34 protein-coding genes are annotated in these 46,245 nt (G+C 40.5%); 20 read left to right on the top strand and 14 right to left on the bottom strand.

Annotated elements, in window-relative coordinates; genetic code table 11:
- Positions 1 to 6,691: choice-of-anchor L domain-containing protein (locus Q0064_RS08245; protein WP_298147024.1), on the bottom strand; the 6,691-nt coding region annotated here is incomplete at its 3' end.
- Positions 6,692 to 6,911: 220 nt separating this feature from the next.
- On the opposite strand from Q0064_RS08245, the gene Q0064_RS08250 reads away from it, so the two are divergent.
- Entirely contained in the window at positions 6,912 to 7,670 is a 759-nt protein-coding gene (locus Q0064_RS08250; protein WP_298147028.1) for a UDP-2,3-diacylglucosamine diphosphatase, read from the top strand.
- A 16-nt stretch (positions 7,671 to 7,686) separates the two neighbouring features.
- Positions 7,687 to 9,240 (top strand): aldehyde dehydrogenase family protein, encoded by a 1,554-nt coding sequence (locus Q0064_RS08255; RefSeq protein WP_298147030.1) that lies wholly within the window; start codon positions 7,687 to 7,689, stop codon positions 9,238 to 9,240.
- A gap of 749 nt (positions 9,241 to 9,989) precedes the next feature.
- Here the strand turns inward: Q0064_RS08255 and Q0064_RS08260 are convergent.
- Positions 9,990 to 13,388: a hypothetical protein gene (locus Q0064_RS08260; RefSeq protein ID WP_298147033.1), complete on the bottom strand. Its 3,399-nt coding sequence runs from the start codon at positions 13,386 to 13,388 to the stop codon at positions 9,990 to 9,992.
- 172 nt (positions 13,389 to 13,560) lie between these two features.
- Entirely contained in the window at positions 13,561 to 14,814 is a 1,254-nt protein-coding gene (locus Q0064_RS08265) for an aspartate kinase (protein WP_298147036.1), read from the bottom strand.
- Positions 14,815 to 15,117: 303 nt separating this feature from the next.
- On the opposite strand from Q0064_RS08265, the gene fbp reads away from it, so the two are divergent.
- Entirely contained in the window at positions 15,118 to 16,128 is a 1,011-nt protein-coding gene (fbp, locus tag Q0064_RS08270; RefSeq protein WP_094485070.1) for a class 1 fructose-bisphosphatase, read from the top strand.
- Positions 16,129 to 16,193: 65 nt separating this feature from the next.
- Here fbp and Q0064_RS08275 read toward each other — a convergent pair whose 3' ends face one another.
- Positions 16,194 to 16,625: a TerB family tellurite resistance protein gene (locus Q0064_RS08275; protein WP_298147042.1), complete on the bottom strand. Its 432-nt coding sequence runs from the start codon at positions 16,623 to 16,625 to the stop codon at positions 16,194 to 16,196.
- Between the two features lie 166 nt (positions 16,626 to 16,791).
- On the opposite strand from Q0064_RS08275, the gene Q0064_RS08280 reads away from it, so the two are divergent.
- Genes Q0064_RS08280 through Q0064_RS08290 form a run of 3 tightly spaced genes read left to right on the top strand, consistent with a single transcriptional unit; the run spans position 16,792 to position 19,387 of the window.
- Positions 16,792 to 17,379, top strand: a complete 588-nt coding sequence (locus tag Q0064_RS08280; protein ID WP_298147044.1) for a HupE/UreJ family protein — start codon at positions 16,792 to 16,794, stop codon at positions 17,377 to 17,379.
- 26 nt (positions 17,380 to 17,405) lie between these two features.
- Entirely contained in the window at positions 17,406 to 17,840 is a 435-nt protein-coding gene (locus Q0064_RS08285; protein ID WP_094485074.1) for a dCMP deaminase family protein, read from the top strand.
- On the top strand, positions 17,837 to 19,387 hold the full coding sequence (locus tag Q0064_RS08290) for a S41 family peptidase (protein ID WP_298147049.1): 1,551 nt from the start codon (positions 17,837 to 17,839) through the stop codon (positions 19,385 to 19,387). The genes Q0064_RS08285 and Q0064_RS08290 overlap by 4 nt, the downstream gene beginning before the upstream one ends.
- A gap of 1,099 nt (positions 19,388 to 20,486) precedes the next feature.
- Here the strand turns inward: Q0064_RS08290 and Q0064_RS08295 are convergent.
- The 3 genes from Q0064_RS08295 to Q0064_RS08305 are packed head-to-tail and all read right to left on the bottom strand — an operon-like array spanning position 20,487 to position 21,921.
- Positions 20,487 to 21,107 carry an FAD-dependent oxidoreductase gene (locus Q0064_RS08295; protein ID WP_366094996.1) on the bottom strand — a complete coding sequence of 207 codons (621 nt, stop codon included), beginning with the start codon at positions 21,105 to 21,107 and terminating at the stop codon, positions 20,487 to 20,489.
- Positions 21,108 to 21,109: 2 nt separating this feature from the next.
- Positions 21,110 to 21,307 (bottom strand): hypothetical protein, encoded by a 198-nt coding sequence (locus Q0064_RS08300; protein ID WP_094486531.1) that lies wholly within the window; start codon positions 21,305 to 21,307, stop codon positions 21,110 to 21,112.
- 41 nt (positions 21,308 to 21,348) lie between these two features.
- Positions 21,349 to 21,921 (bottom strand): MarC family protein, encoded by a 573-nt coding sequence (locus Q0064_RS08305; protein ID WP_094486528.1) that lies wholly within the window; start codon positions 21,919 to 21,921, stop codon positions 21,349 to 21,351.
- 240 nt (positions 21,922 to 22,161) lie between these two features.
- On the opposite strand from Q0064_RS08305, the gene Q0064_RS08310 reads away from it, so the two are divergent.
- The 5 genes from Q0064_RS08310 to Q0064_RS08325 all read left to right on the top strand — a co-directional run bounded on the left by Q0064_RS08310 (position 22,162) and on the right by Q0064_RS08325 (position 28,032).
- Complete coding sequence (locus tag Q0064_RS08310; RefSeq protein WP_298147054.1) at positions 22,162 to 23,559, top strand: hypothetical protein; 1,398 nt, start codon at positions 22,162 to 22,164, stop codon at positions 23,557 to 23,559.
- Between the two features lie 3 nt (positions 23,560 to 23,562).
- Positions 23,563 to 23,718 (top strand): T9SS type A sorting domain-containing protein, encoded by a 156-nt coding sequence (locus tag Q0064_RS14745; protein ID WP_366094999.1) that lies wholly within the window; start codon positions 23,563 to 23,565, stop codon positions 23,716 to 23,718.
- A 7-nt stretch (positions 23,719 to 23,725) separates the two neighbouring features.
- On the top strand, positions 23,726 to 24,295 hold the full coding sequence (locus Q0064_RS08315; RefSeq protein WP_298147057.1) for a DUF3109 family protein: 570 nt from the start codon (positions 23,726 to 23,728) through the stop codon (positions 24,293 to 24,295).
- Positions 24,296 to 24,568: 273 nt separating this feature from the next.
- Positions 24,569 to 25,537, top strand: coding sequence for a ribonucleotide-diphosphate reductase subunit beta (locus Q0064_RS08320; RefSeq protein WP_165764485.1), 969 nt, complete (start codon positions 24,569 to 24,571; stop codon positions 25,535 to 25,537).
- An 86-nt stretch (positions 25,538 to 25,623) separates the two neighbouring features.
- Positions 25,624 to 28,032, top strand: a complete 2,409-nt coding sequence (locus Q0064_RS08325) for a ribonucleoside-diphosphate reductase subunit alpha (protein ID WP_298147061.1) — start codon at positions 25,624 to 25,626, stop codon at positions 28,030 to 28,032.
- Positions 28,033 to 28,098: 66 nt separating this feature from the next.
- On the opposite strand, the gene Q0064_RS08330 is transcribed toward Q0064_RS08325, so the two are convergent.
- Together Q0064_RS08330 and Q0064_RS08335 are read right to left on the bottom strand one after the other, a co-directional pair.
- On the bottom strand, positions 28,099 to 28,761 hold the full coding sequence (locus Q0064_RS08330; protein ID WP_298147063.1) for a response regulator: 663 nt from the start codon (positions 28,759 to 28,761) through the stop codon (positions 28,099 to 28,101).
- Positions 28,736 to 30,841 carry a tetratricopeptide repeat-containing sensor histidine kinase gene (locus Q0064_RS08335; protein WP_298147066.1) on the bottom strand — a complete coding sequence of 702 codons (2,106 nt, stop codon included), beginning with the start codon at positions 30,839 to 30,841 and terminating at the stop codon, positions 28,736 to 28,738. The genes Q0064_RS08330 and Q0064_RS08335 overlap by 26 nt, the downstream gene beginning before the upstream one ends.
- A gap of 84 nt (positions 30,842 to 30,925) precedes the next feature.
- On the opposite strand from Q0064_RS08335, the gene Q0064_RS08340 reads away from it, so the two are divergent.
- From Q0064_RS08340 to Q0064_RS08360, 5 genes are all read left to right on the top strand, one after another.
- On the top strand, positions 30,926 to 31,651 hold the full coding sequence (locus tag Q0064_RS08340; protein WP_298147069.1) for a metallophosphoesterase: 726 nt from the start codon (positions 30,926 to 30,928) through the stop codon (positions 31,649 to 31,651).
- A complete protein-coding gene (locus tag Q0064_RS08345; protein ID WP_298147071.1) occupies positions 31,651 to 32,367 on the top strand; it encodes a LytTR family DNA-binding domain-containing protein in 717 nt (238 codons plus the stop codon). Before Q0064_RS08340 ends, Q0064_RS08345 begins: the two co-directional genes overlap by 1 nt.
- A gap of 207 nt (positions 32,368 to 32,574) precedes the next feature.
- Positions 32,575 to 32,748: a hypothetical protein gene (locus Q0064_RS08350; RefSeq protein WP_298147074.1), complete on the top strand. Its 174-nt coding sequence runs from the start codon at positions 32,575 to 32,577 to the stop codon at positions 32,746 to 32,748.
- Positions 32,749 to 32,792: 44 nt separating this feature from the next.
- Positions 32,793 to 34,820, top strand: a complete 2,028-nt coding sequence (locus tag Q0064_RS08355) for a tetratricopeptide repeat-containing sensor histidine kinase (protein ID WP_298147077.1) — start codon at positions 32,793 to 32,795, stop codon at positions 34,818 to 34,820.
- Positions 34,821 to 34,833: 13 nt separating this feature from the next.
- Entirely contained in the window at positions 34,834 to 35,304 is a 471-nt protein-coding gene (locus Q0064_RS08360) for a response regulator (RefSeq protein ID WP_298147080.1), read from the top strand.
- Here Q0064_RS08360 and thiL read toward each other — a convergent pair.
- Entirely contained in the window at positions 35,291 to 36,331 is a 1,041-nt protein-coding gene (gene thiL, locus Q0064_RS08365; protein ID WP_298147083.1) for a thiamine-phosphate kinase, read from the bottom strand. The genes Q0064_RS08360 and thiL overlap by 14 nt on opposite strands.
- 799 nt (positions 36,332 to 37,130) lie before the next feature.
- On the opposite strand from thiL, the gene Q0064_RS08370 reads away from it, so the two are divergent.
- From Q0064_RS08370 to Q0064_RS08380, 3 genes are read left to right on the top strand one after another with little or no spacing between them, the layout of a single operon-like run.
- Positions 37,131 to 37,412 carry a hypothetical protein gene (locus Q0064_RS08370; RefSeq protein ID WP_298147086.1) on the top strand — a complete coding sequence of 94 codons (282 nt, stop codon included), beginning with the start codon at positions 37,131 to 37,133 and terminating at the stop codon, positions 37,410 to 37,412.
- 51 nt (positions 37,413 to 37,463) lie between these two features.
- On the top strand, positions 37,464 to 38,183 hold the full coding sequence (locus tag Q0064_RS08375; protein ID WP_298147089.1) for a GLPGLI family protein: 720 nt from the start codon (positions 37,464 to 37,466) through the stop codon (positions 38,181 to 38,183).
- Positions 38,184 to 40,829 carry a hypothetical protein gene (locus tag Q0064_RS08380; protein ID WP_298147092.1) on the top strand — a complete coding sequence of 882 codons (2,646 nt, stop codon included), beginning with the start codon at positions 38,184 to 38,186 and terminating at the stop codon, positions 40,827 to 40,829.
- A 186-nt stretch (positions 40,830 to 41,015) separates the two neighbouring features.
- Here Q0064_RS08380 and lepA read toward each other — a convergent pair whose 3' ends face one another.
- From lepA to Q0064_RS08400, 4 genes are all read right to left on the bottom strand, one after another.
- Complete coding sequence (gene lepA, locus Q0064_RS08385; protein WP_094486512.1) at positions 41,016 to 42,812, bottom strand: translation elongation factor 4; 1,797 nt, start codon at positions 42,810 to 42,812, stop codon at positions 41,016 to 41,018.
- 316 nt (positions 42,813 to 43,128) lie between these two features.
- Positions 43,129 to 44,154 (bottom strand): HipA domain-containing protein, encoded by a 1,026-nt coding sequence (locus Q0064_RS08390; protein WP_298147095.1) that lies wholly within the window; start codon positions 44,152 to 44,154, stop codon positions 43,129 to 43,131.
- Entirely contained in the window at positions 44,141 to 44,467 is a 327-nt protein-coding gene (locus Q0064_RS08395; protein WP_298147097.1) for a HipA N-terminal domain-containing protein, read from the bottom strand. The genes Q0064_RS08390 and Q0064_RS08395 overlap by 14 nt, the downstream gene beginning before the upstream one ends.
- Positions 44,460 to 44,696: a type II toxin-antitoxin system Y4mF family antitoxin gene (locus Q0064_RS08400; RefSeq protein ID WP_298147099.1), complete on the bottom strand. Its 237-nt coding sequence runs from the start codon at positions 44,694 to 44,696 to the stop codon at positions 44,460 to 44,462. The genes Q0064_RS08395 and Q0064_RS08400 overlap by 8 nt, the downstream gene beginning before the upstream one ends.
- 278 nt (positions 44,697 to 44,974) lie before the next feature.
- Between Q0064_RS08400 and dusB the strand changes: the two genes are divergently transcribed.
- A complete protein-coding gene (gene dusB, locus Q0064_RS08405; protein WP_298147102.1) occupies positions 44,975 to 45,967 on the top strand; it encodes a tRNA dihydrouridine synthase DusB in 993 nt (330 codons plus the stop codon).
- Positions 45,968 to 46,245: the final 278 nt, after the last annotated feature.

Here is a 46,245-nt window from a genome sequence, read left to right on the forward strand (position 1 = left end):
CCTCAGTACCGTAACGATTGAAAATAACCAAACGCTTCACATCATAAGCACTCAAATCAAACGAATCGTTTGCACCATCGTTGTTCGGTGAAATACCTCGCTGGATGAGACAGCCGATGCTACTAACTGTAGCTGTTTCGAAATCCGAACAACCGCTTGAAGCCGTTATCGTTACAGTAAACTCCCCTGCCCCACCAACTATAATTGATTCTGGACTTTCAGGAGCTACTACTTGGAATGGCGCAGTACCTGTCCAAGTATATGTTACTGTGTCGGGGTCAAACGAATTATTAACTGGTACAGCAGTAATTCGATATTGATTATTTACACAGCCCGTTTCAAAGGCAATATTTAAATTTATTGAATCTTCGCCTACGCTAACAGTTTCGGTACTAGTACAACCTAAAATTTCAACCGTTAAACTGTAAGTTCCAATTTGGTTTGCGACTATTGTTAATCCTGTAGCTTGTGTTCCGTCAGGACGAGTCCATGTATATGAAGCATCAGGATTGTTAATGTCGAAATTTAATGCTGTAAAATCAATCGTAACTGATTGATTATTACATATCACATAGGAACTGCTTCCAAAAGCTACATCCCAAACTTGAGAAGATGGTGCAATCGTATAACTTACTGGTGAACTTAAACAACCTAAAATTGAGACTTCAACTTGATATGTACCTGGCTCTGTTGCTGGAAAAGTATTGGTATTTGTTGTAGTTGAAACTCCTGCCGGATTAGTGAAAATGTATGTAACTGGACTTCCGCTGGTGTTGTTGGAAACTGTCGCTGTTATGATACCATTCTCATCAGGACAAAGCTCAGTTGGACCCGTAACTTGTACATTCCAAACTACCGACGATGGTGCAATCACATAATTAACTGCTGCGCTGGCGCATCCAAATATTGAAACAGCAACTGAGTAGGTTCCTGGTTCTGATACAGTGTAGTTGTTATCTGCGGAGGTTGTTGTCACACCGGCTGGATTTGTGAAAGTGTAAATCACAGGACCACCACTAGTATTATTAGTTACCACTGCGCTAATAGAACCTACTTCATCAGGACAAAGTTCGGTTGTTCCTGAAATAGCTATCTCCCAAGTAGGCGTTGCTGCCCCAACTGTGAACGTTTGACTGCTTGTACAACCTTGATTATTTACAACAACTTCGTAGTTTCCTAACTGCGTTCCGTCGATAGTAATAGAAGGTGTGGTTGCTATAAGATTACCATTAAATGTCCAAGAAAACGATACCAAATTGGTGTCAAAAGATCCGTTTGTAGGAACCACTGTAATCGTTGTTTGTTCTTCTGGACACAAGTTTTTAACTCCTTCAAGTGTAAAATCTGGCGTTAAATCTTGTACAATCAAGTCAAAATCTACAACCTGATAACAGCCAGTACCTGTTTTACTTACTCGAACATAAATGGTTTGTTGATCATTACCTAAAAATGCTTCAGGATTAGTGATTTGGTTTGCCACAATATTTTGATCAGCATCCTCAAAAGTCGTAAAATATGCAAGAGAATGTGAACCCGGCGTAAAAGGTGCAAGAATTGTAGCAGCATTTTGAGTTAAATTGAACGTTGATGATCCTGTAGAATCACAATCAACCAAGTTCAAAGGGCTGCCTGCAATTGCGTCTTGAAAAAACTCAACAACAATTTGATCAGTTGCAACGCAAGTCGTATTGGTGTATGATGCACTAATTTGATAAGTTCCTGGTTGTGTAACAACAATGGAAGGTCCGTTTTGATTTGCAATAATTTCACCATTTCTCGTCCACTCAAAAGTGTAAATCGTTGGGTCGAGTCCTGAATCAATCGTTACGAAATCTCCTGGACAAATGGCATTTCCTGCCGATTCGAGGAAGTCGCTTCCTAACTCTACATTTCCGATATCGAAACTGCCTCCTTCAAGAAATACTGCGCTATCAAACGCCGAATCGCCACGGTCTGCAATTACTAATTTTATGTGATAAGTAACTCCAGGAGTAACATTGGCAAAAGCTGTCATAGGAACCGTAACACCGTTAAAATTAATAGGTGCTCCGATTGGATTTACTCCTAAATCTCCGTAAAAACTTTGGAAAAACTCAGGATTCACAGAATCACAACCTTGATTATACAATTCATTTCTAATGGTCACAACAGAAACTGGGGTTGTAGTGTTTGGAATAATCGCCAAATTCTCAGTTTCATTGGTAGCAGTGTTTGTAAGAAGGAATGCAAATGCATCAGAGAATGTGCATTGAAATGTTCCATATTCCTCACTCGCAAAAATAAAGCGGAAGCTAATTTGATCTTGAAGCGGCACAAAATCAAACTCGAGCTTAGTTGCATTTTGCGAATTCATCGCTTGACCCGTAGCTTCTAAAATGATGGCTTCTAAATCGTCGTCTCCTGGCCAACCAAAACCACCGTCACTCAAAATAACATCATTAGGACCTGGTGCCGATGCTGCGTTTCCTGTTGTTAGGATAATACCATCCTCGAAAGGAAACTCTGAAAGTCCCTTATTAAAGTAACCAATTCCATTTGGAAAACCTGTGTTAGGAGGAGTATTAAAATCTAATCCCGTTGACCAAGTTATATTTGTCACGTTAGCACAAGAAGTGTCTAGCAATATGTCTTCGATAAGTTGTTGCTTTGTATAAATATCCAGATCTGTTGTAATAGGAGGCAAAATTCTACCAATACACAAGTCAAACGTAATGTCTTGTGGTGTGCCTACAGAAGACCATACTCTAATCCAATAGGTATTTCCGTCGATGTAATTATCTTCAATACTTTCATTTGGATCGCTACAAAACAAAAGGGTCAATGCGTTACAATCAGTTCCCGAATACACCGCATGATTTAGATTATCAGAGGTACCTAAAATATTTGAAAGAGTAATTATTTGAGTTGTACTGTTGGCAACGAAACTAAACCAAACATCGTCATCCTCAGTCCCAGGACATGTAGAAGCGTTTGAAGAAGGTGTGGCTCCAGTTATAGCACTACTAACTACGATATCACATTCCAAGCCGTTATTTGGCGTAACTGGTGTTGCAACTGCGCATTCGTCGTTGGTTACCGGATCTGGAGTAGTAATACACACGGTAAAGTTTGCGAATTGTGCTGCATTACCTCCAACAGTCCAAACCCTAATCTTGTACACTTGGTTAGGAACTAAGTTAGTAGCAACACTCACCTCAGGGGCACTGCAGTACAATTGTGTTAACGCTGTACAATCTGAACCGGAGTACAATGCGTGATTGATGTCGTTTGATGGACCATTAATGTTACTAAATGTTATAATGTGAACCGGATTTGTAGCAGTAAAAGTAAACCAAACATCGTCGTCTGTATTTCCTTGGCATACTGGCTGAGTGTTGGGTAATGTTCTGGTAGCCCCAAGTGTTGAACCGTTTAAGCTTTGTGCGCAAATTCTAGTCGGATTTACTGGAACTGTGATGGCTCCTGCACAATCGTCGTTAAGTGGTTTTGTTGTGAAAGTTCGTGGGGCTAAAATTGTCCAGGTACTTACATCAGTACTTGAACAAATAGAACGAACATAAAACACGTAAGTGGTTGCAGGTTGTAAACCTTCAACGGTAAATGGGTTCGAATTTGTTAAATAGTAAGGGGCCACACCTGTTACTGGTGAACCATTTACAGGAGGAATCGCACCTTCTGCGGGAACAACATATACTTCCCATTGTGTAGCTCCTGGTGGCGGTAATGCATTCTCTGTCCAAGCTAGTTGTGCAGATGTTGAAGTTATAGTTGTAACATCTACTGCTAAAGGAGTAGGTTTAGGACAGGTTGGAGGCGTACAATCGCCCACTGAAGAGTAGATAACTGTTGATGGTGCTCCTTCTCCCGGAGCTTTTGTAAATAAAATATCGGTAAATGGGCTTTGAATTTGAACACCTATCTCTGCAGGTGCCGTTCCTTCTACACTCCAAAATAAATCAAAAGGTATATCATCACAAATCTGGACATTCACATTTGTTGGACCTGCTGAAGTTATAGTGCTTCCAATCGTTGCAACAATAATACCATTTTGACGCACTTGCATGCGCGCACCATTCCAACCATTGCCGCCCGCGTCGGTCAATACAAATCGGTAGGTACACTTATCTTCTGGTAAACAAGTTATCGTATTGAAAACTATAGGTCCGGCCCATGTACTTTTATCGTCTCCCGGACAAACTGTACGTACATAGTAATAATAAATCCTAGCTTGTTGTAAAGTCCCGTCTGCTACCGTAAATGGTGAGCCTGATGAAACTGGAATCAACAGTTGTCCGTTGTCTGTTGGAGGATTCACAGCTGGCAATTGCGCAGGAGGAGTTAACGAAAAGCTAGGTACAAGATAAATTTCCCACGCTGTATCTGTAGGAGTGCCGTTTGTCCAGTTGAAGGTTGCTGCCGTTAGTCCGATTCCTGTCACAGATAATGCAGTAGGCTTAGGACAAGTTGGGAGCGTTGTAAAGTTTACACCTGTACTCCAAGGCGAATCAGTTGGTGAACAATTTACACGAATATAAACAGTGTAAGGAGTATCGGGTGTTAAACCAGTCATGTTGAACGAGAGATTTGTCAGATCTGCAACCGTGATATCGTTAAAAGTTGGAATCGTACTTGCTGTTGGTGCAGGGTTTCCTTGTTGAACCACGTAGATATCCCAAGAAGTTGTAGCTGGAGCTAACCAAGTTACAAGTGCTGAGTTTGTAAGTATAGTTGCCGTGGGAACTGCTACCGAGGTAGGAGCTAAATCGCAACGAGGCGTCGTACAATTTACAATATCATTGTAAATAACAGATAGTGGGGTTCCTGAATTAGCTGGTTTTGTGAAAATAGTCTGACCAAAAGAATTAATTACATCAACTATACATTGGTTAGGAGCAGTTCCTGCTACAGACCAGAAAAGATCAAATCCAATGTTGTTACAAAGCGGAACCGTTACATCTACAGGGCCTCCATTTGTTATTGTACTTCCTAACGTAGCGATTACAATTCCGTTTTGGCGGACTTGCATTCTAGCCCCATTCCATCCATTATTACCTGAATCTCTTAATCGGAAAGTGTAGTTACATGTGCTTGTGGCGTCGCAAACTAAGGTATTGAATACAAACGGACCTGCCCAAGTGGTAAACAAATCCGACCCTGGAACACACTCCGCGCGCACCCAGTACTCGTAAATAGTCGCTGCTGTTAAATTCTCTACCAGATAAGGTAAAGCTGTGACTTCGGTGCCCGCGCCTGCTGGAACACCCGCTCCTGCAGGTTGAACAACGACTTCCCAAGAAGTAAAATTATTGGGATTATCCCAAGTAAGCGTGGCATTGGTAAGTCCAATTTCAGAGGCACCTAAAGTACCCGGAGGTGGTGTACACGATTGATTTTGGATGATTAAGTTATAACCAATTGAAGGGTTGGTATTGCTGGAACTAATTACGATGATATATGTAGTCCCAGCTGTTACATTTACTGTGAGGGTTCTCACAGTTGCTTGGGCATTTGCAACGCCTGCAATACAGTTAACTCCTACATTACCGCAACCCGCATAAACAAACAGACCCGAATTTGTTGCTGGAGTTCCGCTCGGAGTCATCGAAATATTGATAATGCCATCTGCGGTTGGAGTATAACTATAGAAAACCTCGTTGCCCGCCAAGTAATTTGTATTTGCTGGAGTAGCTCCACACGATGTTCCTTGTGCAGTATCGAATTCGTCGCCGAAATTAAGGGTGTTACCTGTTGATTGATACGGCAGAGTTAGAACCTGCAACGGATCCGAACAAACTGAACCCGTAGGTAAAGTGGTGAAAGGGAACGGTCCGGCCCAGTCACTTGTTACGGTTTCTGTTGTGCCGCAAATGGCACGAACATAGTATTTGTAATTTGTCCCCGCCTGCAAAACTATATTTGCTGGAGTAGTAGTATATGAAGTGGGGTTTGTATTAGGAGCTGTAACCGTGAAACCCGAACCCGTCGGATCTGAAGCTGCTGGTACAATTTCAATCTCAAAATTAGAAGCCAAGCCCGGATTATTCCACGTTAATTGAACTGTGGTTGATTGAACAGAAGCTACATCTAAACCATTTGGCGTAAGACAGCGCTCGGTTATACGAACGTTGTCAAGCAAAAATCGGTCTCCACCTCTTGCAGGCGTTGGCTGCGTAAAAACTCTCACGAAAGCTATGTACACTTGCTGACCAACCAAAGAAGCCGGTAAATCGACAACTTTCTCATCACAAACCGTGATATCACCGTTTAAATCTTGTAAATCGGATTCCGTAAAGGATTGAACAATAGTATAAGCTGATTGGTTGGTTTGATTGGGGTTGATCGACACGCGCACTTGAAAAAGTGTACCCTGATCGCCCGCCGCTAACTGCCGGACAAGAAACCGAAGCTGTCCGTTGGCAGGAACTAACCTCTGATTGGTAATCAACCAGTCTTCCTCGGTGTTATTAATTTGAATTTGTTCAAAATTAATAAACGCCGAATTAGATCCAGCGCAAGGGGTTAATGTAGATGGAAATGGCGTTGGTGTAGCCGTCCACTGGAAATTAGCCCCGATACCATTAGTACCGTTGATAACTGCCCAATCGGCTGGAATACCTGACTCAAAACCCTCTGTTTGCGCTGCCAGCTTTGAAAAAACTAGCAAAAAAAGCAGCAAAGTAATTTTTTTCATAAACGTTTTTTTTGGAAAAGAGTGAGCTTTTTGTTAACACAAGGTTAAAGTTCAAATTTAGCAATTATTGAGGCACCGTAACAATTCTTTAAATATTTAACAAAATCATTCTGCCGAGAAACAATTGTAACAGAATATCACTTTTTAACATTTTTATCTTGTCCTTCAAGGGTAACAAATTCCACTGTGATAATACGTATCTTTGTACTCGATTTTACATATGACCAACCCAAGAACAAAAGTTTACTTTGCCTCCGATCAGCATTTTGGCGCACCAACTCGGAGCTTGAGCCTAAATCGAGAGCGGCTTTTTGTCGATTGGCTCGACTCCATTAAACACGACGCGTCGCATCTTTTTCTTGTGGGCGACTTATTCGACTTTTGGTTTGACTATAAAACCGTGGTTCCTAAAGGTTTCATACGCGTTTTGGGAAAAATCGCAGAGTTGAAAGACGCAGGTATTGAAATCTTATTTTTTGTTGGAAATCACGATTTGTGGATGCGCGATTATTTCGAAACCGAATTGCAAATCCCAATTTATCGCGATTCAACCCCTTTCACCTTCGGAAACAAAGAATTCTTAATTGGCCATGGTGATGGAAAAGGACCTGGAGACAAGGGTTACAAACGAATGAAGAAAGTTTTCACGAATCCTTTTTTTAACTGGTGTTTCCGCTGGCTGCACCCCGACGTTGGTGTGCGAATTGCGCAATATTTGTCTGTGAAAAATAAATTGATCTCCGGAGTTGAAGACGCCACCTTTCACGGTCCGGATAACGAATGGCTCATTCAATACTGCAAAAGAAAACTGCAAGAAAAACATTACGATTACTTAATTTTTGGCCACCGTCATCTACCTATGACGTACGATTTAGGAAACCAGGCTACTTACGTAAATCTTGGCGATTGGATTCAGTTTTTTACTTACGCAGAATTCGACGGCACCGAACTAAAACTAAAAACCTATTCAAAATCATAAAGAATATCCATTAAAAATGAACAATACTGCTCAACATTTCGGAATTGAAAATGTACTTAAAAATCTAGGTCTATTAGCCGAAAATGAAGGAACTTCTACTGGAAGTCAGAACTTCAGCTCAGGCGAATTAATCCACTCCTACTCACCTGTAGATGGAAAACTCATTGGAAGCGTGCGTGCATCGACTGCCGCCGATTACGAAAAGGCGGTTTCGACTGCTGCGGAAGCTTTCAAGTCATTTCGTTTGATGCCAGCACCTCAACGCGGTGAGTTGGTACGCCAGTTTGGAGAGAAACTGAGAAAAAGGAAAGACGATTTAGGAAAATTGGTTTCTTACGAAATGGGGAAATCGTTGCAAGAAGGGCTAGGCGAAGTACAAGAGATGATCGATATCTGTGATTTTGCAGTTGGTTTGTCTCGACAACTTCACGGACTAACGATGCATTCGGAGCGTCCGGCGCACCGTATGTACGAACAATATCATCCGCTTGGAATTGTTGGAATAATTTCTGCATTTAACTTTCCGGTTGCGGTTTGGTCATGGAACACGGCACTAGCGTGGGTGTGTGGCGATGTTTGCGTGTGGAAACCGAGTGAAAAAACTCCCCTTTGCGGCGTTGCTTGCCAGAATATCATCGCTGAAGTTTTAGCTGAAAACAATATGCCTGAAGGAATATCTTGCTTAATATCCGGCGATTATACAATTGGCGAATTGTTATCAAAAGACAAACGCGTTCCTTTGGTTTCGGCTACCGGATCAACACGTATGGGGAAAATCGTTGCCGCAACTGTTGCCGAACGTTTGGGCCGATCGTTACTCGAATTAGGTGGAAACAACGCAATTATTGTGACGCCAAATGCCGACATTAAAATGACTGTGATTGGAGCCGTTTTCGGAGCCGTAGGAACAGCCGGACAACGTTGTACATCGACACGCCGACTAATTATCCATGAAAGCATTTACGAACAGGTTAAAGATGCTATTGTTGCTGCTTACGGACAGCTTCGCATTGGAAATCCGCTTGACCAAAACAACCATGTTGGACCACTTATCGACACCGACGCGGTAAAAACGTACCAGCACGCTTTAGAAGCTGTGGTAGCGCAAGGCGGAAAAATTATTGTTCCTGGTGGCGTTTTAACTGGAGTAGGTTATGAAAGTGGATGTTATGTTAAACCCGCTATTGCAGAAGCCGACAATAGTTTTGAAATCGTACAGCACGAAACTTTTGCGCCGATTTTGTACTTATTGAAATATTCGGGAAGTGTTGAAGATGCCATTGAAATTCAGAACGGAGTAGCTCAAGGATTGTCATCGGCAATTATGACCACTCATTTGCGCGAAGCCGAACAGTTTTTATCGGCTGCAGGTTCCGACTGTGGTATAGCTAATGTAAATATTGGAACTTCTGGAGCGGAAATTGGCGGAGCTTTCGGTGGAGAAAAGGAAACCGGTGGTGGAAGAGAAAGCGGTTCGGATGCGTGGAAAGTGTATATGCGAAGACAAACCAACACGATAAACTATTCGACAAGTTTGCCTTTAGCACAAGGAATTAAATTTGATTTGTAAGAATTCGAAACTTTCAGAAAAGCTGCGCATCAAACGCAGCTTTTTTTATACCTGAGTTCGATTTAAAAATTGCGGTCAGAAAACAGATAAATGGTTGAATACAAGGCGGATTTTATTGGGATACTATAGTATCGCAACAAAATCTAACGAAGTAGACAGCCTTTTATCTGGTTAGCATGAGAGTTGTTCCTTTCCCTTGCTATTGATTTCATAATTTTTTGATTTCAAGCGATCTGACAAAGATTTTTAATTGAACTCAGGTTTTATGCACTTTTTATTCGATAACGATTGCCGCGCGACCGGTTGCAGCGGCAGCCCACAGCGACAGCAATGGCCTTGCGCCAGGTGAGCGAGGACTACAGCGAAAAACGGGACGGCAAAATTATACGGGATTTCCAGCAAATGATTTTGCCGGCGCGCCCTAAGTTCTATTAAGCGATCGCTTATTATACTTAAAAATCAGGTACAGAGAATAGCATAAAACAAGTATGCCAAATAGTGCTTGAGTGCTTAAATGAAAGGGGAAACCAACCGGGATAGGCGGGCCAGCAGGAGGAGGCGGACCACCACCGGGAGGGGCAGCTACAGCAGCGCTGCTACAAAGTAGTGCGAATAACAAAAATCCGTAAAATCGTCGCGTACTTTTCATTGTGCACAAAAATAGAAAAATTAGCTTTGGTTGTATCTTTACAAATATTAAATCTCTGCTTTTTATTTACGAAAATAATAGACTTTTGGATTTATCCCAACTAAAAATGTGCCCTTAGTTGAACCGTTCCGGTATGAATTGCAGAAGAAAATTCACTTTTTCGACCTTGGTAATTTAACGTTAGATCTAAAAAGCCCGTTAGACTTTTTTGTACCGACAACCGCCAAGTTGTATTCTGACCTGGTTGCAAAGCTTCGAGCATTTGAAAAGCCGCGGCTGTATTTGCCTCACCAATAAAGCTATTCCCAATTAAGGTAAAATCGCCGTTTGCTGTTAACTTAGTTCCTGCATTCCAATTAAAAGCCAAAGTAAGCTTTCGCTGAACCAAAGAAGCCACCGCTCCCATGCTATTTTCCTTCTCACCGTAAGCCGTTGACAAGTCGAAATTTACGTTAGTCGAAAGCAAGTAAGAAACTTTAGGCTCGAACTCGTATCCCGTAATTTCAAAACTGCGATTCGCATAATTTTGAGCAGTGCTTTTTTGTTTATTCTGATCAACTTGAATGCTAAATAACCAAGTTTTTTGAACCAAATGCGCGTATAATAACTGCGTACCTCGCAATTTATTTTCTTGTAAACCACTGCTAATAAGCGCGATATTAGCGCTTGATGTTGCATTAAAAGTGACACTGTGGTTTTGCTTGCCGCGATTGTAGAACAAGCTGTTTCTGAAGGTACGTGTTTGCCCAAGCACATCAGAACCCGAACTACCAAAGGGGTTTAAATCGAAATCCGAACCCGATCGCCGGATTTTTCGCTCCGTGATAAATGAGGTTTGATTGCTTATTTTTTTAAGAAACTTCGAAAAGCCTCCCGAGCCTTTCCAAGCTGCAAAATTTAGGGTGATGTTTTGGCTGAGTCGGTTAACATGCGAAGGAACGAAAATCTGATTGGGAAGAAAAACCCGCAGGTAAATGGCCTGATCGGGAAACGGTGCAATTTCGAATTCTTCCAGTTCTTTAACACCATTATTGTTGTAATCGTTCCAAGTATATAGGCCTTGTCCGGGCTCGACTTCGATATAAGAGAATTCCTGTTGAGCTACAGTTCCCGAGCTATTTTCGTAGGTGGTTCCCAACACTAAAAGACGATTTAAAAACCTACCGTTATAGGCTATTCGGCTGTTTAAAGACGGAATGGCTACCTGCGTTTTATCTTCGAACCTAAGTTCTCGGAAACTCGCAAACAACATCAAATCCTGCTGTTCGGATTGAAAAACACGCGAACGCAATAAATACGTCAGCGATTGGTTGACTCGACTCACACGTTGATCTACCAACGAATCGTTTAAACGCAACAAAACGCCGCCTTCCACAAATACTTTTAGGCTGTCGCCCACTCCTACCCGACCGCCAAATTCGTTAAAGCGCTGACTCAAATTACTCAATTGGTTGGTAGCTTTCAACCGTTCGCTGTTGTCTTCTGCCGCATGCGTGGCATGAATCCAAACTTTTTTAGTTGGACGATACGAAATGCGACTCAAATTTCGGAGGAAACTCGAATTGGCAAAATTTGCTGTAGTTTTTAAATAGCTAAACTTCTGCGAAAACTGCCAGTTGTTAAGATTGGCTTGAGCGTCGAAGAGTTGGCGAAATCCCGAATACGAACTGCCGAACTGTAGTGTTTCAATTTTATACGTAGCGCTGCCTTTTTGGTTGAGATTGGTAGTAAAACCGGCCGACACCAATTTCTGATCGCCGAGCTGCGTACTTACGTTCCAATCGCGGTTAAACTCGATACTTACGGCTCGTTCCACCGTACGGAAACGCTCGCCGATGTATTGTGCGCCTGCAAAAACTTGCGTTTTAAACTTTCGTTTGAATAGCATTTGCGCCGCATCGATATGAAACGCTACACCGGTATTGTCGGCATCGTCTAAAGAACTGTAAAGATTTTTATCGTTCAAACTACCCGCAAATTCGGCCTGAACCGTAGTGTTTTCGCCGTTTCGATACCCGCCCGACACCTGAACTAATTGCAATTTTTGAGGCGCAATTAACTTCACCACCGGCTCGAAACTGCCTTGTTTTACTCCGCTAATTGGCGTAACATACACGTATATTTTTCCGGTTCCGGTAGTCGACTGCAATCGATAGTTCCCATTTCCTGAGCCAACATCGGTAAAACGAACACTAAACAGCGTGTCGTTTGGATTGGTAGAATACACGAAAATAGTAGCGTCATTCACAATTTCTTTTCGATATTGAATTTTGTTTTCATCGAAAGGTTCTTCGTTTTCAGAAGGCGCCACCATCAACCGATCGTCATCGCCCGCATCACGTAAAACAGCTGCTTGCTCGGGAGATAAATTTTGTTGTAAGGGTTGGTTCTTTACGTCGTTTTCCGAGTAAATTGCGCCGCTTACATTCCATTTTTCCGAGCTGTGGTTTGCACCGGCATAGGTTACCAACCTTGTGAAGTTTCGTTCGGCATACTGATATTCGACATTTATCCGCATTTCGGATGTTATCTGAAACAGCGACGTAAACGTAATTTCGCCAGCGTTATAATCAATAACGTATTGATTGTTTTCGCCGCGTTCTAATTGAATTCCATTCACAAAAACGCGTTCCGAACCGCTAACTACGAGTATAAATGGTTCGCCATTCGGACCTGTAAGTTTGTATGGCCCTTGATTGCCTTCGGTTCCGGTAAATGTACTTCTCGCGTAAGCGCCTCGAACCAAAGCCGCCGATGCAAACACGTCGGTGATAGCAGATTCATCGCCAAATCTAAATCCAGCGCGAACGCCTTGTACTTTTTTACTGAAATTTAAGAATCGCGACGAACGGTTTTCCAGAAATAAATCGCCCGCTCGAATGTTCCATTTACTGCCTGCGAGTTCAATAAATATTTGATCGAATTCGTCGAGTCGTTGGCTATAGCCATTATCTTGTAAAGGAATATTGCTGTCTTGGATGCTGGCGCGCAACGAAACTTTATCGGATAGCTTTCCCGAAATCTGCAAATCGAGATTAGAATTTACCACCGAATTCTGATTGTTTCCAACCGTAACGCCGCGTGTAATGCTTCCGTTTGTAGACAAACCTTCAAAGGGTGTTCGCGTATTGCGAAGTGGTTCGGACTTTGCAGTGGTCGCCACGTTTCCTAACACTTTTTCTGGCGCGTAACGCACATACGATTTCGTAAGAAAATCGGGATATTTACTGTACTTCACCAAAACTTGCGTGTTTTTCAGCGACGAATCGAGAATGTAAAGACGCGCGCGGGTAAAATCGACTCGAAAAGCTTGTTCCGGTAAGGGTCTATTATTTTCGTCGTAAATTTCAAAGTCGATTTTCCGAATGCTTGTACTATCGATTTGAAGACTATCCGACTCCACAAAAAAAGTGCTTTCTCGTCGCAGCGAATATTCATTTTGTGCCGAAGACATCCAGCAACAAAAGAGCAACACTACTACAAGCCATTCCTTCTTCATGAATAGTCGATTATCCGCTTGGATTTAGTTTTGAAAACGCCGAATTGAACGTGCATTTTCTACACCGATGAGCGAAACCATTGATTACAAACGTCAAAAGAACGAATTCATTTTTAGTGATTCGCATTTTTACGTTGTAGAATACCGATTTTCCAGAAAGACGCTTGAGTGGCTATTCTTTCGTTACGATTTGAATAGTCTCCCGACTGGCTTGCTTAATCATCACGGTTTTTCCTGCAGTTACTTCTGCGGCAGCTTCTTCGGTAAAGTGACGAATGGTGTAAAGCGAAACGTTTTCGTTGTAATACACTTTAAATTGCTTAGAAAGCTCGGCGCGAAGTTTTTGAAAGTTGTCGAATTTATCTTCCAAACACAGTGAGAATGAAATCGCAGAGTTTTGAATTAAACTGACCTTCATTTTGTACTTATGAAGAAGTGCAAACACGCCTGCAATGTGATCTTCCATGATGAAAGAAAAATCTAAAGAAGAAAGCGAAATTAAATATTGGTTTTTCTTTACAATAAAGCACGGCATGCTTGGAATCAAGTCTTTTCCTTTTGCTACAGTAGTTCCGGGCAATAACGGATTTACAAACGACTTTACGTGTAACGGAATTTCTTTGCGTTGTAGCGGTTGCAGCGTTTTTGGGTGAATTACGGTAGCGCCGTAAAACGCCAATTCGATTGCTTCGCGATACGAAATTTGTTGCAGCATTTGCGCATTTTCAAAATATCGCGGATCGGCGTTTAGAACTCCAGGAACATCTTTCCAAATGGTAACCGATTGTACGTTCAAACAATAAGCAAAGATGGCCGCGGTATAATCGGAGCCTTCGCGACCTAAGGTAGTTGTGAAGTTATTGTCGTCGGCGCCCAAGAATCCTTGCGTAACGTAGGTTCCGTACTGACTTATTTTTACGGCAATTTGGCGTTGAGTGGTATCCCAATCTACTGTTGCATCGCGGTAATTATTGTCGGTTGCAATTAATTCGCGTACATCGAGCCAAGTATTTCTAATATCAGATTCAGCAAGGAAATATGATAAAATTGCCGAAGAAATTAATTCTCCAAAACTCACAATCTGATCGTACACATAGTTGTAGTTTGAAGATTTATTGGATTTTAAGAAATCAGACAAATCATTGAAAAGCGCGTTAACTTTTTGATGCGCTGCGTGATTGCTATCGGGAAATAAATCGTTTAGAATATCAAAATGGTATTTCTTGACGTCGTTGAGTACGCTTTCGAGTTCGCCAGACTGAGAAATATAATTTTTGACAACTACCTCTAAGGCATTCGTTGTTTTTCCCATCGCCGAAACTACAATTAAAGTGTCTGTTGCACCTACTTGTTGCAAAACGCTCACAACGTTTCTTACCGATGCGGCGTCTTTTACAGAAGCACCGCCAAATTTGAATACTTTCATGTTTTAGAATGCTGCTTTTGCCGTTTTGCAGCAGATTAAATAACGGCTTTAAGAATTGAGCGGCAAATATACGGTTTGTAGCAATTTTGAGTGAAAAAATGGAGCTATTACTGCTGATATTTGTAAGCTAAAGCTGAAAAATTATGATTTCACAGGAACTCTTTTAAAACGAATTGTCGTCGGAAAGTATACAAACAATCTATTTCGTCGCTTCTTCAACAAAAACAAGCTTTTCTTTATGCTGTTTTCGAGGCATAAGTGGTATAAATTGCGATATTTGCACCCAACTACAACGATTTCGCCATGGAAGAACGCAACAAAACGCTCGGAGAATTTATTATTGAAAAACAAGCTGAATTTAAGTATTCGTCGGGCGAGCTTTCCCGAATCATCAACTCTATTCGATTAGCGGCAAAAGTCGTTAATTATAAAGTTAACAAGGCCGGATTGGTGGATATTGTTGGTGCGGCTGGCGAGCAGAATATCCAAGGTGAAGATCAACAAAAACTCGACGTTTACGCCAATAACATCTTCATTCAAACTCTGATAAATCGAGAAATTGTTTGCGGAATTGCCTCGGAAGAGAACGACGATTTTATTACCGTTGCCGGACCCGACAACAACCACAATAGCAAATACGTAGTTTTAATGGATCCGCTCGATGGCAGCAGCAACATCGATGTAAACGTTTCTGTTGGAACAATTTTTTCGGTATTTCGTCGCGTAACACCTATTGGAACGCCTGTTACCCTTGAAGATTTTTTACAACCCGGAACTATGCAAGTTGCCGCGGGTTACGTCATTTACGGAACTTCGACTATGCTGGTGTACACTACTGGGCACGGTGTTAACGGATTTACACTCAATCCGGCTATCGGAACTTTTTATTTATCGCATCCCAACATGCAATTCAAACCCGACGGAACAATCTATTCGATTAACGAAGGAAATTACGTCCACTTTCCGCAAGGCGTTAAAGATTACATCAAATACTGTCAGTTGGAAGAAGGCGACCGCCCGTACACCTCACGTTACATCGGCAGTTTGGTTTCCGATATTCACAGAAACATGATTAAAGGCGGAATTTATATTTACCCAACGAGCTCCAAAGCACCGAAAGGGAAATTGCGCTTGCTATACGAATGCAACCCCATGGCATTTATTGCCGAACAAGCCGGCGGAAAAGCATCGGATGGCTTTACGCGAATTTTAGAAATTAAACCTACCGAACTGCATCAGCGCGTGCCGTTTTTCTGCGGAAGCTATAATATGGTTACGAAAGCCGAAGAATTTATGGCCAAAGCAAAAAAATAAACGAAAGTAAACTACATAAAAAAATCCGACTGTAGTGTCGGATTTTTTTTATGGGATGGCTCGACTTATTTATTCATGTGTTGCATCTCGTAAACAAAAGTGTCTAAATCGACTGTTAACACCAATAACGATAAAGCTTTGTCGACAATATACTTCACGTTGCCCGGTGTAAAACCAAGTGCGAGTGCAAAGCGTGTAAGAATTTCCTTTTGTTTCGGTCCGGCTTCGTTGTGCGCATAAACCATTCTGCTCAAATCGTAAAGACGCTCCAAACGTTGTGTGTGCAAATACGGCGGATTAATCGGGTATTTAAACGGATTGGCAACGATCTCCGCATACTCATCTGCCGAAATCTCTAATTGATTCGCAAGCTTATCTAAAAATGCTTTTTCTTCGGTATCCAACACGCCGTCTTCCATGGCAACGCGTACAATCGAGGCAAAATGACCCTTATTTCGGTCTTTAAACCCACTATCGAATAAATCTGAAATCGACATACTTAAAATTTTGTGTTATCCGACAAATATAAACGATTTTAACGGGCAGGCTAACGAAGTTTAACCGAGGTTTAGCATAATTTTTAATTCAATTCGCGTAGAATAAAATCGACTATTTTTCCGCAATCCGAGATTTTTGTAAGTTTACCTCCCAACTACTACTGAAATGACCGATTTTCTCGTTTTTTTTGAGATTGGCCTCCGCCATGTGCTCGACGTAAATGCCTACGATCACGTACTGTTTCTCATCGCACTAACTATTCCCTATTCGTTTTCCGACTGGAAACGCGTGCTGCTACTCGTGACCTTCTTTACAATTGGTCACACACTTTCGCTGTTGTGTTCCGTTTTGGGATTAATAGCTATCAGAGTTGACGTTATCGAGTTCTTAATTCCAGTAACCATTTGTATCACAGCACTTTTTCATCTTTTTACAGCCGGAAAAAACTCAAAAAAAGAAAGCATTTCTGTGGTTTCTATCATAACCGTGGTTTTTGGTTTAATTCACGGATTGGGATTTTCGAATTACTTTAACGGCTTATTGCCCGGAAAACCTTCCGAAAAAATACTTCCTTCTCTCGAATTTGCACTGGGTATCGAAGCCGCACAGATCATCGTTGTTTTAGTGGTGCTTGTACTCGCGTACATCGTACAAACCTTCTTCCGATTTTCCAAAAGAGACTGGTGTTTAACGGGTTCTGCATTTGTTTTAGGAGTTGTACTTCCTATGCTAATCGCAGCAAAATTTTGGTAGCTTTACGCTGAGAAAATTCGTTTCCGTTGAATACAGAAAAAATTAACAAATACGACAAAGCTTATCTGCGAATTGCTTCGGAATGGAGCAAGCTGTCGTATTGCAAACGCAAAAAAGTTGGCGCTATCATCGTGAAAGACCGAATGATTATCTCCGATGGTTACAACGGTACGCCTAGCGGATTTGAAAATTGCTGCGAAGACGATGAAGGGCTAACCAAATGGTATGTCTTGCACGCCGAAGCCAACGCAATTTTGAAAGTCGCACGATCTACACAAACCTGCGACGGCGCCACGCTCTACATAACGTTGTCGCCTTGCAAAGAGTGTAGTAAACTCATTCATCAAGCCGGAATTAAGCGCGTAGTGTACCAAAACGGATACCGAGACGATGCCGGACTCCAATTTCTTGAGCGCGCTGGTGTCGACATCATTCAAATAGAAGACTTCTCCGAATTATGAAAATTTCTAAAGTTTACGTTCCCGTAGTATTGTTTGCTGTGCTGGTGTTGGGGATTTTACTGGGTACAATTTTAGACTTTCCCAACAAACCAAATTCACTTTCGTCGAAAGATAAAATCGATCGTTTACTACAAGTTATTGGCAACGAATACGTTGATAGCGTTGCAACCGATACACTTGTCGATAAAGCCATCAGTCAGCTATTGCAACAACTCGATCCGCATTCGGTTTACATCAATGCGTCTGAAATGACACAGGTGAGCGAAGAACTCAGCGGCAATTTTGTCGGAATCGGAATTTCGTTCATGATGCTAAAAGACACCGTAACGGTCACTAAAACGCTCGACGGCGGACCAGCACTCGCAGCCGGACTAAAAGCCGGTGATAAAATTCTCTTCGAAGGAAAAAACAAACTCTACGGACGAAAACTCGCAACCGACTCCCTATTTAAATACCTCAAAGGCGAGCCCAATAGCGAAGTTCGTTTGAAAGTATTCCGAAAAAGCCAAAACAAAATCTTGAACTTTCAGTTTAAGCGGCAGCAGGTTCATATTTCCAGCATCGAAGCCGAGGTACTCCTACCCAACCGAACTGCCTACATCAAAATCTCAAAGTTTGCCGAAGATACGGCGGCCGAATTTTCTGCTGCTCTGAAAAAACTTCTCCGTCAAGGCGCAACTTCACTAATCATCGATTTGCGCGGCAACGGAGGTGGCTACATGGAACAGGCTGTTTCGATTGCCGACGAATTGCTTCAAAAAGATTTGCTGATCGTTTACACCAAAGCAAAAGACGGCAAGAAAGAAAGCAGTATTGCCAAAAGCGGCGGACTATTCGAAAAAGGAAAACTATCCGTTTTAATTGATGAATACAGCGCTTCTGCTAGCGAAATTATTGCCGGCGCAATACAAGATAACGACCGCGGAACGATTATCGGCCGACGTTCGTTCGGAAAAGGCTTGGTGCAACGTGAAATTGGTTTCGAAGACGGATCGGCCGTGCGACTCACCATTGCGAGATACTACACGCCAACCGGACGAAGCATTCAAGGTCCCTACAGCAAAGGAACCGAAGCCTATTACGAAAGTTTTGAAGATCGGTTAAGCAACGGCGAACTTTTTGTGAAAGACTCGATCAAACTAAGTAAACTCGAAAAGTTCAAGACTCCAAAAGGAAAAATTGTGTACGGCGGTGGAGGCATCGTTCCCGATGTTTTTGTGGCGCTCGATTCAAATCTCGATAAAGAACGGTTGCTCTTGTTGTTGCAATCGCCTATTCCTGGAAATTTTCTTTTCGAGAAGTGGGACGGCTTTAAATACGATCGGTCAAAAATTACGGCATTGCCGGTAAACGAGCGCTTCGTAACCGATTTTATAACCTACGCCAACGAAAACGGATTCGAGTTAAAAACCGATGCTTCCGACCGAGCGCGCATTGGCACCTACTTGCAAGCCGAGAAAATCCGTTTGTTGCAAGGCGACACAGCTTATTGGCAATTCATACTGCCGCAAATCCCGATGATTCAAGCCGCAGGAATTTCGAACTAGTTTTTTTGGGCGCGCCGGCAAACGAGACGTCGCTGCGCAAAAGTGGTTCACGCCGTCACGTGTTCCGCTTTATCTTTTTTGCATACAAATAGTGGAAAAACCGTAGCGCAAAAAAGGATGCCACTCCACCCGTTCGCGCGGGAAAGTAACGCAAGGGAAAAAGCGAAAAAATGGAAAGAAGCAAAAAAATGGAAAGAATCGGAAAAGAAAAATTAAAGAAACAAAGAATCGGCCTTCGACAAGCTCAGGCACCAACGATATGTGGGTTCGGGCGGCAAAATGATACGTTAAGTGGTGAATTCATCGATTCCGATAGCTATCGGAACTAGCTTCTCGTGTCTATCCCGATGGCTATCGGGACTAGCTTCTCCAAAAAGATACGTTAAATGGTGAACGTCGCGAAGTCTTTATACTTAATACTTTAATCTTAATACCTATTCCAAAAAATATGCGGAAAACCCGTAACCGTATGTCGATTTTTTTTCAAAACTTCGCCTCGATGGGGGCGGGTGGGATGGGGAGCGATTCCCACGTACAAAATTCCCGGGAATAAATTTTACGGAAAAACCACATTTTTGATAAAATTTCGAGATTTCGAAATTTCGAGATGAAAAGATTTGAGGAGCACAACGTTCCACAAAGTTCTTCACAAAGTACACGACGCAGCCGTTGAGACGCTACCTTCTATAGGCTCAGGTGACGACGATACGTGGGTTAGAGCGGGAACATGAAACGTAAACTGTTGAACGTCATGAAGTCTAGCTTCTCGTGTCTATCCCGATGGCTATCGGGACTAGCTTCTCCAAAAAGATACGTTAAATGGCGAACGTCGCGAAGTCTTAATACTTAATACTCCAATCTTAGTACTCTAAAAATCCCGCTTTGCGATCTTTGCGAAAATCTCTGCGCCCTTTGCGGTTAAGTCTTAGATCATTTCAGGCTTCCACGATATGTGGGTTAGGCGGGAAAACACGATACGTTAAGTGGTGAACGTCGCGATCCTGATAGCTAACGAGACTCGTCTCTAGCTACTAAAAAACAGCCTCAATACTTGTTTGAATACAACGCTCGTTCCGGCGTGTTGCTTAAAAACTAAAAATCAAATATTCTGTGGAACGCTGTCGTGTATTTGCGTGGGCTGGTTGTCGTTCCAGATACTAGCAATATCGGTAGCTACTGAGGCACCACTACCGGCAGCAATACTAAGCTGACTGCGGTGACCGGCTAAAGTTCCGGCTACGTACAAGCCCTCTGCAACCAAATGATCTTGATTTTTAAGAGCAATTCTTCGCTTTTCGGCTTTAGCTTTCGGGTGCGGTATCACGTAATCTTCCAAACCCGCAATAACAAAAGCGGAGGCCGAACCAACAGCAACCACCACTTGGCGAGCTTCAAAAATCTCATCGGCCGATTGGATTACAAAATATCCTTCGCTAGATTTAGAAAGTGCCAAGATCTTCTGATCGGCAATTTGCGTCACTTTTGGATATTGTGTTGAAAGGTGCTCGAGCGAGGAGCGCATCAATTGTTGCCCAGTTGTTCCCGGTGGAATTCCGTAGGCATTGTTATACAAGCCATTTTGCAAAGACGAGGCCTTTTGGTGCGTAAAAATGGCCACTTTTTTATCTTGTGCAAAGGGTTTTTCAAGAGCAGAACCGAGTACGAGTGCGCAAGAAACACCAGCTACTCCACCGCCAATAATTGCTACGTCGTAAATCATTTCTATTCTTTTGATCTTTCTTCGATGTTTTTAGACATTCTAAAAATCACCAAAATTAAGACCGCGCATATGGAAGCAGCTATACCAATAATGCCGATAGCGCTGTCTCCCGAAAAGGGATTTTTCAAGTCAAGTAATGAAATATTAACTGCAATTAAAGCTACAGCTATTACAATCAAAACGTTGATAAAAACTTTCATCATTAATCAATTTCAGAGGGCGAAAATACCAAATCCATTTGTTACAGAAATAGTCCTTTAACATTAGCGGCGAATAATTTAACAGCAATTGCAAGTAACACCACTCCAAAAGTTTTGCGAACCACGCCTAAACCGTTTTTTCCGAGTAAGCGCTCGATTTTACTACTGGATTTCAGAACGATATAAACAACAACGATATTAAGTAAAATTGCTATGATAATATTAAGTGTTGCGTATTGCGCACGCAATGAAAGTAAGGTTGTCATAGTTCCAGCGCCAGCAATCAGCGGGAACGCAATCGGAACTATGGATGCCGATGACGACTCTTCGTCGCGGTAGATACGGATTCCTAAAATCATTTCCAAAGCCAAGAAAAACAGCACAAAAGAACCGGCTACAGCAAAAGAATTCACGTCAATTCCTATGAAATTAAGCAACTCTTCTCCGACAAATAAAAAGGTAATCATAATCAAGCATGCGACAATCGACGCTTTTTCGGATTCGATATGTCCGTGTTTAGCCCGTAAGTCGACAATAACGGGTACAGTACCCACCACATCAATGACTGCGAAAAGCACCATTCCGACCGTTAAAATCTCTCTAATATCCAACATAACCCTATTTTTTGTGCAAAGTTACTACGCTTACAACTGTTAAAAATTAAGCATTTGTTAAAAAATTCGCAGTTTGAACGCCTTATTACTAAAAATTATAATTCACTTCTACGACAACTAGCGGCGTTTTTTACGGAATCATGAAAAGAACGGCTTAAGCAACTGAAAGTAGAACTTAACACGATTTGAAACATCTTTTTTCTACCTTTGATAGACTATTTTTTTTTTAAAACTGAGGTCATGAGGTTAGCGGTAAGTTTGTTTGGGTTATTATTTGGATTTCAAAGCGTTACTGCGCAAATTGAACCAGAACACATTTACGAATCTTTACATGTAAAACGATTTAAACTACCGTCAAACGAAGGGCGCTATGCACACTTAAATGAAAATGGCGCGCTTTTAATTTTTGATGATACTCATCAGCTAATAAATACCACCGCACTAACCTATAATACTGTCGGCAACAGCACTGATTACATTTTACTTGCCGCTGGAACGACTATCTTTGATGAAGATCCCGACATCGAAGTAGCCGTTTTACATAAAAACAATGCTTTGGGGGTTCCGCTTGGAACTTACGTGTTTGATGATAACGGCGATGTATTACACTTCTTCAACACCGAAGCTAGACTTCTGGATATAGATAACTTCACCTATTTCATAACTTCCAGTAACGGAACTGCTACTGTATTTGACGCCACAACTTTTAGTTCACTCGGCACCATAAATGGTTATTACGGATCGCTAAAAACATCAACTTCTGGAACAAAAATCTGTGCGTTTAACTCGTCAACAAACGCTATTGAGCTATTCAACTCTGATTTATCGTTATGGAAAAGTATACCCATCGCAAATGCTAACCTTTCAACAACACGACCTTCTGCAATTGCAACTTTAGATATGAGTGCAAATTCTGAAGTAATTTTATCAATCGACAACAAAATTCTTTCAGAAAATGGTAACGTCGCCTTTGAAGGACCGGTTGGAACTACAACAAAAGTTTACAATTTTGAAAACCAAGCTGCACTATTTGTTGTGAATTCCTACGAAACGGGCACAGCTTCTGGAAAGGTTTACAATTTCGCCGATTTACAATTATTACAAGAATTCGCTCATCCCATATTCTTGAGTACGACAAATAGCAGTAACCCAAATATTATACAACTTGGCAGTCTAAATAATTTAAACACAAAAGTTTATAATTTTTCTGGCGAATTATTGCAAACACACATTATTCCTGAAAACCCGCTAATAAATGATAATCCTAATTTATTAGAAAGCATTTCGGATCAGTCGGTCTTAAATAACGGTAATGGGTATTACTATGCAGCAATTAAAGAACAGTCTGTAGGAATGGGGTCTGGTTACAGTTATACGGGTATAGTTCAAAATCAAGATGGCAATACAGTAATAAATCAAGAAAATATTGGATTCTGGGAATTAAGTAGTATTGAAGGTCTCGAACATAAAATTATTGGAATAACCAATTACACGACTCTTGCTTTCCCTGAATTGAATGGTAAAACTTACGTGTACGATTTTACGACTTTAAACACCAATGAAATTTTTGAAAATCAATTAAATATCTATCCAAATCCAACAGCTGATTTACTAAACATTTCCAATTGGGAATCTTAAGAGTTGGCTAGCCTATATGATTTACAAGGCAGAGAAGTGTTAAAGCAGAAGACTGATTTAGCAGTCATTCGTTTGCCCAGCTTGCCGAGCGGACTGTATGTACTACTTTTGCAAACGAAGAACGGGCAACATATACTAAGAAAAGTTGCAGTGAAATAAAAATTTGATGTTCCAACTCGGAAAAACAATTGTTAGCGAACGCATTTTAGAAAAAGATTTTGTTTGCAATTTATCGGCCTGCAAAGGCGCTTGCTGTGTTGATGGCGATGCTGGTGCGCCGTTATTGGCGGAAGAAGTTGAAATTTTAAAAAACGTCTATCCAAAAGTCAAAAATCTTTTGCGTCCAGAAGGAATTGCAGCAATTGAATCGTTGGGTACATCAACTCTGGGAACCGACGGAACTTTGGAGACCCCACTAATCGATGAAAAGGACTGCGCTTACGTGATTTTCGACGGGGAAACGGCGCTTTGCGGCATCGAACAAGCTTACAATCAAGGTTTAATTTCGTGGAAAAAACCCGTTTCTTGTCACCTCTACCCTATTCGTGTTAAAGACTTTTCTGAATTCTCGGCCGTAAACTACGACGAATGGGAAATTTGCGATCCGGCTTGCGAACTGGGTGCTGAATTAAAAGTTCCGTTATACAAGTTCGTGAAGGAAGCCTTGATTCGCAGATTTGGCGAAAACTGGTATTTGGAGCTAGAAAAAATTGCCGAAGAATACTTGAAAAAATAAGTAATCAGCTTTTGCTTTGCTATTGAAAAAAGAGTCTGTAATTTCTGAAAGCAACCGGCTGACGTCAGATTTTTAACGCGCAACCACCTAACAAACAGATTGTTAATTTTTTCCACTTCCTCCCTTTCGGCGAAAGCCTCTTGTTAAAAACTACAGCTGTTTGTGGATAAGTTTGGCTTTTTTCAGACGCTGTAAATGACAATCTTTGTAACTCAACTTTTGAATCATTCAACTCAAAATTTTGCCCGAAAAAGGTATAGAAAGCTAAAAGATATGGAGCCTATTTTGCAAGAAAACAAGAATCGATTTGTTATTTTTCCAATCAAACACCACGATATTTGGGACTGGTATAAGAAAATGGAGGCAAGCTTTTGGACTGCCGAAGAAATTGATTTGTCTCAAGACCTCAACGATTGGAACAATAAACTGAACGAAGATGAGAAGTACTTCATTAAGCACATTCTCGCTTTTTTTGCTGCTTCCGACGGTATTGTGAATGAAAATTTAGCTGAGAATTTTGTGAATGAAGTGCAATATCCTGAGGCGAAATTTTTCTACGGATTTCAAATCATGATGGAGAATATTCACAGCGAAACGTATTCGTTGTTGATTGATACCTATGTTAAAGATGAGTACGAGAAAAACCAGCTTTTCAACGCCATCGAGGTATTTCCCGCTATTCGCAAAAAAGCGCAGTGGGCTTTGCGCTGGATTAAATCAGACTCTTTTGCGGAGCGCCTAATTGCATTTGCTGCTGTGGAAGGAATTTTCTTTTCTGGCGCGTTCTGTTCTATTTACTGGCTCAAAAAACGCGGACTCATGCCGGGGCTTACTTTTTCAAACGAATTAATTTCTCGCGACGAAGGTGTGCACTGTAATTTTGCCGTTCACCTTCACAATCATCACTTAATTAACAAGGTTTCTAAATCTCGAATCAAGGAAATTATTGTTGAAGCATTAGATATCGAAAGAGAATTTGTTACTGAATCGTTGCCGGTTAGCTTAATTGGCATGAATGCAGGATTGATGACGCAATATTTGGAATTTGTTGCCGACCGTTTGCTGGTAGATTTAGGTTGCGAACGTGTTTACAACACTTCAAATCCGTTCGACTTTATGGATATGATTTCCCTACAAGGAAAAACCAATTTCTTCGAAAAGAAAGTGGCCGAGTATCAAAAAGCCGGAGTTATGTCGAAAGAAACCGAAGCACAAAAAATTTCATTCGACGCCGATTTTTAAAAACTGTTGCCTAAAAGCAACTACTCAATAGCTCAAACCAATACAAACCTAGGTCGGCAAAAACCGGCCTAAAAAATTGTTATCCTATGTATGTAATAAAGCGAGACGGTCATCGTGAACCGGTGATGTTCGATAAAATCACCGAAAGAATTAAAAAACTTTGTTACGGTCTAAACGAATTAGTTGATCCTGTTAAAGTTGCCATGCGCGTTATCGAAGGTTTGTACGATGGCGTAAGCACATCGGAACTCGATAATTTAGCTGCAGAAACTGCCGCATCAATGACGGTTTCACATCCGGATTACGCACAACTTGCGGCTCGTGTAGCGATATCAAACCTTCATTCCAATACTAAAAAATCGTTCTCAGAAACCATGAACGAAATGTATCATTACGTAAATCCGCGCACGGGAAAACCGTCGCCGCTGATTGCTGATGATGTACACCGTGTGATCATGGAAAATGCAGAATTTCTGAATTCTCACGTGATTTATACCCGCGATTTTAACTACGACTACTTTGGTTTTAAAACTCTTGAGCGTTCGTACTTGCTGAAAATCAATGGAAAAATCGTTGAACGCCCACAACATATGCTGATGCGTGTTGCTGTCGGAATTCATCTCGACGACTTACAATCGGTGATTGAAACTTACGATTTGATGTCGAAGAAATTCTTCACACACGCAACACCTACTTTATTCAACGCAGGAACACCGAAACCTCAAATGTCGTCTTGCTTTCTGTTAACAATGAAAGACGACAGTATTGATGGCATTTACGATACGCTGAAACAAACTGCTAAGATTTCTCAATCGGCAGGAGGAATTGGTTTGTCTATTCACAATGTGCGTGCAACAGGTTCTTACATTCGAGGCACAAACGGTACTTCAAACGGAATTGTTCCGATGTTACGTGTTTTCAATGACACAGCGCGCTACGTAGATCAAGGCGGAGGGAAACGCAAAGGTAGTTTTGCAATTTATTTAGAGCCTTGGCATGCGGATGTGTTCGATTTCTTAGACTTAAAGAAAAATACAGGTAAAGAAGAAATGCGTGCGCGCGACTTATTCTTCGCTATGTGGACACCCGACTTGTTTATGAAACGCGTGCAAGAAGACAGCACATGGACGTTAATGTGTCCGAACGAATGTCCAGGATTATACGACATATACGGCGAAGAGTTTGACGCCTTGTATACCAAATACGAAGCAGAAGGCAAAGGCCGCAAAACAATAAAAGCCCGTGAATTGTGGGAGAAAATCCTCGAGTCGCAGATAGAAACGGGCACGCCTTACATGTTGTACAAGGATGCGGCCAATAGAAAGTCGAACCAAAAGAACCTCGGCACCATTCGTTCATCGAATTTGTGCACGGAAATCATGGAATACACTGCAGAAGATGAAATTGCGGTGTGTAATTTAGCTTCGATTTCCCTGCCGATGTTTGTTGAGAACGGTACTTTTAATCACGAATTGCTCTATAAAGTAACGAAGCGCGTAACGCGAAACCTCAACAAAGTAATTGATAGAAATTACTACCCGGTTCCGGAAGCAGAAAATTCAAACATGCGCCACCGACCTGTTGGTCTAGGAGTGCAAGGTTTGGCCGACGCTTTTATATTATTGCGTTTGCCGTTTACCAGCGACGAGGCGAAGAAACTCAACCAAGAAATTTTCGAAACGCTCTATTTTGCCGCAGTAACAGCTTCTATGGAATTGGCGAAAGAAGAAGGTCCGTACGAAACGTTTGCGGGTTCTCCGATTTCTCAAGGTGAATTTCAGTACAATCTTTGGGGTCTGAAAGATACCGACTTATCAGGTCGCTGGGATTGGGAATCACTGCGTAAGGAAGTTATCGAACATGGCGTGCGCAACTCCTTATTAGTTGCACCAATGCCAACGGCTTCTACTTCGCAAATTCTTGGAAATAACGAAGCGTTTGAACCTTACACGTCGAACATTTACACACGTCGCGTATTGTCTGGCGAGTTTATTGTAGTTAACAAGCACTTGTTGGAAGATTTAGTAAAACGCGGTCTTTGGAACGAAGAATTGAAGCAGGAGATTATGCGCCACAACGGTTCGGTACAACATATCGATCGTATCCCGCAAGATTTAAAAGATCTGTATAAGACGGTTTGGGAAATGTCTATGAAAGACATAATCGATATGTCGAGACACCGCGGATATTTTATCGATCAGTCGCAATCCTTGAATTTATTTATGCAAGATGCTACGTATGCTAAATTAACGTCTATGCATTTTTACGCTTGGCAATCGGGCTTGAAAACGGGAATGTACTATTTACGTACCAAGGCGGCTGTAGATGCTATTAAATTTACGCTTAACAACGACAAAAAAGCGGAACCAATTGCTGTTACGGCAGAAATAGCTTCAGGAGGTGCAGCCGAAAGTATTGCAGCTGATGAATTTAAAGCAATGATTGAACGTGCTAGAAATGCCGAACCAGATGATTGCGAAATGTGCGGCAGCTAAAGTTTGATTTTCTATTCAAGTTTTTATAAAAAATCCCCGTTAGTAAGTGCTAACGGGGATTTTCATTTATACCAAACCTAGTCGTCTTGACTCGGCTACTAATTCCGGGTCGCCACCTTTTTTAATGCAGAGGTAATCGCGAATTTGCGCTTTTCGTTTTTCGATAGTCGATTGAGACACGTTCATGAGTTCGGCCAAGTTTTTAGTACGTATACCTTGGCTTAGATAAAAGATAATTCTTCGGTTGTAAAAGTCGAGCACGTGTTCTCTCTCGGCCATATCCTTCATGCATTCGATTGCTGTACGTGTAAAGAACTGCTTGTCTTGCATCATTTCGTGAACGGCTAAGGCGAGCGTTGTTGAGTTTACATCGCTTTTAACTAACAATCCGTTGAGATCGTATTTTTTTGTTAGTTGAAACAAAATCAGATATTCGGTATGTGTAGTTAGCACAGCTATTTTGGTTGAAATAGCTTTTTTCTGAATGATTTCGATTAGGTCGGTTCCGTCTTCAAGACCAAGATCAGGTGCGGCGGGCATTCGTTTATCTACAAAAACGATATCATAGTCGGAAATTCGTTTTTCATCATTTACAATTTTGTAAGCTGATGTCAAATCGTAAGCAGCATCAAAAGTCACTTCGTAACCATACGGATTGGATTGCAAAGCAACTTTACATCCTTCAACTTGCAAAGGATGATCGTCAATAAATAAAATCTTGATGTTCATGGTTGATTGTTGTTTGGTTTTGGTTAATAAATGCATCAGGTACCACCATTCTCAAATGAAAACCTTTACCCATTCCGGTATTGATTTCAAATGTAGCAGAAATTTCGTTACCCCGCACAAGGACATTTGATAAGCCTTTGTTGGGTTTTGGTATTTTTGGAAAATCGAAGCCTTTACCGTCGTCGCCGTAAGAGAATATAAATTTCTGATCTTCGGTAGCTTCTAGTGAGAGTCGTACGCAGTTTGCCTTGGCGTATTTTAAGGTATTGGTGAGCAGTTCTTGCACGATTCTGTAGGTATGCACTTTAACTAATGGATTAAGTGCGTCGAGATTAACCTCATCGTCGATGTGCAGTTTGATGTTGAAATCGACATCTTCTGAAAATTCTTCAATAAAGCGGTGCAACACTGTAGATATTTCTCCATACGCTTCCGATAATTCTCGGAATTGATCGGAGGTTGATCTTCTAATTTCGGAGTTGAGTACATCGAGACTTTTCACTTTCTTGACATATTTGGCTCGTTTATCTTCGGGAACTGAGGGACTAAATTTCAGTAACGCAAGTTTCAGACCCGTCATTTTCCCTAAAACATTATCGTGAAGTTCCCGCGCGATTCTGCTCCGTTCAATAGTCACTCCCGAATGTACACCGATATGCACGTGAGTTCCTTTGGGTCGGTTTTTTCGTGGGTCGAATTTGGGGAGGGGTTTAAATCTGTTCCATAAAAGATAACCAACTATAAGTATCAATGAAGAAAATAGCGCAACTATTGACCACAAAACAAACTTATCAATCTTCTTATTCAAGCGATTATTCTCGCCTACTATTTCATTATAGCTAAGATAAATGGCGGCAGCTGCGTCTCGGTTTCTGTTTATTTTCTTTTGTACAGAATCTGCGACTGAGATTGTTTCTAAATAATTTTCTCTTTCAAGTAATGAGCCTAAAGTTGAACAGAAATACTCCTGTTTTGCTTTCGCATACAAATCCAAATACTCATTTTTCTTCGAAACATCCATTGCATTTTTTGCGAAAATTCTTGCACTATCGCATCGATTTTGCTTGTTATATATCCTTGCTAAATTTATCATGGTGTTGGTAGCAAAGTAATACAAGTTATTCTCGACTTTAAATCTCATCGATTCTTTTATAAACTTAATCTCCTCATCAGTAAGTTTCTGAAGAGGTTTAAGCAGTAAAATATTCGTTCTCGTTGTAAAATTTCTTTCCACGTCGGGAACAGTTTCTTGCAATCTCAATGAAGATTCATATTTCTTTTTAGCTTCTAGAAAATCTCCTTTTTCCTCGGCAAGTAACCCCAAATTATTGAGCACTGTGTACAATTCGTCATTAATTCCTTCCTCAGCCCTTTCTTCAGCAATAATCTTAGCTTTTTCAAGATATGTTTTTGCAAGACTCAACTCAGACAACTTTATTGCAACTAAAGCTGAGAAATTATACCAATCAAAAATATATACCTTGGGGACGTCTGATGCTTCTACAAATTTCAATTTTGATAAAACTTGCAAAGCGGAGTTATAATCATTAACTTCATAAAGGGATTCAGATAATGCGAGAGCGATTTGAAATTTCAGCTTATTATCTTTGATTAAATCCAATCTTTTTGCTGAAAAACTAAGGTTTTTAATTGCTAGCATCACATCTCCGTCTTCTTGCGCTCTTAGACCTAGTAGATAAGATAGATGAACAGAATGGCTACTAGACTCAAAAGGCACAACATTCTTTTCAAGTATTCGTAATACCTTATTAAAATTATGAATGTCAGAATTTACATAGAATTTTCTTGCAATTTTAAAAGCAATCACTCCTGAAAGACTGTCAAAAGATGAATTAATAATTAATTCCTTTGCTTCATCTAGAATTCTTTTTTCATTAGTTGTATTTAAGTCTTCTAGCCTCGATAAAAGTTCAACTTTCTTCCTGTCTGAACTAATACTATTCAACAATTCAAACCTTGAAAAGATGTAATAAATCAATACAGAGAAAAACAAAATTCCTAAAAACAAAGGAATTACAAATTTTATCTTCGTAAAAATGGCTAATTTACTTTTTTCCATACAGCTAAGTTAACTAACGCCTTTTTCTCTCGATTACGGTTTTTCCGTAAATCTTCATATTTTTACAAAAATCATCAAAAATCATTGCAAACATTTGTCATAGGCGATATTCATGGCGCGTTAAGAGCGCTTGAAGAACTGCTACAACAGCTAAATCTTAAGGAACAAGATACATTGATTTTTTTGGGAGACTACGTTGATGGATATAGCGATTCGCCAGCTGTACTGGATTATTTGATTCAACTTGAACGCAAGCAAGCCTGTATTTTTCTTAGAGGAAACCACGACGAACTCTTGTTAAACTGGCTCAATAAAGGCGCTGAGAATCCGCTCTGGTTGCAACACGGCGGATTGAGTACAGTACAAGCTTATCAAAATACAAATGCAAGCACCAAACTGAGACACCGCGATTTCTTGGAGCGTCTAAAACCCTATTACCTGGAAAACAATAAATTATTTGTTCACGCCGGTTTTACTAATTTAAAAGGAGTACAATACGAAATAGATTCGCGACCGTTTTCATGGGATCGTACATTATGGGAGCTCGCTCTTAGTGTAGATAGTAATTTAGCTGTAGACTCAAACAGATATCCCAAACGACTAAAATTGTATCAAGAAATTTACATCGGTCATACTCCGGTTACGCAAATTGGCGCTAACAAACCAACAAACTTTGCCAATGTTTGGAATATAGACACCGGAGCTGGTTTTGGAAACTACCTGAGTGCACTTGAAATAAGCTCTAAAAAAATATACCAAAGTTCAAAAATTTCTGACCTTTATCCCTTAGAAACGGGAAGAACTGCCTAATGCGGATAAGCTATGTAATCATAGAGCGTGATGTTAAAACTGCTATTCGGATACACGATATCCTTGATGAGCAGGGCGACTTCCTATTTCTTGGCTCTTTTGTTGAGGCAGAAAAAGCGATTCCTACACTTTTAGAAAATAAGCCAGACATTATATTCTTGGGCTTGCCCGCCGCTTTGGATAGCAATCAGACGGCGTGGTTTCTGACAGCAGAACTGCGACGCAACCAAATCCCGATTCCGAAAATTGTTGTGCTCAGTGAAACTCAAGAATTTGCCTATCAAGCAATTAAAGAGGGAGTTGTCGATTATCTATTAAAGCCCGTAGACACTACCGAGCTGTTGAAATTCATTTCGAAACTACAGTTAAAGGTAGAATTTACTTCGAATACCCTCTTTCTGAAATCGTATGGCGATTACCGATTTATCAAAATAGCTGACCTGCTATACGCTAAAGCTGATAACAACTCGACCGATTTATATCTGACCAGCGGCGAGAAGATTGCTGCTTTTAAAACTTTAAAGCACTTCGAAAGAACCTTACCGCCTCAATTTGTACGCATTCATAATAGCTATATTGTAAACGCACAGTACATCACCCGAATTCATATAGCAAACAACATTTGCTATTTAAAAGGAAGTAAACTACAACTACCCGTATCAAAATCCTATAAAAACAATCTCGACAGACTTGTTGAGATCATTTTGTCCTTGTAAAACGCAATAAAAAGGGCGAAAATCGTTAAAAATCGGGCTGAAAATGTTAAAATTTTAAATTGACCAATCAAAAGCTGTCGATTAGAAAATTTGTTTCCCTACTTACAACCTAAAGGTTGTAAAAGTTTTTGTAATTCTAAGGCAGATGTACTTTTGGTACATAATAAAGCAAACAAAATTACAAAAATAACCCCAATTTAAGACATTATGAAAAAGTTAGCCATCTTAGTAGTAGTAGCAGTAGTTGCATTAGTAGGTTTAGTATCATACAATGGAAAGGCAAATGTAAGCGAGCCTAAAAATAACGGTCAGATTTTGGCTGACTTAAAGACTGGCAATGGAGACGGAATAACTGTAGTAACAACAAAGAAACGTGATTAAAAAATAATACTTAATTTAAGCCACCTTAAAGGGTGGCTTTTTTTATGAAAAAAATTATCGTATCGCTTGCTGTTATAGTATTGTCATTGTGGAGTTGTGAGGAACAAAACATAAAATCGAAAAAAACAGCACTTCACCAAATCAACATATTACTTGACTCTGCTAACTTGGAAACTCTTGATAAATTCAGTCGATCTAAAATAGCAGATAGAGTTCTGTTAAAGATAAGTGAATGGCCCAATGATTCTTTGAAAACAGCTCTACTTTTTAAAATTGCAAATAGATACTATAATATTAAAGAATTTAAAAATTACTACTCGGTTTCAAAAAGCATACTAAGAAACAGTATTAAAATAAAGGATTCTTCAAGTATTTGCAAGGCGTCATATTATTTAGCTGACTATCACACTGAAATCAACAATGCCGATAGCGCATTCTATTACACTAACTATGGTACAAAAGTTGCGTCAAAAGCTAACCTAAAAGACTACTTATCGCAAGGACAAATAAATAAAGCCTTAATCTTTATTAGTCAGAATGATTATACTTCAGGTGAACGAGAATTATATAAGGTTCTACAATTTTTTAAAAAAAATCCTAATGAAAATATGTTGGTTCAAACTTATGAATTATTAGGCTTGACGTCGATAAATCTACAGCAATATGAGCTAGCAGAAGAATACTATCAAAAATTAATGGCAATTGGAAAAAACTATTCTGACCCTTCTCTAGAGTTTTTATCCGCAAGTGCTTCAAACAACATTGGACTTATAAAATTAAAAGAAAAGGAATACGAAAATGCTGTCGATGTATTTAAAATGGCTATTAAGAGTGATTCACTAAAAAATAAAAGATTTGATATTTATATTACCATTTTCGACAATTTAGAATATACAAGATTTAAATTAAATAAAAAACATAATTATGACAAAACGGCAAGATACCTTATAAGAGCTAAAGACAGTATAAAAGACAGCGAAGGAGCAATAACAACCTTACTTAGATTATCAGAGTATCAACAGCAGTTAAATGATTCGCTCTCAGCTAAAGGAAGCGCAAAACTAGCATACAATAAATCTAGAGAAATTGCCAGTAAGAAAGATCAAACCCTCGCCCTCAAACAACTCATCAAAGTCGATCGCGCCAACGCATCAAAATACGCAGAAGAATATATTAGAATAAGCGACTCCCTTCAGGTTGCCGAACGCCGAATTCGAAACAAACTTGCCCGTATCGAATACGAAACCGATGAACTTATCGTAGAAAAAAACAGCCTGATCGAACAACGAAAATCCATTATTTACATTACTCTGGCACTCCTAACCATCGGGGCTTTCGTGTTCATCATTCGGATACAAATGGCTAAAAACCGAGAACTTATTCTCATTCAACAACAACAAAAAGCCAACGAAGAAATCTACGAACTCATGCTCTCCCAACAAAGCAAAATGGAAGCCGTTCGACAAACTGAAAAACGAAATATCGCCCGGGAACTCCACGACGGCGTACTCGGAAAACTCTTCGGAACCCGACTCAATCTCGGACTACTCAACGAAAAAAATACCGAAAAAGCAGCCGAAGAACGCGTACAATTCATTGAAGAACTCAAGAAAATCGAACAAGAAATCCGCGAAATCTCGCACGACCTAAGCCAAGAAAAAGCGGCCGTCGTCAATAACTTCGTTCTCGTACTAAACGATTACTTCGAAAAACAAAAACATATCGCAAGCGCCAGCATTACGCTCGATATTTCCGATAACATCAAATGGCAAGAAATCGATAACCTGACTAAAATCAACCTGTACCGAATCGTCCAAGAATGCTTACAAAACATCAACAAACACGCACAAGCAACAGAAGCTCACTTCAATATCACTCAAATCGAAAACCAACTGCACCTACAAGTAATTGATAACGGAATCGGGTTTAACGCCAACAAAGAAAAGAAAGGTATCGGACTCAAAAACATCGACCTTCGCGTAAAACAAAGTAAAGCTTCAATGGAAATTTATTCAGAAAAAAACAAAGGGACTACCTTTTTATTTAAATTTCCCTTAACTTCATACGCCTAAAACAAACCTACAAATGAAAAAACATATTCGTCTTTTTATGGTTGACGATCACCCTTTTATACTCAGTGCGTATAAAAATACCGTCGATCGTTTTCGCCCCGACGAATATTCCGTGGCCCACACCGAAGCCGCCGACGCCCGAGAAGCCTACCTCGCCATCAAAAACAACAGCAATTTCGACGTTGCTTTTCTCGATATCAGCATACCTCCAAGCCCCGAACATCACGTCTATTCCGGACTCGACCTCGCCAATATCCTCAAAGAAAAAATGCCTGCCTGCAAAGTCGTTTTGCTAACCATGCACACCGAAAAAGTGCGCTTTCAAGAAGTAATCGATCAAGTAAATCCCGCCGGTCTCATCATTAAAAACGACCTCACCTTCGAAGAATTGCTCAACGCTTTCGAACAAATTCTGCAAAACAACAACTACTACAGCGAGAGCGTCATGAAAATTATTCAAGATAACGATACTACGAACCCGTAAATCCGCGCGCAGTCAACGCTACCGTAGTTCCAGCACGTGTCATTAACTGCTTGCCTGAACCCGCCGGCGTTGTATGACCAATTACCGTCAAATTCGGGTTGCCCTTTATCTTATCAAAGTCGGTCAGCGAAATCGTAAACAACAATTCGTAATCCTCACCTCCGTTTAAAGCAACAGTGGTGGAATCTATATTAAACTCCTCGCAGCACGAAATCAGCTGCGGATCTAAAGGCAATTTCTCCTCATAAATTCGACAACCTAAATCGGCCGCCCTACACAAATGTAAGGCTTCCGAAACCAAACCGTCGGAAATATCAATCATAGCCGTAGGCTTTACCTCTAACTGCTCCAACAAAGTTTTAATATCGGTGCGCGCTTCCGGTTTTAACTGTCGCTCAATTAAATACGTGTACGGTGTTAAATCGGGCTGGTTGTTTGGGTTAGCTAAAAAAACTTGCTTTTCGCGTTCCAAAACTTGCAAGCCCATATACGCCGCACCAATATCGCCTGTAACTACCAGTAAATCCGTTTCTTTTGCTGTACTTCGCAAAACTACTTCCGACTCTTTTGCCTGCGCCACAGCCGTTACCGAAATAATTAAACCCGTAACCGAGCTCGAAGTATCGCCGCCCACTAAATCAACGCCAAAACGCGCACAAGCCAACTGAACTCCTCTGTAAAACTCATCAATGGCCTCTAAAGTAAAGCGGTTGCTTACCGCTATAGAAATCAAAATTTGTTCGGGCTTTACGTTCATGGCGCATAAATCCGATATTCCTACCACAACCGTTTTGTAGCCCAAGTGTTTTAACGGCATAAAACTTAGGTCAAAATGCACGCCTTCAATCAACAACTCTTTCGTTATCAGCGTGTTTTCTTCCGAACGTTGCAACACCGCGGCATCGTCGCCAATACCCAATTTCGAACTGCCATTTTTTAACGGAAATCCTTCCGAAATACGTGCTATCAATCCAAATTCGCCCAGCTGCGCCAACGGTGTTCGCGGCTGATTCTTATCTTCTAACATGCGCTAAAATTTTCAGCTAAGGTACACAAACCAACAGCGCTATTCGCCTTTTGCAAGTGCCGATTTCTGTTTTTTGGGCACATCCCGCCGCAACAATTTCGTGGAAATACAATAACGCGGCTGGTCGGGTTTTTCGCTGCAAGGCGCACCGTTCCAAAACCGTTTCGCCAAACTGCGGCACGGCTTCCGTTGGTCGCCGCTCCGCAGCAGGCTGCACAGCTTTTGGCTCGGCACGGCTTTCCGCTGCAACCCCTTGTGCAAAAATGTGCACAGAAAAAAGTGCAAACGAGCATTGGTAGCTGGAACAGGTCGGGGTTAAAAATCATGAAACAAGCAGCTGTTTTCAAATCTGCATCCTACAACAATCATTAATAGTGTTCATCTATCAACTAAAAAACCGCCTCAACATTAAGGCGGTTTTTTAATGAAAACGTTTTATCACTACAACGCAAGTTTGATGTGTGCTAGCGAACATTTTAAAACCACCAACATTTATGTGAGTAAACAAACAAGAATGACCAAAAAAACGGTTGGAATTTAGAAAGATTTTTTATGAAAAATAAAGTTTGAGATACTAAAAAGTAAGTTAGATACGTTAGCCCATTATACTTGCATTTTAATAACACTGTAGTTCAATATTTAGGAAGCAAAATTTTATAGTATGAGCGAGTTTTTTTGTTGTAAAAAATTACTTATAAAAAGAAAGTTAAATTTTTAAATAAAGTTTTAAGGAATTGTTTTTTTTTCATTTGTGTACGGTATCACACTTAACTTATTTATTAATTTAAATTTTTAATTTATGAAAAGATTGATTTTCACAGCTTTATTTGGCTTGATGGCAACAATGAGCTTTGCCGATGGCCAGCCTGTTTCAAGTTCAAAATCTACCAACGAAAACGCCCCATCTAATACCGTTTGTTGTACGCGACGAGTAACGGTAATCGACGGAGAAGGAAATTCTAATACCACAATTGCCACAAGATGTGTTACTTCAACAGGTGATTTCAACATTGATATGGGTCAAGCTTGCGCCAACGCGTTGAACGCCGCGAGAAGAATGGTAAGTTTAGCACCACTTTAATAAATCTTGGCCAGACTGGTCATCATAGTCTGGCCTATTTTCTTTTAAATTATGAAAAATTACTTTGTTTTTGTTTTTCTGGCTTACTGTAGTATCCTGTTTGGTCAAACCGAATCGTACCAAATTACCTACAACTCTAACCTAAACGATGCAGGCAATCCAAAAGGCGGAACTGAATACATCAGAGGAGAGTTATTCACAAATGGTGAGAATAGTATCTATATAGAACACATAAAGGATACTATTGTTTCCTTGCCAGATGGAGATGTTTTTGAATCGAAAGCAAACAATTTCCCCAAGCCGTACGTTAAGGATTTAAAATCAAAATCAATTCGATATAATGCTCGTCATTTCAAAGGTGCTATTATCGACGACAAAAGCATTGATTTTAACTGGAAACTTCAGGACGAAACTCTAGACATTTTGGGATACAAATGCTTAAGCGCAAAGTGTACTTTTAGAGGCCGAACATTTATTGCTTACTATCTTCCCGATTTACCAATAAACGATGGTCCCTTCAAGTTTATGGGACTTCCAGGCATCATTTTAAAAGTGGTCTCGGAAGACAAAGCAGTGAACATTGAGGCGGTATCGATCACAATGGGAGTTACCATTCCTAAAGATCCTCTTATTGAGAAGAAAGAAATCATTTCATACCAAGAAGCAATAAAAAAATTCAAAGCTTTTGTGGAAACTGTAGAGCAAAATGCCGCAAATGAAGGTGACGATGGCTTTAAAATCCTTTCACACTACATAGAATGCTATAATTAAATGAGGGTACTTAACTACTTTATTTTATTGATTTTTATTTGCAATAGTAAATTACTATTTGCTCAACAAGTTAAAGGAAATTTAGTAAATTATTTAGGAGTTAGTTTAAAAGAAACCTTTATTGTCGCCAAATTAAAATCAAATGAAACATTTCAGTTAAAAACAAAAACCGATAGTTTAGGCAATTTTAAATTTTTTGCATTCCCTAAAAACGATACTATTTCGCTATGGCTCGTTCGCCGTTCCGGTTTAGAATTTTTACACCGTTTTTACTACGATAAAAGCAAAACTTACCAACTCGAACTAACAGCTTCAAATAATGAAGAACAACCCGAAATTTTAGAAGAGGTTAAAATTCAAACCAAACAATCACCAGTAAAAATAAAAGGTGATACCACTAAGTTCAAAATTGCCAATATAATCGATGGCTCAGAAAAGGTATTGGAAGATGTTTTGGTAAAACTTCCAGGCGTGAAAATAAGCGATAATGGCGCAATTACTTTTAAAGGGAAAGCGATAAGCACCATTTTAATTGACGGGCAAAATCTTTTTGATCACGCGTATCAAACCGGTTCAAAAAATATATCAAGTGAATTGATTGCCCAAATTGAAGCGATCGAAAATTATACACAAAACAGCGTCCTAAGCAGCTTTGATAAAGGAACAGAAACCGTTTTAAACGTAAATCTGCAAAAAAACGGCGCTGATTATTTTGGAACAATTGACATTGGTGGCGGTATAAAAAATCGATTCAAACTCAAAGCAACAAACTTTGTAACCAACGCAAATATTAAATTATTTACCGTGCACGCTTGGAACAATGTAAATGAAAATGCGATTAATACCGATGCATTAGACAATCAAATGTCTAATCTGGCTAATACAAATGTGCAAGTAATTCCTAACTTGAGGATAGCAAGCACGTTAAGTGCGCCACTAAGCGACTCAAAATACGTTATCGATGAAGCACTAATTGCAAATAGTGCCAGCTTTGTCAGTAAAATACGAAACCATAAACTTCGGGTGCAATTATCGCAAATTCATAAAACCGCTTCCTTACAAAATGAAACATCGTTAATACTCACAGGCGAAAATCCAATATCTATTTCAACTTCAACCCAAAATAACGCTACAATTAAGGCCTACAACGGACAAATAAATTGGGTTGGTCGAAGTACAAAAAACGTTTACTTCGAATCAAACACGCTCTTTAACGCGGCAAAAAACCAGCTTTTAATTGGTGGTGATAACAATGGAATCAAACAAAATCTAGAGAACAGTCCAACTAACTTTGGGGCTTCTAACATAACACAACTGTCACTGCTTTTAGGTGAAGGTATGATTTTAGACTCGAAAACATACGTTTCAATTGGCAGCACCAAAGAAAATACTTCAATAACGAACCCCTCTGAATCTGCTAATTTTTCTAACTTTATCTTAAATGAACAAAACACCAATACCAAACTTTTTAATGCGGGCTTCAAATCAGAGCTACTTTACAAAAAGAACCAATTGCTAGTTAAAGTTCCTGTAGATCTTCAATTTTCACAACAAAACTTCGACACGTCGTTTGAAACTTCTCAAATACAAAATCCTCTGTTCGTCGCTGGAAACGGAACTTACACGTATACCATTGGTAGCGCTTCTCCGAATTTTAAAGTATCTTCAAAGACGTTCTCTGTAAACGCAGGTACAAAAGTTTCAATCTTTACCAGGGCGATTTCTGAAACTACAACGCCCGCTTTTAAACGATCGGATTTTCTAGTAGAGCCTTTTATACAACTTAACACGCTATTAAACTCTAAATCAAAAATTATTGCCATGGGTCAAATTAACCGACCCATTATTCCATTAAATCACGCCATTTCATTAACTCGTTTACAAGGCTTTAGAAACCTTACAACATTTAATCTCGCAGCCGAAATTCCACGAAATTACAATGCTAATCTGAGCTATAACTACCACAATTTTTACACGGCAACGTATTTAACTGCGCAATTATCACACACACAGTCCAATTATAACTTTATTCCTTATTTCGATTTTACCAATTCGTACCAACTAATTCGAAATATACAGCAGCGCCTTGGCAGCACCGTTTCAAGCTTTACAAACGATTTAGATACCTACATTCCCTGGCTAAAATCCTCATTAAAAACAACATTTTCTGCTTCTAAATCTAAAAATTACATCGCTATAAATTCTACCGAAGTACTACCCAACGAAGGAACTTTTTACTCTAGCAGTATCGGACTAAAATTCGCAAACAAAAAACGAAACATTCGATTAGAAACGCAAGCTGAATTTTCTAAAAGCTCGTTCGATTTTTCAGGAATGGAACAAAGTCAAATCGGACTTAACTACTCTGTTAAACTCCATTATAATTTCCAAAAAAAGTTGTTTTTTAGAATCGAAAACAACTATTGGCGACCCGATTTATCGATAAAAGATGCGTTTTCTTTTTTGGATTTCTCCACAGATTACTCATTTAAAAAACACAAAATCGATATCGGCTTAACTGGACGAAACATCCTAAACGTCAAGTCTATATCAATGCGAACAATCGATAATACTGGATCGATGACCTTTCAAACAAATACTATCGGACGAATTGTGTTGTTTTTTGTGCGTTTTGAAATCAAGTAAAGCGCCTTCGAATAAAAAATGCCAGACGTTTCTGCCTGGCACTCGCTTTAATTTATATCAATTCTAATAATCGGTTTTCGTTTGATTGAAATTGCTGTGAAACAAAGTTTCAAAAATCCAAACATCAAAGAATCATTATAGAATAATGCACCGAAATTTCTTTAAACTACTCAGTAAACCAAACTATTAATCATTCAACTTCAAAACTGCCATAAACGCCGACTGCGGAATCTCTACATTACCTACTTGTCTCATGCGTTTTTTACCTGCTTTTTGCTTCTCTAAAAGTTTGCGTTTACGCGAAATATCTCCACCGTAACATTTTGCCGTTACGTCTTTTCTCAGTGCTTTAATCGTTTCGCGTGCAATAATCTTCGCCCCGATAGCCGCTTGAATCGGAATATCAAACTGCTGGCGTGGTATCAATTCGCGTAGCTTTTCGCACATCTTTTTTCCGATGTTATACGCGTTATCTTCGTGAATCAAGGCCGAAAGTGCATCGACATTTTGTCCGTTTAGCAATACGTCTAATCGCACTAAACGCGACTGTCGCATACCAATCGGATGGTAATCAAACGAAGCGTATCCTTTTGAAACGGTCTTTAAACGATCGTAAAAATCGAAAACAATCTCCGCCAAGGGCATATCGAAATTTAATTCAACACGCTCCGGAGTCAAATAGGTTTGGTTGGTAATTTGTCCGCGTTTTTCAATACACAAACTCATTACCTGGCCCACGAAATCGCTTTTGGTAATCACCGTTGCTTTAATGTACGGTTCTTCAACGCGATCCAAGCGCGACGGCTCGGGCAAATCACTCGGATTATTTACAATAAACGCAGCATCCGGGTCTTTCTTCGTGTAAGCATAGTAACTTACGTTAGGTACTGTGGTAATTACCGTTTGGTTAAACTCGCGCTCCAAACGTTCTTGGATGATTTCCATGTGCAACATGCCCAAAAATCCGCAACGGAATCCAAAGCCAAGTGCCGCCGAACTTTCGGCCTGAAACACCAACGATGCGTCGTTTAATTGCAACTTCTCCATGCTGGCGCGCAAATCTTCGTAATCTTCGGTTTCAACCGGATAAATTCCTGCAAAAACCATCGGCTTTACGTCTTCAAAACCAGTAATCATTTCCTGAGTTGGGTTCAAAGCATCGGTAATTGTATCACCTACTTTTACTTCTTTCGCTTCCTTAATTCCCGAAATCAAATAGCCCACATCGCCGGCGCCAATTTGCTGTTTCGGAACTTGGTTGAGTTTAAGCGTTCCAACCTCATCGGCAAAATATTCCTTGCCCGTGGCCATGAATTTAATTTTCTGGCCTTTCTTGATAACGCCGTTATTCACGCGGAAAATAACTTCAATACCGCGAAACGGATTGTAGTGCGAATCGAAAATCAATGCCTGTAACGGCTCATCTTCAGCTCCTTTCGGCGGCGGAATGCGCTCGATGATGGCTGCTAAAATTTGTTCTACGCCCAAACCAGTTTTTCCGGAGGCAGGAATAATTTCGTCGTGCTTACAACCTAGCAAGTCAACAATATCATCGCTAACTTCTTCGGGATTCGCACTCGGTAAATCAATTTTGTTCAAAACCGGAATAATTTCTAAGTCGTTTTCCAAAGCGAGATACAGGTTCGAAATCGTTTGTGCCTGAATGCTTTGCGCAGCATCTACAATAAGTAAAGCACCTTCGCAAGCGGCAATCGAACGAGATACTTCGTAGGAAAAATCTACGTGTCCCGGTGTATCAATTAAATTCAAGATGTATTTCTCGCCCTTGTAGGTATATTCCATTTGAATCGCGTGACTCTTAATGGTAATCCCACGCTCGCGCTCCAAATCCATATTGTCTAACAACTGCGCTTTCTCCTCTCGTGCCGAAACTGTTTGCGTAGCACTAAGCAGCCGGTCGGCTAAAGTACTTTTACCGTGATCGATATGCGCGATAATGCAAAAATTTCTGATGTTCTTCATTTGCTTTTTCTTTCTTTTTTGGGCGTTCCGGCGCGAAAATAATGCGTCGGAAGATGTTTGTGCGTCCGCGCCGTCAGGCTTTCCGCTGTAGCCCCTCTTTCATCGGGGGCTGCCGCTTCACCCGAGGCTACAGCCGAATTGACCGCAAGGTAATCCTTAACGCGAAAAATCGTTACCGAAAATCGTTACCGAAAATCGTTACCGAAAATCGTGCAAATATATTCATTAATTACGGGCTTTATGCTTGAACTATTCACAACTTATTGTGATATTTCGGCAAATTTTTTGGGTTTTTTCACCGTTTGCAAATCTTTTTTTAAACCAAACCCAATTGCTTGTATCTACTATCGATCAACGCCCGATAACGTTGCTGGTATTCGACCGACACAAAACTCTTTTTCAAGACGTCGAGCATTTCGGGTTTTGCGTACACAAACAAGTCTAAGGTATTGTCTAAGTATCGTTTACTCAATCCGCAATTCTCAAACGCGGCACTAAAATCTTTATAACCAATTTTTCGCTTTTTCGCGTTTAAGGTCAGTGCCAATTCTTCGGTATCACCCGGATTCACCAAAGCCGTTGGAACTAAATCGTAGGCCGGAGCAAGTACTAAACCCTGCCCACACTTCTCGAGCAGCGAAAAATTCTTTAAATGCATATCGGCGTTTCCGGTAAAAAAACTAAACAAAACCAGCTCAAAGAAATTACCTACATCCAACAACGGCGAACTCGAATACTTCAAGATCAACTTTGCAACTTGTTCATGGCTCCCTTTGTACTTGTCCTCGGTAAGCCGTTCGCTAAGCTGGCACATGTCTTCCATATGCAACTTTTCGTTTCGGGTTCGATCAACGCGTTTCGTGATGTAACACAACGTGCCGTCTTGCAAATACAACAAGCTGTGCGGAACCACTAGCAAACCACAAACCTGCGCCATGTGCATACTTACGCTTTCCAACTCGGGCAGTTGCGGGTAAAACTCCGACGGTGGTTTAAGTATATAATCACCGTACAAACCAACGATTGTTAACTTTTTAGTCAGATTTTTCGAGGCTTTTCGATACAAACTCAACGATACTTTGGCTTGAACTCCTGTAACAGCCATCTGACTTTGGATTACTTGTGTGGCAAGTTCTTGTAAATCTGCTAAACCATAGTGCAATTCGGGTGTTTTTAACTGTCCGTAAAAGCGTTTATTGCACGCTTGATGTACTGTTGCGTTGCCTTCGTTTAGCGGTTCGTAACAATGCAAACAGCGCGTTCCATAAAAAGCAGGCGGTTCTTGCACCAGATTTACTGCTGCCAAATTTCGCTCTAAATATTTCTTTTTATAGTTCTTCATGTTCTAAAACGCTAACTGCGCCAATGCTGTCTTTACAACAGGCTAAAAGCAATCCCATCCGATCGCGGTAATTTATTTTCCAGTTTCTTTCTGCCAAATCAAGCAACCAACCTTCGGGTATCAATCCGTCAAAAAATGCGAATAAGGTTTTGCTGTTGTATGGTTCTTTTTGCAAGGGTAAAGTCACGCTTACTGGCGTCGCTGCCGGATTTGTCAAGTAAGAAGCATCGTAAGTAAAGGTGTAGCCGCGCTCGTTTTCAAGCAAGTAGCCACAATAATGTCCTTTTACGAAGATGTTTGCCTTTCTATTCATCTTGTTTCAACAATAAATCTCGATCAAGTGCAACCGGACCCAAAGTTTCGCCGAACAATCGCAACACGTCGTTCACTTTATCCATTCGTAAGGTTGTTTTTCCTTGTTCTAAACCGCGCACAAAACGCAGGCCTACTCCCGCTTTTAACGCAAGTTCGGGCTGCGTCAACCTGTTTTGCTTTCGCTTTAATTTGATGTGCTTACTCAAAGGCGTCAGATTTTCTTTCATTTTTATACCTTTTCAACTACAAAAATATCATTTTATCGTTTAAAAATAGCATAAAAGGTATAATTTTTATACCAATTATATTTTTTATACCTTTTATAGTATAAATATAGATTCTCAACTTACTTTTATGCTATTTATGGTATAAAAATTCGATCTAAACCTAAAAGGTAATTGCGTCGATTCGAAATTTGCGCAAACAAATCTGACCATACAGTTCCTGCTCCACCAAGTTAGTACCAACTCGGCTTTGTTTAGTAACTTTGCCAAAAATACCCGCAATGGTTACGATTGGAAATATCCAACTTCCCGACTTTCCGCTTTTGCTTGCTCCGATGGAGGATGTCAGTGATCCGCCGTTTCGCAGACTTTGCAAAGCGCACGGTGCCGATTTGATGTATTCGGAATTTATTTCCAGCGAAGGACTAATTCGAAATGCAATTAAGAGTCGGCAGAAACTCGATATTTTTGATTACGAGCGTCCGGTTGGAATCCAGATTTTTGGCGGCGATGAAGAAGCTATGGGCATGTCGTCGGAGATTGTTAGCGCGGTAAATCCGGATTTAATCGATATTAATTTTGGTTGTCCGGTGAAGAAGGTTGTTTGTAAAGGTGCCGGAGCGGGCGTTCTAAAGGACGTTGATTTAATGGTACGTTTAACCAAAGCCGTTATCAAAGGAACGCATTTGCCCGTAACGGTGAAAACGCGTTTGGGTTGGGATGAAAACAGCATTAACATTGATGAAGTTGCCGAGCGTTTGCAAGACGTGGGCATTCAAGCACTGTCGATTCATGCCCGAACACGAGCACAGATGTACAAGGGTGAAGCCGACTGGTCGCATATTGCACGCGTAAAAAACAATCCGAGAATTACGATTCCGATTTTTGGAAATGGAGATATTGATTCGCCTGAAAAAGCCGTGGAATACAAAAACCGCTACGGCGTTGATGGCGTTATGATTGGCCGTGCGGCGATTGGCTATCCGTGGATTTTCAACGAAATCAAGCATTACATGAAAACCGGCGAACGCCGTGCAGAGCCTAGCTTTTCGGATCGTGTCGAAGCTGCTGAAAACCATCTGAAATGGGCCATGGAATGGAAAGGCGAACGTTTGGGAATTGTTGAAACGCGACGCCACTATACCAATTATTTTAAAGGTATCCACGGATTTAAAGAATACCGCCAACGTTTAGTTACCACCGACGATGCTGTTGGTTTAGCTGATTTGTTTTTGGAAATCCGCGATAAATTTGCTGTTGTCGATACGTTCTAAACACACGTATTGGTGCACTTTGCCCGCAATAACGACTGCAACGAAAACCAAAACGCTTTAAAAAGCCTAAAACCTGAACTCGATTAAAAATCTTTGTCAGATCGCGGTTTAACAATACATTGAGATTTAGACTAACACAAAATCTGTGTAAATCGAGGCCGCTAAACATTTAAACGGTCGCTTACTTCGTTGCATTTATTTGCGATACTACAGTATCCCAAATAAAGTGCGCCTTGTAATCAACCATTTAAATATTTTCTGACTTTAATTTTTAAACC

This window comes from Flavobacterium sp., assembly GCF_027490375.1.
Lineage (GTDB): Bacteria > Bacteroidota > Bacteroidia > Flavobacteriales > Flavobacteriaceae > Flavobacterium.

Excerpts from the sequence above, each read along its gene's own strand:
- Q0064_RS08310 (WP_298147054.1), top strand. The coding sequence starts at position 22,162 with ATGAGGTTAGCGGTAAGTTTGTTTGGGTTATTATTTGGATTTCAAAGC.
- fbp (WP_094485070.1), top strand. The coding sequence starts at position 15,118 with ATGGAAGAACGCAACAAAACGCTCGGAGAATTTATTATTGAAAAACAA.
- Q0064_RS08380 (WP_298147092.1), top strand. The coding sequence starts at position 38,184 with ATGAGGGTACTTAACTACTTTATTTTATTGATTTTTATTTGCAATAGT.
- Q0064_RS08355 (WP_298147077.1), top strand. The coding sequence starts at position 32,793 with ATGAAAAAAATTATCGTATCGCTTGCTGTTATAGTATTGTCATTGTGG.
- lepA (WP_094486512.1), bottom strand. The coding sequence starts at position 42,812 with ATGAAGAACATCAGAAATTTTTGCATTATCGCGCATATCGATCACGGT.
- Q0064_RS08300 (WP_094486531.1), bottom strand. The coding sequence starts at position 21,307 with ATGAAAGTTTTTATCAACGTTTTGATTGTAATAGCTGTAGCTTTAATT.
- Q0064_RS08395 (WP_298147097.1), bottom strand. The coding sequence starts at position 44,467 with ATGAATAGAAAGGCAAACATCTTCGTAAAAGGACATTATTGTGGCTAC.
- Q0064_RS08375 (WP_298147089.1), top strand. The coding sequence starts at position 37,464 with ATGAAAAATTACTTTGTTTTTGTTTTTCTGGCTTACTGTAGTATCCTG.
- Q0064_RS08275 (WP_298147042.1), bottom strand. The coding sequence starts at position 16,625 with ATGTCGATTTCAGATTTATTCGATAGTGGGTTTAAAGACCGAAATAAG.
- Q0064_RS08260 (WP_298147033.1), bottom strand. The coding sequence starts at position 13,388 with ATGAAGAAGGAATGGCTTGTAGTAGTGTTGCTCTTTTGTTGCTGGATG.
- Q0064_RS08325 (WP_298147061.1), top strand. The coding sequence starts at position 25,624 with ATGTATGTAATAAAGCGAGACGGTCATCGTGAACCGGTGATGTTCGAT.
- thiL (WP_298147083.1), bottom strand. The coding sequence starts at position 36,331 with ATGTTAGAAGATAAGAATCAGCCGCGAACACCGTTGGCGCAGCTGGGC.
- Q0064_RS08295 (WP_366094996.1), bottom strand. The coding sequence starts at position 21,107 with ATGATTTACGACGTAGCAATTATTGGCGGTGGAGTAGCTGGTGTTTCT.
- Q0064_RS08255 (WP_298147030.1), top strand. The coding sequence starts at position 7,687 with ATGAACAATACTGCTCAACATTTCGGAATTGAAAATGTACTTAAAAAT.
- Q0064_RS08350 (WP_298147074.1), top strand. The coding sequence starts at position 32,575 with ATGAAAAAGTTAGCCATCTTAGTAGTAGTAGCAGTAGTTGCATTAGTA.
- Q0064_RS08280 (WP_298147044.1), top strand. The coding sequence starts at position 16,792 with ATGACCGATTTTCTCGTTTTTTTTGAGATTGGCCTCCGCCATGTGCTC.
- Q0064_RS08335 (WP_298147066.1), bottom strand. The coding sequence starts at position 30,841 with ATGGAAAAAAGTAAATTAGCCATTTTTACGAAGATAAAATTTGTAATT.
- Q0064_RS08390 (WP_298147095.1), bottom strand. The coding sequence starts at position 44,154 with ATGAAGAACTATAAAAAGAAATATTTAGAGCGAAATTTGGCAGCAGTA.
- Q0064_RS08330 (WP_298147063.1), bottom strand. The coding sequence starts at position 28,761 with ATGAACATCAAGATTTTATTTATTGACGATCATCCTTTGCAAGTTGAA.
- Q0064_RS08320 (WP_165764485.1), top strand. The coding sequence starts at position 24,569 with ATGGAGCCTATTTTGCAAGAAAACAAGAATCGATTTGTTATTTTTCCA.
- Q0064_RS08315 (WP_298147057.1), top strand. The coding sequence starts at position 23,726 with ATGTTCCAACTCGGAAAAACAATTGTTAGCGAACGCATTTTAGAAAAA.
- Q0064_RS08370 (WP_298147086.1), top strand. The coding sequence starts at position 37,131 with ATGAAAAGATTGATTTTCACAGCTTTATTTGGCTTGATGGCAACAATG.
- Q0064_RS08265 (WP_298147036.1), bottom strand. The coding sequence starts at position 14,814 with ATGAAAGTATTCAAATTTGGCGGTGCTTCTGTAAAAGACGCCGCATCG.
- Q0064_RS08305 (WP_094486528.1), bottom strand. The coding sequence starts at position 21,921 with ATGTTGGATATTAGAGAGATTTTAACGGTCGGAATGGTGCTTTTCGCA.
- Q0064_RS08290 (WP_298147049.1), top strand. The coding sequence starts at position 17,837 with ATGAAAATTTCTAAAGTTTACGTTCCCGTAGTATTGTTTGCTGTGCTG.
- dusB (WP_298147102.1), top strand. The coding sequence starts at position 44,975 with ATGGTTACGATTGGAAATATCCAACTTCCCGACTTTCCGCTTTTGCTT.
- Q0064_RS08250 (WP_298147028.1), top strand. The coding sequence starts at position 6,912 with ATGACCAACCCAAGAACAAAAGTTTACTTTGCCTCCGATCAGCATTTT.
- Q0064_RS08400 (WP_298147099.1), bottom strand. The coding sequence starts at position 44,696 with ATGAAAGAAAATCTGACGCCTTTGAGTAAGCACATCAAATTAAAGCGA.
- Q0064_RS08360 (WP_298147080.1), top strand. The coding sequence starts at position 34,834 with ATGAAAAAACATATTCGTCTTTTTATGGTTGACGATCACCCTTTTATA.
- Q0064_RS08345 (WP_298147071.1), top strand. The coding sequence starts at position 31,651 with ATGCGGATAAGCTATGTAATCATAGAGCGTGATGTTAAAACTGCTATT.